This window comes from Arcicella aurantiaca, assembly GCF_003148625.1.
Classification (GTDB): Bacteria; Bacteroidota; Bacteroidia; order Cytophagales; family Spirosomataceae; genus Arcicella; species Arcicella aurantiaca.
In genome coordinates this window covers 1-57,671 of sequence record NZ_QGGO01000032.1, presented here as the reverse complement: position 1 = coordinate 57,671, position 57,671 = coordinate 1, and the positions used below count along the sequence as shown (strand labels likewise).

Sequence of the window (57,671 nt, the reverse complement as noted above, 5' to 3'; positions counted from 1 at the left end):
TTCTTGACCGTCAATGGTTAGGGTTTGAGAAAGAACGTCGCCTTTTTTCCAACGTTTTCTATTGCCAATCATACATTCCCATACGCAAGAATCGGTTACTTCCATCGCCAAATTAATAACAGGCGTTGGTAGTACAGGGTGTAATAAAAAAATCTGAATGACTGCTCCTGTTGATTTCTGAAAGTGAATTCGGGCAGGAATAACTTTGGTATTATTAAAAACGAGTAAACTGTTTTTAGGCAAATAATCCGTAATGTTTTTGAAAACAGTATGCGTTATTTTCCCTTGTTGATAAACCTGTAATTTCGATTCGTCACGTTTGGGCAAAGGAAATTTTGCGATGCGTTCATCGGGTAAATCGTAGGTATAATCTGAAAGCTTGATGTTTTGCACAGGATAATTTTGTGTACCACGATTCTCCAGAATCGTGAATTATACTAAAAGAACAATTCTGGATAATTATGATATAATTTCGGAATTATATACTTAATGTCGCAAGTTAAATTTGAGTTGAAAAAACCTCACCCGTGCGACGGTCGCCCCAACCCCTCTCCGATGGAGAGGGGAGCATTCGACCCCATTTTTCTCCCCTCTCCATCGGAGAGGGGTCGGGGGTGAGGTTTTGCTACATTAAGTACATAATTCCGTATAATTTTAATCTTCTACAACATCTGGATTTGTGTAAAGCAATTTGATTGGCAAATAAAAAATCCAAATGATGATGGCAGCAACACCAATCACAAGCAAATACGTATAATCAGTATTGAAGGTTCTTTCATCGTTGAGAGCCAATAAAGCTCTGAGAATCAGTAATAAAAATGTATTAACAACGGCAGGAAGAAAATTTAACCAATTGACAACGGTATCATTTAATTGCTTGCGGTCAATAAGCCATTTTTTATTTGGAATCCACTGAAAAGCATTGGCAGGCAATTTTTGTACGCTATTAATCAATAAAACTACCAAAATATTAAAAGCAAACATAATACCTCCGAAAAGATAAAAAACTTCATTTTTAGGAAGAAATCCGTCTCCTCTACCATTTTCTCCAAAATGTACCGCCGTTGGGTCTGGAAGTCCACGATAGGTAAATAAAAGAACAATAACGAAGGCTGCAATAGATAAATATCGCCAAACTCTTGAAATAAAATATTCTATACTCATATTTAGGGATTAGTGGTTGGTGATTAGGTAAATTCAAACTTTGTCACAACAAAACCGCTATACTTAATGTGAAAATTACACCGCAAAATTACGCCACAACTCCCAAAGTTTCTAATGAAAAGCAGGATTAGAAATTTATCTTATTAGAAAAAATAGTTGTTATGACAATTATTTTTAAATTTTATGAAAATAATTTTATTAAAAAAATGTAGCTTTGTGGAATAGAGGTTTTAGGTAATGGGTTTTAGGTGTTAGTCTATCATCGTAGTATTTAATCTATTACCTAAAACCTTAATTCTAAAACCTGTAAAAACATGAAAATATATACAAAAACGGGAGATAAAGGACAGACATCGTTAGTAGGAGGAACACGAGTTGCCAAAACTGAACTCAGAATTGAAGCCTACGGAACGGTTGATGAACTTAATTCATATATTGGTTTAGTGCGTGACCAAACTGTAAATGAAAATAGAAAAGAGGTTTTGAAAGAAATCCAAGACCGACTTTTTACGATTGGCTCAATTTTGGCATCAGAACCAGAACAGACCAAAAGGCAAATTCCAGACCTAAATGAAGGTGATATTACACTTTTGGAAAAGGAAATGGATGAAATGGATAAAAAATTAGAACCAATGCGTTTTTTCATTCTTCCAGGAGGGCATCAGTCGGTTTCGTTTGGGCATTTAGCCAGAACTGTTTGCAGAAGAGCCGAAAGATGTGTTTTGAGATTGGCGGAAGATTCGGAAGTGAATGATTTGGTTGTGAAATACCTAAATCGCCTTTCAGATTATCTTTTCGTTTTGTGCCGAATGATGGCAAAAGAACTTGAAATTGAAGAAGTTGCTTGGAAACCAAGAGTTTAGCAATAATTGTGATTTGTGATTTAGTAATTTAAAATGCTGAAAATCAAATCATCAAGAATAATAAAACGCTTTATGGATTTCTAAGATTTTATATAAGAAATAAATTATTTTTTGCATTTAGAATTGAGATTTGTAAATCACAGATTATCAATTCACCAAATTACATATTACTATGACTGAGACATTGCAGATTGACATTCATCAGATTGAAAAATCGAGAATTGATACGGTTGATTTTGACAACCTTATTTTTGGACGTTCTTTTGCCGACCACATGTTGATGGTTGACTATGAAGACGGAGCTTGGAAAACTCCTCAAATCCTGCCTTTTGGACCAATTTCTTATTCGCCAGCAATGATGTCATTACATTATGGTCAAGCGATTTTTGAAGGAATGAAAGCTTATAAAAGTCCAACAGGAGAAATTTTAGTATTCCGTCCAGAAGAAAACTGGAAGCGTCTCAATAAATCTGCTGTACGTATGTGTATGCCAGAAGTTCCAGAAGATATTTTTATGGAAGGCCTTTCTGAATTATTACGTTTAGATTCAGCTTGGATTCCTGCAAAAGAAGGTAGTTCAATGTATATTCGTCCGTTTATGTTCTCTACTGACGAATATGTAGGCGTTAGTCCTTCTAAAACTTATAAATTCATGATTTTCACTTGTCCAGTTGGTGCGTATTATACAAAGCCAATTCGTGTACGTGTGGAAACAAAATATATCAGAGCTGCTCATGGTGGCGTTGGTTTCTCGAAAAATGCGGGTAACTACGGTGGTTCATTATATCCAACAAAATTGGCGGTTGATGCAGGTTATGACCAAATTATTTGGACTGATGCTTCTGAACACCAATACGTAGAAGAAGCGGGAACGATGAACTTAATGTTCGTTATCGACGGGAAATTGGTAACAGCTCCAACGGGTGATACTATCTTAGATGGTGTAACTCGCAAGTCGGTAATTCAAGTGGCAAAAGACTTTGGAATGGAAGTAGAAGAACGCCAATTATCAATCAAAGAATTGACTGAAGGCATTGCTTCAGGTAAAGTTCAAGAAGCATTTGGAGCAGGTACTGCCGCAGTAATTGCACCAATCGCAACAGTTGGCTACAATGGTGTAGATTATGATTTGCCAGAACGTCCAGCAGATGCTTTCTCAAAAAGAGTTTATACAGAAATTGACAATATCAAAACAGGGAAAATCGAAGATACTCGTGGATGGGTAATGAAGATTTAGTTTTAAGAATCTGTAAAACAAAAAACCAACCTTAATTTTTAGGGTTGGTTTTTTGTTTTATTCAAGTGACCGTTTTTATTTAGGAGACAATTAGACTTCCTGCGAAAGTGTTTTACGACTTAAAACACTTTCGCAGGAAGTCTATTATTGAAATATCGTTTTTGAGATTTTTAATGAAGATAATCTATTATATTTGAAGAATCTCTTAACCCCAAGTTGGATAACTCTTGACGTATGAAAAAAATTAGATGTATTGTTCTTGAAGACGAAGAACCTGCACAAAATTTAATGCGAAACTATTTTAATCGTCTTCCTGAATTAGAATTAGTGGAAGTATTTGATAATGCACTGGAAGCCTCTGATTTTCTGGAAGATAATGCCATAGATTTGATTTTTACAGACATCGAAATGCCTCGACTTTCGGGCTTAGATTTTATCCGAATGCTTTCGCCAAAACCACACGTAATTATCATTACTGCTTATCCTAACTTTGCCCTTGAAGGGTTTGAACTGGACGCCATTGATTATTTAAAGAAACCCGTTTCATTTGACCGATTCAAGAAATCTGTCGAGAAAGTCCAACGGCTATATGGGAATAGTTTTTCAGAAGAAAACCCCGTCTCGATAGCCATGTATGTTAAAGAATCTGGGAGAATGATAAAAATAGAATTTGCCGATATACTTTATATTGAAGGTTTGGGAGATTATATAAAAATTATAACCAAAGAACGCTCAATTGTGACTTTATCAACCTTGACTAAAATAATAGAAACGTTGCCAGCTACCAATTTTATCAGAGTTCATAAATCGTTTATCATCAATTCAGATAAAATTGATTCAATAGATAGTGCTAATAGCCTTGTAATCATGAACGATAAAAAAGAAATTACACTTGGAAGGGCATTTAAGACAGCCTTTATTTCTCGGTTTAAAGCTATAAATTAATGATTCGTAATGGAACGTTTAGCTGATTACTTACTTCGCCTGTATCCTATTGACCACGTACCCTTCAAGCGGAGGATAATACTTCATGCTATTTTTTGGGGATTTTTTTTTATCTCTCTGCTATTTGGTACAGGTTTTCCATCTGATTCACTTATTATTCGTTTAATAGGAGCATTCTCTTTTACCCTTACCAGTAGCACATTTTTTTATTTATTCAACTATTTTATTCCTTACTTATATGCTCAATACATAGGTTGGTTTAGAGTAATTGTTATTTGTTCTGCAATTATCGCATTCTATTTTTTCATGTCTTTAGAGACTTATTTAAGAGTAGTTATTGTGATAGAAAACCATTGGATTACTCCGCAAAACAAAAGAATATATGAAATTTATCATAATGTGTACGAATCCAACTTTTGGTCTTATTTTGATATAATTAATATTATTACAGATACAATTCAACTTATATTTACCGCTTTACCTGCTTTTTTCTTAAAATTTGTTAGAATATTTGCGAAGGTTCTTTCAGAAAAAAAACAATTAGAGATAGACTTTTTGCGTCTTCAAATTAATCCTCATTTCTTAGTCAATACACTTAATAATATTTACAGTTTAGTTGTAATAGGAGACCAAAGAAGCCCTGATGCTATTTTGTCTCTATCCAATCTTTTGGATTATGTATTATACGAAAGTTCTTTATCTACGGTAAGTGTTGAGAAAGAAGTAGCTTTTCTCAAGGATTTTGTAGCTCTGGAACAAATCAGAAATTCATCAAAAGTACAAGTGAAATTGGAAATTGAGGGAGACTTAACAGGAGTTATAGCCCCGCTTATTTTGATTGCTTTTATCGAAAATGCTTTTAAACATGGAATAGGAGATTCAACTATTCAGAGTTACGTTCATATTAAAATTAGAGTAGAAAGTAACACCCTATTTTTGGGAGTTATCAATAGTAAAGTCCGTAAGCTATCTCAAAAACAAAAGAATAGTTTAGGAGGAATTGGTTTAATAAATGTCCAAAAACGTTTAAATTCTTTATACCCCAATCGTTATAGTCTTCAGGTTATTGCAGACCCTAATAAACATCAAATTATGTTGTCTGTTACTTTGGCGTAGAATATTGCAATCATTCGTCGATTAGTTAATGTTGTTTGGCGGAATTGGAATACCGTTGAACGAAAAATAAAAAATAACTTCCATATTCTCTACAAATTTGATTCAACAATGAGACAAAAAACTATTAAACTTTCAAACTCTAATTAATTATGAAAAAGCTTTATACAAACTTAGTCGTAATTAAAAACGTAGTTACAGTTTTTAATTATGACAAAAAGAATGCTCATCAAAGTACGAGTTCATCAAAATTATGTCTTTTTCTATAATACTTTATAAGTTGTTTGCCGACTATGAAATGTCGTTTGTCGGAAAAACAATGTTGTTTATCGGAAAAAATAAACAAATTTTATTGATTCTAATAACTTTGAGATACTCAAAATGAAACAAATCGTATGAAAAAGACATTAAGCACTTTTTTTGAAAAAATTAACTTAAAATCTGATTCACAACTGTTTTTAGATTCAGAAATTGAAATGGTCAATGACGACGCAGCCCAAGAAGTACGAGGAGGTGACAAAGATTATACTCCAATGTATGAGTCTGAACTTGATGGACAGACAAAATGGTTTTTCCCTTCAGTTTTATTGAACACTTAAACGTTGAATTGATATGATTAAGAAAATATTTACCATTGCCAGAAGTGACAAGAAAAAACAGAAAAAAGCACTTCAACAATTGGATGAACATGAAGGTCGAATTGACGCTGATGAAGTATTAGGAGGCAAAATAGATGATATTAATGGAGGTGGTTTTTTTATCAGACAAGAGGTGTCGTCTCAAATAAATGCTTCCTATCAAGGACCAAACGAAATTATTTGATGTAATAATTGAAAGAAAATCAAATGAAAACAAAGGTGATAATCAGAGGTTTAGTTTTGAAAGTTGCCAGTCGTTGTAATTTGAATTGTGAATATTGTTATATGTATAATTTGGGAGATAAAACGTATAAATCTCAACCAAAAGTTATGAGTCAAGAAGTGGTTATTCACTTATTGATGCGAGTAAAAACCTATTTGACAGAGAGCGGGAGTAAAACATTTGCTTTTATTTTTCATGGAGGAGAACCATTATTGGTAGGTTATGACTTTTACCAAAATTTTGTTAGAAAAGCCAATGAATTACTCCCCGCTTCAATCCAAATAATTTATACTATTCAGACGAATGGAGTATTATTAAGCGACGAATGGTGTAAAGTATTGGGAAGTTTGGGAATTAGAATCGGTATTAGTTTAGATGGACTTTCTGAAGAGGCTAACCGTTTTCGATTAGACCATCATGGCAGAAGCTCATTATCAGCCACTTTACAAGGAATTGCCAATGCTCAGACCTCTAAACATTTAAAATATTTACCCGGAATATTATCTGTTATCAATCCGAATATTAATCCAGATGATTTATATAAGAAATATAAGTCGTTGAAAATCAGGCATATTAATTTTCTTTTGCCCGACGGAACACATGATAATTTACCGACAGGTTTTGAATTAGAACAAACAATTTTTGCTGATTGGCTCATTAAGTTATTTGATAATTGGTTTGAAGACCAAGACAGAGATAAACCTCAAATAACGTTTTTCAATCAGATATTAAACAAAATTTTGGGAGGAGAAGGAGATTTTGAATACCTCGGAGGAGGAAAAAACATTAACCTAATCATTGAAACCAACGGAGATATTGAACCGCAAGACAGTCTGAAAGCCTGTGGAAATGGCTTTACCAAGACCAACATGAATATTAGCAATCACGCCTTAGAAGATTCATTCAAGCACCCACTCATTAAATTTTGTATTGATAGTCAGGAAACCTTATGTGGGCAATGTCAAAATTGTTCAGTAGTAGAAGTATGCAATGGTGGATTTATTACTCACCGTTATGATGCTAAAAATGGGTTTAATAATCCTTCCATTTATTGTAAAGATTTAGAAAGATTAATACATTATATCAGTATCCGTGTGGAGTATCTCCTCATTTATTCGTCAAATAAAAATATAAAAGGAAATGAATTTTTTTAGCAAAATACTTTCTTCAAATAGAAAAAAAATATCCTTGACAGAAGGGGAGAATCGTAGCTTTGGGCAACTTAGCCTTGAAGAAATGGAGGCTGTATTGGGTGGTCGTCCATTGGTTAAACCATCAGAAGAACAAGAGAGAAATATTTTGAAAAATATAAATAGAGACATTTAAACGCTATAATTCATGGAGAGGAACTATAAATATTATATCGTGATGATATTTGTAATCACGATGTCAAGCTTGGTCAGATTGTATGCTCAAGACAATACACGAGTTTTAGGAACAATTAAAGAAAGTAATTCTGAGAATACAGTTGGTTTTGCGAATGTGTTGATACTACAAAGCAAAGACTCTTCTATGTTGAAGGGTGTAATGGCTGACGGCAATGGAGCATTTGTTTTTGAAAATATAATGAAAGGCTCATACTTAATCAAAATTAGTTTTATTGGGTATCAGCAGTTTTATAGTCCATCTTTTGTAATTCAAGGAGATGGAAAAGAGGTTGATTTAGGAAAAATATCGCTGAACACAGAGTCGAAAGTATTAAATGAAGTGAAAGTGGTTGGTAACAAACCCTTGGTGGAACGGCAGATAGACCGCTTTGTATTGAATGTTGAGAATAGTGTAGTAGGAGCAGGGAGTACATCATTGGAAGTGCTTGAAAGAGCCCCTGGCGTGTTGGTAGGAGATAACGGGAGTGTAAGTTTACAAGGAAAAACGACAATGATTATGGTAGATGGTAAGCAAATACAACTATCGGGAGAAGGCTTGAATAATTTTCTCAAAAGTCTAAAGTCTGATAATATTGCTAAGATTGAGCTTATTACACAGCCTTCTGCCAAATATGATTCTTTTGCGGGAGCAGTAATTGACATTAAATTAAAGAAAGGAGTAAATCAGGGATTTAATGGAAACGTAAACTTAGGATTGAGCCAAAGCATTTATACAAAATATACAGGTGGGGGCAATTTTAATTTTAAAGAAGGTAAATTTAATTTCTTTGCTAATTATAATCAATCCTTCAATAAAAGTCAGCGAATTTCTTGGCAAGATAGCCGTTTCCCAATAAATAGTTCTTTGTATTCACTATACACAGATTCAAAAAATGAGAGTAGTAGCAGAAGCCATAGTTATAAATTGGGTTTTGACTATAATCTTGCCGCCAACCATGTTCTTGGACTTTCGGTAGATGGGAGTATTTATGGAGGAGATAATGAAAAATATGCTACCACTGATTTTAGGAAGAGTGTGTCATTGAGAGATTCTACCTTAGAAACCATCTCTACTTCAACCATGAAAGAAGATTTCCGAACTTATAACTTAAACTATAAAGGTACTTTAGATTCTAATGGTAAAGAGTTAGAAATTAATATTGATTATGGAAAGGATAATTATAGTAGTGATGCCCTTTTTTTGGGACGAATGAGAATCCCTCCGCAGTCTGAAGCATCTAATTTTAGACAAGGATTGCGGAACAGACCTTCCTATATTACAGAATTTAATACCTACAAAATTGACTATACTCAAGCCATTAATCAATCCTTGAAGATGGAAGCAGGAGCAAAGAGTTCATTTGTAACCGCCAATAACTTAATTCTTGTAGATTTACAAACGAAAGAAAATGGAATGTGGGAGCCTGACACCAAACGAAACGATAATTTTGTCTATAAAGAAAATATTAATGCAGCTTATGTGACTTTTGCTAAATCTGTGGGCAAATGGCAAATCCAAACAGGTTTACGAGTAGAAAATACAAATATTGAATTGAACTCATATTCTACTCAGAGTTTTACGAAGAAAGACTATACCAATTTGTTCCCTAATTTTTTAGCCGAAACCAATTTGTCTGAAAATCATCAATTGGCTTTTGCATTCAGAAGGGACATTACCCGACCAAGTTACGACCAGATGAATCCACTGACTTTTTATACAGACCAGTACACGTACAGTCAGGGAAATCCGAATTTGAATCCTTCTAAGTCGTATAACTTTTCATTGACACATACCTATGCAGGAAAAATCACAACCACGTTTGATTATTCCGTAACTAATGATATGATGTACGAGACTACCGAGCAGATTCCTTCGACAAAAGTGGTTAGGCACTTCATCGGTAATTTGGCAAAGTCAACAGACTATGGTTTGAATGTGAATTTTCAAGTAGCCATTACAAAATGGTGGCAAACCAGTAATAATATTTATGGAAGCGTTGGAAAAGTAACAGATAATAATTTCTTAGGAAATAAACTGGATATAGCTTCTTCTGGATATTATTTCAACTCTACACATAATATTGCACTACCCAAAGGCTATAAAATGGATGTATATGTCAATTATTTAGGGCAGTATATCGTGGCTACCAATACTCAATTACCTCGCTTTTATATGAATGTAAGTTTTCAGAAAAGCATTTGGAAGAAACAAGGAAGCCTAAAACTAAACCTAAACGATATTTTTTGGAGCAGACAATATACCTACCGAACATTATCGGCAACTCAGAACATAGAAGGGAGCAATTATGCCGATACTCGATTGGTCAGACTGACATTGACCTACAAATTTGGGAATAAAAAACTCTCAACTCGTCAACGAAACTCTGGAAGCGATGAAGTTCAAAGTCGTATCAATCATTAGGCTGTTTTGAACTAAAATTACCTACTCTAAAATGTTTAATTATGGAAATGCTACTCGAAGAGAAGGCAGTACTATGCCTTGATAAAATAGCCGAATGTTTGACCCTACCAGAAAATAAACTTTCAACATTTGGCTATACCAACGGACTGATTGGCAAAGTACTATTCTTTACCTATTATGGAGCATTCACCGAAAATAATAAGTATAACGATTGGGCAGGGAAGATTTTATCAGCTTCTATCAAAAAAATAACTGAGCCTTATGAAGGACGAAGTTTTTATAAAGAATTGGCAGAAATTGGAATATTTTTGGAATACGCCAAGACCAATAATATCATTGAAATAGATACAAATGCAATCCTTTTGGGAATTGACAAAATCATGGAAGAAGTCCTTGAAAAAGCGATGAAAACCGAAGATTTTGACCCTTATACAGGAGGATTGATGGCTGGAATGTATTTTGTGGCACGCAGTAATTCTAAAGCGGATGTTGAACCCATTCTTGAAAAAATCACTTTGTGGTTAAATCTGATTGCCCATACAGATGCACAGAATAATACCTATTGGGTTTCTAAACTATTTGATAAGAATAATATTTATTTAGGAATTTCTCATGGACTCGCTATCGTAATAACATATTTATGCAAAATGTACGAAATGGGAATTCAACCTACACTTGTAAAAAAAATGTTATTGAGTTCTACCGAATACTTGTTGAGTAAAAAACTTGATTTTGTAGCAAAGGGTTATCATTTCCCTGATATTGTAGGAGACGAAAACGGTCGTACTTCATTGGGTTTATGTTATGGTGATATGGGAGTGGCTTACGCTCTTTTGAGAGTAGGAGAGTTGTTGCAAAACGAACGATTAAGTTCTGAATCTATCCAAATATTTAAAAATTGTGCCACCCGTAATGACTTCCCAAAAGCTGGAATTAAGGATGCGGGTATTTTGTATGGAGCCTCGGGTGTTGCTTTGATATTCGATAAAATTTATGAAATGACTGGTATTACTCTGTTTTATGATACTGCTACCGATTGGTACAAAAAAATAACAGATTTTGCTGTTCATGAAAACGCTACGGCTGGATTTAAAGGTAATTTTAATCAACACTTCAAACATACCAATATCGCTTTTATGGAAGGTATTACAGGAATTGGCTGTACTTTGATAAAATATTTTGATAGGGAAAACTATTGCTTTGATGAATTGATTTGGATGCTTTAACCTAATGAAAATATGAAAACCCTCACGATTGAAAAAGAATTAATAGATTTACAAGTCAAAAAACTACTGAATATTATTGAAGTAACAGAACCCAAAAACGACACCCTTTTTTCGGGTAGAATAGGGCAGATTTTATACTACTTCTATATGTTCAGATACTTTGAAGACGAAAAATATGCTGATAAAGGCGTGGAATTGATTGAGACTATCTTACATAATATGGATACTCATAAATCACCATATTTATTAAAACCAGCCTTTTCTTATGGACTCTCTGGGTTTGGCTATGTTCTTTCGCTACTGAAAGATGAAGGAATTATTGACATTAATTTTGATGAGCAATTGTGTGAGTTTGATGACATCGTATATACAAAAACGTTAGAAGATGTAGTAAAACGAAATACCGATTATTTACATGGCTCTTTGGGTGTTTTATTATATTTGAGTCGCCGTTTGTCTAATCCAAAAGTAGAGAAATACCTTGAAATTTTGGTCGAAACATTGTCAAAGACTGCCATCAGAGATTCGAGAGGTGTTCGTTTTGAGAACTCGCATATTGCTCGCCTGAATGAATCAGACAATATCAATTTAGGGCTGGCACATGGACTCTGTGGAATATTAATGATTCTTCTGAAAATTCATGCAAAAGGTATTTGTAAGACTCAAATAGAAGAAATAGTATCAGGAGGAATCAATTTTATCCTTTCTTACAAAACACCACAAGATTTTGCTACGGGAAAATACTCGTTTTTTCCTCTAACAATTAATGAAAAAGAGCCTTGGAATTCTGATAAAAATATAGAAGAATACGGTTCGAGGTTAGGTTGGTGTTATGGTGATTTAAACGAAATACTATTGCTTTATACAGCCTCAAAGCAGTTTGGTGTACCAGAATGGGCAGATATTGCAGATGAAGTAGGATGTAATACCATTGAACGAAAAAATAGAAAAGAGACCATCGTAATAGACAGTCATATTTGTCATGGGTCAATCGGAATGGCTCAATACTACAAACGTTTTTACGAAATGACTGCTTTACCCATTTATGAAGAAGGATATTATTATTGGATAGAAAGAACCTTACAATTTCTTGAAAAAGAAACCACAGACCCCCTCTTTAGGTCGCACGCAGGAGAACTTTTAGAAGGCTTTGTAGGTATTTCATTAGGATTAATTTCTGCGGTAAGTGAAGAAGATTTGAAGTGGGACAGTGTCTTTTTATTATCATAATCTATTAAAACTATGGAAAATATTAAAATCGGACTGCTTGACTTTGGTCTTCGTGATACCAAAATGAATAGTCTTCATGTAATAGAAGACTTAATTGAATATGCCAATCATGCTGATAAATTAGGTTTTAGTCGCTTGTGGGTAGCAGAACATCATGTTGCCAATACACGAGCGGCATGGTCTAATCCCGAAACGCTTTTACCTATTTTAGCAGGGATGACCAACCGTATCAAAATCGGTGTAGCAGGTATTTTATTGAGTATTCATAATCCCTATCATGTAGCTTTAAATTTTAAATTATTAGCCAATTTATTTCCAGGAAGAATTGATTTAGGGCTTGCAAATGGGGTTGTTGGTGAGAAAATTGCACAAGCCGCCATCAAAGATACCAATCAAATTTTAAGAAGCACTTTTGATAGTAAATTAGAAGAATTAGTCCATTATTTACAAGATGAGGACGAATTATTTAACGAAGGAAAGGGGATTGTCATTCCTCCGTATAAAGGTGAAATACCAGAAATTTGGACTTTGGGAGTATCCTATGGAAGTTTAGATAGAGCCTTAAAACTACGCACTAATTTTGCTCGTTCTATTTTTCATGCTGGTTCAGATGTATCCTACGAAAAAGAACGTTTAGCTAAGTTCAGAGAAGATTATTTTCAACGCTATGGAGTAGTGCCAAAGATGACCTTAGCCATTGCAGGGTGTTGTCATAAAACATCTCAGAAAGCAAAAAAAATTCTTGATTTTCTTAATACCAAAACGGCTGTTGGAAAAGGAGATATTTTTGGAAGCCCTGCTAAGTTTCAAGACCAAGTGATGACACTCAAAGAGCAGTACGGAATAGATGAAATCATTTTTATGAGTGCCGCTATGAAATCTCAAGACCGTATGATGGGTATCGAACTAATAAGTGATATTTTTAAACTCAATCAAAACTAAACTGTGTTATGGCTTTTCCGTTCTATCGTCAATTAGATGCGATGGATTGTGGACCAACGTGCCTCCGAATGATTTCAAAGCATTACGGAAAGACTTATACGCTGAACACACTCCGAAGTACCACCAAATATAGCCGTGAGGGAGTTTCGCTCTTAGGTATTAGTAGAGCCGCCGAAAATATTGGCTTTCGAACTATGGGGGCAGTTTTAACCCTCGATAAAATCGTCAATGAAGAAGTCCCTTTACCCTGTATTGCCCATTGGGACCAAAACCATTTTGTGGTACTTCATAAGGTAAAAAAAGATAAAATATTCATTGCTGACCCCGGAAAATCTCTTATTACCTATACCTCCGAAGAGTTTAAAAGACATTGGGTAAGCACCCAAAAAAATGGTACACCGCAGGGAATAATTCTATTGTTAGAACCCACCCCCAAGTTTTATGAAGAAGAAGGAGAAACCGAAACAAAAATAGGTTTACACAAACTATATCAATACCTGACTACTTATAAAGCACTAATTATTCAGTTGGTTTTAGGGTTATTGGTGGGTAGTTTATTACAATTAATTTTTCCTTTTTTAACGAAATCAATTGTCGATATTGGTATCAATACCAAGAATATCAATTTCATTTATTTGGTATTAGCAGGACAATTAATGTTAGCCTTAGGACAAACGTCCTTAGACTTTATCAGAGGGTGGATTTTCCTGCATATTGGTACACGAATACGTTTATCAATTCTGACCGATTTTTTGGTGAAATTAATGAAACTCCCGCTTTCATTTTTTGATACAAAAATGATGGGAGACATCATGCAACGCATGAACGACCACAATAGAATAGAAGCATTTTTGACCAATTCTACCTTAAATGTACTATTCTCATTGATTAGTTTACTGGTTTTTGGGTCGGTATTATTGATGTATAGTTTGCCCATATTTTCAGTATTTATTATTGGTAGCATCTTGTATGCCGCTTGGGTGATTTTATTTCTTCGTCATCGTAAGAAGTTGGATTACAAGCGTTTTCAAATTGCAACACAAAATCAGAATAATATTATCCAATTAATTTCAGGAATTCATGAAATCAAAATGAATGATTGTAGTACCCAAAAACTTTGGGAGTGGGAAAGAGTTCAAGCTCGTTTCTTTAAGTTTAATACCCAAAGTTTAGCCCTCAATCAAAACCAACAAGTAGGTGCATTTTTTATTAATCAAGGCAAAAATATTTTCACCATTTTTTTAGCCGCTAAAGGGGTGGTAGATGGTAGTTTGACATTAGGAGAAATGCTGGCAATCCAATACATCATTGGGCAATTGAATGGGCCTATTGAGCAACTTATCCAATTTATGCAAGTGACTCAAGATGCTAAATTGAGCTTAGACCGCCTCAATGATATTCATGAAGTACCAGATGAAGAACCCCATCATAAAACCTTTGTTCACTATTTGCCCGAACACCGAGATATACAAATTAATAAGTTGTCATTTGCTTATCCGGGAGCAGGCAATGTAACGGTACTGAAAGATATTTCGCTAACCATTCCCGAAGGAAAAACTACTGCCATCGTTGGGGCAAGTGGTAGTGGAAAAACCACACTGCTAAAATTGTTATTAAAAGTCTATGACCCAGATTCAGGTGGGATTTCTGTGGGCGAATTACAGTTTAACAATATTAGTCATCAATTTTGGCGAAAACACTGTGGGGTAGTCATGCAAGAGGGATTTATCTTCTCGGATAGTATTGCTCGTAATATTGCGGTTGGCGAAGAATTAATAGACCCTGACCGACTGGCTCATGCGGTAAAAGTGGCTAATATTCAGCAGTTTATCGAGGATGCACCTTTGGGATATAATACCAAGATTGGTTCAGAAGGTAATGGTATCAGTCAGGGACAAAAGCAAAGAATATTGATAGCTCGTTCGGTATATAAAAATCCTAATTATATCTTTTTTGATGAAGCTACCAGTGCCTTAGATGCTAATAATGAAAAGGTTATCATGGAAAATTTAGATAACTTTTTTGAGGGAAGGACGGTCGTTGTAGTGGCTCACCGCCTGAGTACCGTTCGTCATGCTGACCAAATTATTGTATTGAATAGAGGCGAAATCGTAGAACGGGGTACTCACGACGACTTAGTGGGTAATCGTGGATATTATTATGAATTAGTAAGAAATCAACTCGAATTAGGTAACTGATTTTAAACATTATTAAATCATGGAAACTATCAATACTGTTACTTGGAATCATTTACTCCAAGTCCTCGAAAATATTAGAAATACGCCTGTAAAACCCAATGAAAAACTGTTTGAAGCGGATTCTTTATCGTCTATCAATCCATTAGCAAAACAACGCTTAGGAACGGAAACTTACCAGAAACTACGTTCTATTTGGAATGATGCTTCATTGGCTTTGAGCTATGCCAAAAAAAATGATTTAGAGCAAGCTGGAAAGCAATTTGCCCATGCCAAAGAAAGGCATAACGAACTGGAGGGTGAAGCACGAGCATTGGCCGAGATTTTATATTATCCCAAAGTCGCCTATTACTATTATAAAATTCGTGATTTTAAAGCCGCTGATGAAGCAATATCCACTACCTTAAAAATGGATGACATAATGCAAGAAGTCTATTTTACTTTTCATGGACATAAACTTCATGTATTGCAAAATAATAGTAGAACATTGGCATATCGTAAAGAATTTGATGGAGCTGCAAAATTGGTGTTATCGGTATTGAGATACCTTATTGCTCCCAAGTCAAAACCTCTTTATGAAGGCAAATGGGGGAAAAAATATTTAGATAATTACAAAACGGTTCAGCGGTTGCCAATCACTTTTGAATTTTTCTTTTTTGATTTCAGCATGGATTCCTTCCGTTTTCCAGCTTTTGAAACTGCGGTAATACAAAATTCAAAACTCATTTGTGATAGTTTGAAAAAGGTTGCGTCAACTGACCCTATTTATCAAATGGCTTATGATTGGTTTGATGCCAAAAGAAGCCTTTATATACGAGAAAATGTAGAGGAATATATCCAGAAATCTACCGCTTTTTTGAACAGCTACCCTGCCCGATATGATATGTTTAAATTACTCTTATTGTGGGATATGCTCAGGTTAACCAAGTTGATGAATGACCCCGTAAAACAAATCCGCTTAGATAATTTTCTACACGAACATTATAAAGTCAAGTTAGTAGCATAATCCAAAAACCCAATCCATAATCAGGATAATGATGATAAAAAATCAATCAAGATTATTCCAAAATATATTCTGATACGTCATGGCTACTCTATAAAACAATCATAGTATTCACTCTTAAACAATATATAACATGAAAAAGAAAACAATCAGCATAGAGTCTATCTCATTAGATAAAGAGACTATTGCTCGTTTAGACGAAGTACAATTGAGTGCCGCCGTAGGAGCTGGAACCTATTCATGCAAAGCCGCTGAACAACTGGAAGCCTTTGAAGATGAATTTGCAGCAGATACTTGTTGTAAAGGTTCGTGTGGCACAACAGGCTGTTAATTAAACAAAATTACAATACCTTTTTTCACATTTAACGAATAAAAAGCGATGAAAAAGCAAATCCAAATTGACAAATTGTCATTAGACAAAGAAACAGTATCTCGTTTAGACGAAGAACAATTGAAAAACTTTTTAGGAGGTGGTGCCCCTGATAGTATTTCTTGTAATAAGGCTGTCGCCGCTGAAGAAGATGAAGAATTAGGCTGGAATTCATGCTGCAATAATTCTTGTAATTAATCTTTTACCTCTTAATTTTTTATACCATGAAAAAGCAAATAAAAGTTATCAACCAACTTGCCTTGGACAAGGAAACAATTTCAAAATTGGATGAAGACCAATTAAAAAACGTAGCAGGTGGTGGGTCGTTATCCTGTAATGGAGCCGCTGCAGTAGCAGAATCAGACGATGAAGTTTTAGGCTTCAACTCCTGCTGCAATGATTCATGTAACAAGAATTAAGGAACAATAACTTATAATTTTCAAACGACTCCTTTACTGCTATTTTATTCATTAAAGAGTGGTGCTATTCGCTTCAAAAATGAATAAAACTAACTATAAAATAGTCATCCTAAAACTTTACAAGTTATTATTTCAACGTTCCTAAAATTTCACTTCTAAAAATTATTTTACAATGAAAAAGCAAGTTAAGATTGCCCAAAACCTCTCTTTGGATAAAGAAACGATTGCCAAGTTAGATGAAAGCCAGTTGAAAGACGTAGCAGGTGGTGGTTCATTATCATGTAATAATGCGGCTGCTGTTGCAGAAGATAGTACCGATGATTCAGAATTGACAGATATTCACTCTTGTTGCAATGCCTCATGTAACGGCTAAAAAAAATCACTTTAAAACTATTTTACTATGAAAAAGCAAGTCAAAATCGCTCAAAAATTATCCTTTGATAAGGAAACCGTTTCAAAATTGGATGAAGACCAATTAAAAAATGTAGCTGGTGGAGGTTCTCTATCTTGTAATGCGGCGGCTGTTGCAGAAGATGATAATGATGAGGTTCTCGACATCAACTCATGTTGTAACAATTCTTGTAATAAGGCATAACCATTTCATTCTCAAAACTATTTACAATGAAAAAGCAAGTTAAGATTGCCCAAAATCTCTCTTTGGATAAAGAGACTATTGCTAAATTAGATGAAAATCAGTTAAAAGAAGTGGCTGGTGGAGGGTCTATGTCATGTAATGCTCAAGCATTAGAAGATGGACAAGATGACGAAAACATTTTGTCTGTTTTATGTGATGTACATTCTTGTTGTAACGCCTCGTGCAACGGTTAATTCTCTAATCATAGAGGCTGTTTAAACTTTCTTCTAAAAGACTGAAAGGGAAAGGTTAAACAGCTTCATAGTAAAGCCATAAATCAATGGCTTTACTATGAGACTTCTTGCGAAAGTGTTTTAAGTGATAAAACAACATCTTTTCGGCTACCAATAGCGAGGTTTTTTCAACCGTAGCTATGCTTTCAAAATGCCTGCTATGGTCACTCGAAAATATACCATTTTTCAATCATAAAACACTTTCGCAAGAAGTCTATTAAAAAATCCCTCAAAATCATCGTTAAAACTATGGATACTCACTTAGATATTGCTGCCCACGATTTTTATTTACTTCGTAATCCTCTTTTATCCATAGACGAGCTTTTTGCTTTTGAAGAAGGACGTTTTCATGAGGATAAAAATGCCTTTGAGAATATTTTGAGAGAAAAATTCCTGAATCCTACTCTCCAAGAGGCAATTTATATGGCTTCTCCTGAATTGTTTAGAGAGTTCAAAAAATGGCTTAATTATGAAAAACTTTCCGAGAAAGATGTTGATAAATTATTATTAACACTCTATAAATATTACCTCCGCATGAGTAGCCGTTGCACACCTTATGGGCTTTTTGCGGGTTGTTCGGTGGGCAAACTGGGAACCGAAAATACCGCCATCCAATTCAATCAATCAGAAAAATATCGTAAGTATTCACGCTTAGATATGAACTATGTTGCAGAACTTGCAGAGTCGATAGCAAGCCAGCCTAAAGTGCGTGAGCAAATCAAATTTTACCTCAATAGTAGTATTTATCAGTTAGGTAATAAATTACGGTTTGTAGAAGGAAGAATCAAAAATAAAAACCGTTCATATTTCCTGTCTTCTTTATCTGTGGCAGAACATTTGGAAAAAATTGTGGCGTGTGCCAAACAAGGTGCTACCATTAGACAGTTAGCCGAAATCTTAGTTTCTAATGAAGTAAGTATGGCAGACGCCAAAGGATTTATTGAGGAATTAATAAATTGTTCTTTCATTATTAGTGAGTTTGAACCCACCGTTACAGGAAGTGAATTCTACGATGTTTTGATTGAAAAAACTCAACAATACGGAGTAGATACCAATATTATAGATAAACTTTATAGGATAAAAACATTATTGGGAAACCAAGATAGCGACACACAAAAGTATTTTGAAATTGCTAATATCATCAATGATACTTTCAAAAAAACCTCTGCTAAAGACCTCATTCAGACGGATTTGTTCTATAACACCCAACAAAACTTTTTGAGTAAAAATGTTGAAAATATTCTGATTCAAGACCTTCAAAAATTGTTGGTTTTGAGTCGTAAAAATATAAATACTAACCTTGATACCTTTAAAAAACGTTTTTATGAACGCTACGAAGAAAAGGAAGTTCCGTTATTGGTAGCCTTAGATAGCGAATTAGGTATTGGCTATGGAAACGTGTCGGGTAGTAGAGCAGATAATTCACCTTTAGTTGACGATATTTCGTTGCCCAGAGCTGCTAAAAATACTACCGCCAACTGGAATACCTTAGATAAATTCAAATTTGAAAAATATCAACAGGTTATTCAGAACAAAGGAAAAGAATTAAATCTGACAGATGAAGACCTAAAAGTCTTTGCTGACAATAACGATAAAACCCTTAATATTCCAGACAGTAGTTTTTTGTTTGGTTCACTGCTCGGAGCTTCTGAAAAAGCACTTGATGAAGGAGATTTTAAGTTCGTCCTTCATGCTTGTAATGGTCCTTCGGCGGCTAATCTTTTGGGTAGGTTCTGTCATGGTAGCGAGTACCTGACTCATAAAGTAAAAGAATGTATTGAGGAGGAAGAAGCTCACAATCCAGAAGCTATTTACGCAGAAGTCGTTCATCTACCCGAAGCTCGGATAGGGAATATATTGATGCGTCCTACTTTACGGAAATATGAAATTCCATATTTAGGAAAGCCCTCGGTAGATAACGATGGAATCATAGATTTAGAAGACCTTTTGGTATCCGTAAAATATGGAAATCAGTTGGTGTTACGTTCCAAAAAGCACGGAAAAATGGTCATTCCTCGCCTTACTTCTGCTCATAATTATCATAGAGGCTTACCCGTATATAAATTCCTTTGCGATTTACAAAGTTATGGTTTACACAGTTCTGTATCATGGGATTGGGGTTTGATTGCCGACCAGCCATTTTTGCCGAGAGTCACTTATAAACATTATATCCTTAGCCGTGCGTCATGGACAATCACTTTGACGAATTATCCAGTATTGTCTGCCAAAACACAGAACTTAAAATCAACGTTTACCCCCATTCGTGAACAGCTTGATTTACCTCAATTTGTGACGCTTATCGAAGGTGATAATGAACTGTTGATAAATCTTGAAAATGAGTTCTCTTTGAAAATTTTACAAGAAAAACTCATCAAAAAAAATAAAGTTATTTTGGCTGAATATTTAGCTATTCCTGCCAATTGTTTTGTGGCAGACCAACAAGGCAGATATACCAACGAGCTATTAATTCCATTTAAAAAATTACAGACAGAACTTATTGCTCAACCTTTTATTCCTCAAAAGGAAATTTCAGTCACCAGAACTTTTGCTGTTGGGAGTGAATGGTTGTATCTGAAAATTTATACAGGTACTAAAACCGCCGATTCATTATTGACATCTGTTATAAAACCAACCATAGATAAACTGATGGAGGAGGGAGTCATTGATAAATGGTTTTTCATTCGTTATCGAGATACAGACGAACATCTTAGACTCCGTTTTCATAGTAATTCAAACCCGCTATTTTATGGCTATGTCTTGAAAGCAATTCATGAAGCACTCAAAGATTTGATAGATAAAGGTGTGGTTTATAATCTACAAACAGATACTTATAATCGTGAAATTGAGCGTTATGGCAACGCAACAATCGCCCTTGCAGAGGAGCTGTTTTTCAACGATAGTGTGGCAATTTTGGCATTTTTAGATATGATTGAAGGGGACGAAGGAGAGCGTTACCGTTGGCTTTTTGCCCTCCGAGGAATTGATATGCTTTTTGATGATTTTGGATACGAATTAACGGATAAGTATCGCATTATTAATCAAATGCGAGAGAATTTCTTCCAAGAGTTTGGGGGACGCCATTCCATGATGGTTCAGTTAAATGATAAATATAGAGCTGTTTCGAAAGATATCCAACGCTTTATGCAAGACCCCGCCAATTCAGATGAAAGTGAAATAACACCTGCCGTAGAGGTATTCAGAGAACGCTCAAAACGTAATGATTTTATTATTCAGGAGATTCGGAATATTCAAAAAATAGATTCCCAAACCCTTTCTTTTGATGCAACCATTCCCAGTTATATCCACATGTTTATGAATCGCTTGTTTATTTCAAATCAACGCTTACACGAATTGGTTATCTATCATTATTTAAGTAAATATTATGAATCATTGATAGCCCGCATGAAGAAATCGCAAAAGATAGAAAAGGTACTCGAAACGGTTAAATCTTAAACTAATAAAATTATGCCCAGTCATTTAGAGGTACGAAGTGAGGAGTTTCATGATATTATGCAACGCACTCCCAAATGGATTACACGTTGGGGAATAACCATACTTTTAGTCATTGTTGTTCTCATTTTGACAGGAACACACTTTATTCATTATCCAGATATTGTAGAAACCAATATTTGGGTTTTGAGTAAGGAAAAACCCGTACCCATTAATAGAGAGGCGGACATAGAAATTTCACAAGTTTTGGTTAAAGACAAAGTTCTCGTTCATGCAGGACAGCCACTTTTTTTATGTGCCAAACAGATAAATAAACAATTCGTTGAAGTAATCAAAGCACCAATAACAGGTATTTTTTACTTAAAAAGTATTCCTGAAAACATCGAAATACAAAAAGATAAAATAGAAATAGGCTTTATTATTCCCAAAAATCAGCAACATCTCGTCAATGGGAAATTGCCGATTGAAGGAATCGGGAAAGTGGAAATTGGACATAAAGTAATCCTAAAATTAGATGCGTTTCCATATCGAGAGTTTGGCGTTATTGAAGGTAGCGTACAAACCATTTCACCGTCAATTGAAGATAATACTTATGACGTAGCCATTAATTTAACTAATGGATTACAAACTCAAAATGGCAAAAAAATCACTCTTCCAATGAAACTTAAAGGGAAAGCGGAAATATTGACAAATGAAAAAAGTCTTCTGAAACGTATTTTTGACATCATCTAAACTAAAAGCTATGAAAACATCACGCAATATGTCAATCTTTTTTGGGGCTATTTGGGCAGGAATAATACTTGTCGGTCAGCCACTTTTTGCCCAAGATAATCAGTCTTATCAAATGCCCCCTAAAGAAATGACTGATATACTAATGGCTCCTTTAACACCTACGGTTAATATTTCACCGAATAACGATTTTATTTTGTTTTTGGAACGGTCTCCTCTACCAACTATCGAGGAAATGGCACAGCCAGAACTTAAAATTGCGGGTCTTAGAATAAATCCACTCAATAATGGACAAAGTAGAGTCTCAACCTTTATTGGGTTGAAAATGAAAGAAATGACATCATTAAACGAGCGAGTTTTGAAAGATTTTCCAGCAGGTTCATTCACTGATTTACGGTGGTCGCCAGATGGTAAAATGTTCGCTTTTGTTTTAGTGAAAAATGAAAAGTTAGAACTTTGGATTGCCGATGCTGAAAAAGGTACAACTCAAAAAATGTTAGATAATATCAATGATGTGTTGTCGGGCGAGCCTTTTCAATGGTCGCCTACGAGTGATTATCTTTTGGTAAAAACGATTACAAAAAATCGCCAAATTTTGGCTAAGAAAAATTTAGTGCCAACTGGACCAACCATTCAAGAAAATTTAGGTAAAAAAGCTCCTGCTCGCACGTATCAAGACTTATTGAAAAATGCTTATGATGAATCCCTTTTCGACTATCACTTATCAACTGATTTAGTGAAAATATCTTTAAAAGGGGAGCTTCAGACGCTTTTGAGTAATAAAATCTTAACGAGTTTTTCGCTTTCTCCCAACGGAAAATATATCATCAATACCGTTTTAAAGAAGCCTTATTCGTATTTAGTGCCTTATAGTAATTTTCCCAAAGAAATTAATTTAAATGATATTTCAGGAAGATTTATAAAATCATTGGCAGATATACCGCTTTCTGAGAGTGTTCCTATTGGTAATGACGCAGTGCGTACTGGTATGCGTAGCGTAGAATGGCGTGCAGATGCCCCCGAAACCATTATATACGTAGAAGCTCAAGATGAAGGAGACCCTAATAAAAAAGTAGAAGTACGAGATAAGATTTTTTCACTAACAACACCGTTTGTTGAACCTAAATTAATGGCTTCGTTATCAGGGCGTTATAGGTGGTCGAGCTGGGGAAATGACACACTGGCTATCTTGGTGGATGGCTGGTGGAAAAACCGCACACAGCGAATGATAAAGATAAATCCATCACTCGAAAACCAGAAGGGAAAAGTTATTTTCGACATCAATACCGAAGATTTGTACAAAGACCCAGGTTATCCAATTGTTGCTTATAATAAAGCAGGCAGAGAGGTTTTATTGGTAAAGGAACAAACCAAAAAAATAATTTTCATGGGTGAAGGTTCTTCACCTGAAGGAAAAAGACCATTTGTAAGAGAAGTAAGTTTAATCGATAACTCTGTCAATGAAATTTGGCGTTCGGAAGCACCATTTTACGAAATGCCCATTGATGTTTTAGATATGACTAAAAATGTTATCCTGACTCGAAAAGAATCTACAACAGTGCCTTCTAATTATTTTGTGAAAAATCTTGATGAAAAATCTGAACGACAATTGACTTTTTTTAGTCATCCTTATCCTCACATGAAAGACGTAAAAAAAGAACTATTGCAATATCAACGAGCAGATGGTGTAAAATTGACAGCAAAGGTTTATTTTCCAGTAGGATATTCAGCCCAAAAAGGAGCATTACCTACGCTCATTTGGGCATACCCACGTGAGTATAAAAATGCCAATAATGTAGGACAGGTAAAAGATTCTCCGTATTTGTTTACTCGTATTGGATGGACAGGCCCCATGTATTGGCTTACGCAAGGATATGCTGTTGTGGACGACCCCGATTTACCCATTATTGGTGAGGGCGACAAGCAACCCAATGATACTTATATTGAACAACTGAAATCTGGAGCGGAAGCTTTGGTCAATGAATTAGTCAGTAAGGGAATTGCTGATAAAAATAGAATTGCCATCGGCGGACATTCTTATGGGGCTTTTATGACGGCCAATTTATTGGCTCATACCAGTTTATTCGCCGTTGGTATTGCACGAAGTGGTGCGTACAACCGTACCTTGACCCCTTTTGGTTTTCAGTCGGAAGAGAGGACTATGTGGGAAGTGCCAGAGATTTATGCAAAGATGTCTCCCTTTAATGCAGCCAACAAAATCAAAAATCCGCTTTTGATAATTCATGGAGAGGCTGACAATAATGCAGGAACATTTCCTTTGCAAAGCGAACGACTTTACAATGCCATCAAAGGGCATGGCGGAACAACTCGTTTTGTTTTACTACCACTTGAAAGTCATGGTTATACAGCTAAAGAATCCATTTTACATACGCTTTGGGAGATGAATCAGTGGATGAATAAATATATGAAACCCCAAGAGGTTCAGTCGGAAGGAAAATAGACTTCTTAATAGACTTCCTGCGAAAGTGTTTTAAGTCGTAAAACAACATCTTTTCGGCTACAAATAGCGAAAATTTTTCAAGATTGGGCATCCCCCCATTTCTCTGCTTTGCTTTCAAAATTCCCGCTATTTTCACTCGAAAATATACCATTTTTCAATCATAAAACACTTTCGCAGGAAGTCTAATTTTTTAAATATCTTACAAATCTTAAAAATATGAAAAGCAAGTTTAAATATTATAGGCAACTTGACTTCATGGACTGTGGCCCTACTTGCTTAAAAATGGTAGCCGCTTATCATGGTAAAGATTATTCCATTGATTATCTTCGAGCAAACTCCTATATACAACGGTCGGGAGTTAGCCTGACTGGTATCAGTGAAGCTGCCGAGAAGATAGGCTTCAGAACATTAAAAGTGAAGCTCTCCATCAGACAGATACTTGAAGAAGCCCCTCTGCCTGCCATTTTACATTGGAATCAAGAACATTTTGTAGTATTATATGATATTCATAAAAGTTTTTGGTCATTTTTGCCTTGGGTGAGCAAAGGAGAAAAATTTATTATAGCAGACCCCGGACATGACTTGGTGATTGTTGATACAGAAACCTTTATGAAATGTTGGACTGGCGAAGGCGGGAAAAAAGGGATTGCCCTTTTACTTGAACCAACTCCAGACTTTATGGATAGAGGAGAGGATAGTCCTCCCCAAAAAGTAGGCTTCAATTTTTTGTTTGATTATCTAAAACCGTATAAAAAATATCTATTTCAGATTTTGCTGGGAATGATTTTTGGGAGTATTCTAAGTATGATTTTCCCATTTCTCACCCAAAGTCTTATAGATTTTGGAATTCATCGTCATAATGTTAGTTTTATACATCTAATCCTGATTTCGCAACTACTTTTATTTCTTGGTGGTGTAGCAGTGGACATGATTCGAAACTGGATTTTACTACACATAAGTACCCGTGTCAGTGTTACCATTATTTCTAATTTCTTGGTAAAACTGATGAAATTGCCTATCAATTTCTACGAAACTAAAAATATTGGAGATATTTCACAACGAATCCAAGACCATCATCGCATCGAAACATTTTTGACAGGTACAACACTTAATACCTTCTTTTCAATCATTAATCTTTTTGTTTTTTCAATTGTACTTGGTATTTATAGTACCACATTGTTGGGAATATTTGCAGTTGGTAGCACTTTGTCTATCTTATGGATTGCCATTTTTCTAAAACGACGAAAAGATTTAGATTATAACCGCTTTCAACGAATGCGTGAAAACCAAAATAGTGTCTATGAACTCATTACGGGTATGCAGGAAATAAAACTGAATAACTGCGAAAAAGCTCGTAGATGGGATTGGGAGCGTATTCAAGCAAAACTTTTCAAGATTAATATTAAAAGTCTGGCTCTTGAACAATATCAAGAAATGGGGTCAACGTTTTTTACCCAACTTAAAAATATTTTGATTTCGTATGTGGCTGCTACACAGGTGATTGATAATAAAATCTCATTGGGTGTAATGCTTAGTATTTCGTATATCATCGGACAAATGAATGGGCCATTAAGTCAGTTAATGTCTTTTATGCGAAGTATCCAAGATGCTAAAATTAGTTTAGAACGCCTCGGCGAAATTCATAATAAACCCAATGAAGAATTAGAAGAAGAACATTGTTTGGGAAAACTGAATGGGATTTTAGATAATACCAATCAGTTGAAGGGAAATTGCAAGGGCATCACCCTAAAAAATGTATCATTCCGCTACGGAGGACCACAATCGCCATTGATTTTGAAAAACCTCAACATAATGATTCCTGAAGGGAAAGTAACCGCAATTGTGGGAACAAGTGGTTCTGGCAAAACAACATTGCTGAAATTACTACTGAAATTCTATGGTCTTGCCGAAGGAGATATTTTTGTGAATGACTCAAATATACTTGACATTTCTGCAAAAGGCTGGCGAAACGAATGTGGAACTGTAATGCAAGATGGTTATATTTTCTCAGATACTATTGCCCGAAATATCGCTGTGGATGGTCAGAAAATGGACGAAAATCGTCTTTTAGAAGCGGTAAGAGTGGCTAATTTGCAAGAATATATCAAGAAATTGCCATTAGGTTTTGCAACAAAAATTGGTAATGCAGGTGCTGGACTAAGTGGAGGACAACGTCAAAGAGTTTTTATAGCCCGTGCAGTATATAAAAATCCTAAATATATATTCTTTGATGAAGCCACAAGTGCATTAGATGCTAATAATGAACGTGTAATTATGGAAAATCTCGACCAATTCTTCAAAGGTAGAACCGTTGTAGTGATTGCTCATCGCCTCAGCACCGTAAAAAATGCTGACCAAATTATTGTACTTGAAAACGGTGAAATCAAAGAAGTAGGAACGCATAAACAGTTGACTTCCAATAAAGGATTTTACTTTGAATTAGTAAAAAATCAATTAGAATTAGCAGCGTGAGGATAGATGATAGAGAATAGATGATAGATGATAGATGATAGAGAATAGATGATAGAGAATAGGTTATAGAGAATAGATGATAGAGAATAGATGATAGAGAATAGATGATAGATGATAGAGAATAGAGAATAGATTATAGAGTGCAGATTATAGAGTGCAGATTATAGAGTGCAGATTATAGAGTGCAGATACTAAATATTTATAGGTCAGTAATTTTATCCTCTAACCACTATTCTCTATTCACTATCATCTATCCTCTAACCACTATTCTCTATTCACTATCATCTATCCTCTAACCACTATTCACTATTCTCTATTCACTATTCTCTATTCACTATTCTCTAACCTCTATTCTCTAAAATAAAAAAAACCATGCCCGAATCAGTCTTACATATTCCTGAACGTAGCGATGAAATGCAAGAAATCATTGGCTATGTACCTCATTGGGTTATCAGATGGGGAGTTTCTATCATTTTTATAGCTTTGGCTATCATTCTGATGACTTCCGTAATGATACAATATCCCGATACACTTACTGCCAAAGCACTCATCAACGCACGAGAACAGCCTCAGAAAATTACGTGGTACACCACTGACCCCGAAATTAGCTATGAGTCGAAAGTAAAAGATGCTCAAAATGTAATTGTTGGCGATACGCTCGTGATTGAAAATGACCAAAAAACAAATATAATTACGCCTATCACAGCAAAGGTATCAGGCAGAACTTACTTATTAAAAGGAGTGGAGAATAAACCCAAAGCTTGGATGTTGTTGGTTGTACCCAAAGTGTCTAATTATGAAGTGCAGCTTCGTTTGCCAGTTCATGGAGCTGGGAAAGTAAAAAAAGGACAGAGAGTTTTAGTAAAATTAGACGCTTATCCGCAAGATGAATTTGGGTTTTTAGAAGGTGAAATTACCGAAATGGTACCTGTCTCAATTGATAATTATTATCGGGCTAACGTAAAATTAACTAACGGTTTAATAACCAACGTTGGTAAAACATTGCCAATTCAACCGCTACTTCAAGGTTCAGCAGAAGTTATGTTGGATGATAAAAGAATCTCCAGCCGCATATTTGGGACATTATTTTGATATACAGAGGCTGTCCGAAAAGTCAATAAGTCTTTACATGGTAGGTCAAAAGAGAATAACATTTTTTGGATGAAGTTGCTCTCTACTTATTGACTTTTCGGATATTTTTTAACGACTCACAACAATACCGTAGGGTTAACCAAATTGTTTTTAATCGCAAAAATGACTAAGCCTGCGGTGTTTCTTGCTCCTGTTTTTTCTAATAAATTATTACGATGCCCATCAACTGTTCTAACACTAATAAACAATTTTTCGGCAATTTCTTGAGCCGTCAATTCTTGACAAATTAGATTCAGCACTTCCACTTCTCGGGTACTCAAAATTATCGGGATATTATCATGAACCGATACGTGCGTTTTTTTATTTGAAAGCCGTTTATGAAATGTATTAAGGGTATCTTCACTAAAATAGAATCCTTTTTCGATAACACCTCTGATGGCTTTCTCGACATCTTCTGGTTCAGAATTTTTGAACAAATAGGCACTCGCTCCTAATTCTATGAGATGCACCACAAATTTTTCCTCATTATGAATTGATAGAATGATTACTTTTTGGTCTGGGTATTGTTCATGTATAATTTTCATGGTATCGATTCCATTGAGGTCAGGCATCGACAAATCCATTAAAATTGCGTCGGGTCTTTGGGTGGCAGTTTCTAAAAAGCCTAATAGTTTTCTGCCATTGTCAGCCTCACAAGTAACAGCCATATTTTCAAAACCATTGATAATAGCAGCCATTCCTTTTCTAAAAAGCATTTGGTCATCGGCAATAGCGATGGTAATCATATTCATAGTACGGTTTAATTTAGAGATTTCGTTCTTAATAATTCAACTTTAGGGAGAGAGGAATACTTCAAATTATGGTGTAGAAATTTGGGAGTGTCTAATTATAGACTGCGACATAACTTATTAGAAGTAAAATTTAATAATTTGGCTCAACTTTCGGGAAGTTGAAATAACTTATTAAACAGTATATTTAGCATCAAAAATTACAGTAAAATACCTATGTTTACTTCTATGCCTTTTTCAACGGTTGTAATATACGTAACTTTGCCATTAAGCATACTTACTCTACTTTCAATATTTTTTAAGCCTAAACCTCTTTTGGTTAAAGAAGCAATATCAAATCCTTTACCATTATCTCGATAGGTAATCGTAAGTAATTTATTCTCAGAAGAAAAAAATATATCAACTTCCGTAGCTTCAGCGTGCTTGATGGTGTTGTTCAGAAGTTCCTGCAATATTCTATAAAGGGCTAATTCCAAACGGTTTTCTAAACGTTCTAAAGTTTCTATCTCAAGATTTATAGATAATAATGAAGCCTCTTCTACTTTATCACAGAGCATTTCGAGGGCGTATTTCAAACCAAATTCTTCCAAACCATGTGGTAACATATCATTGGAAATTCGACGAACGTTTTCAATTGTGCTATCAATCAATTGTTTACTGCCAATTATTAATTTTTCAGTATTGTCAGAATGATTTTCTTTCGTAAAATTCAATTGCCCAACTTGTAGCCGAAGCATAGAAAGAGCCGCTCCAATTTCATCGTGTAAATCTCTTGAAACTCTCCGTCTTTCATCCTCCATAGCATCTATACTACTTTGAAAAAGGTCGAGTTGGTGTTTTGATTTTATAATCTGAACTTCAGCCTTATTACGCAGTAAACGTTTTTGATAAGTAGTGACAAAAAATAGTAACATTCCTGCCAGCAAGAACATTAGTAATGTTCCGCCAAATAACAGAATATAAATGTCAGTTTGGGAAGGCATTTAAAATATGTGTGTGAGTGATGAAATTACTGGTTAAATTTTTTCGAGTATGAAATTAGGGGATAAAAATCATTTAACAAAGAAAAAGAATCCTATATCTATTTTGCGGTACTTTTCCATAAACCCACAGAAATCAAGGAGTACATAATGACGATAAAAAAGGCGTGTAATGCCCACGTTATCATGCCCATAGGTTTGCCTTGGGTGAGTATAAAGTTGCTAAAAGTAAATAAAAATAAGCAACCTGAAAAATAGAAAAGAAAGCCTGCATTTATCCAAAATACGGATGTGTCGGAAGGGTCTTGGTCTTGAAATTCATCAAATGTTTTATATAAATAGAAAGCCGTATAAGCTACAATAATCAAACACTCAACCGTTTTAGCATAAGAATTAAAGGTTAAAATATTATGTAAAAAGAATGAATCAATCAATGAAAAAATGGTAAATACAATAAAAATGCTCGGAATGATTTTAGGGGAAATATAACGTTTAAATATCTCATAGTAAAACCATGAAATAAATAAAAACTCTATCAATACATAAATATGAAATAAATACAGATTGTGTATTTTGTAATAAGCCATTGTCCTTGAAATAAGCTCAAACAATACACCATTGCATAGATACAAGAAGATAATAAGTAACTCTCTAACCAAATATTTTCTTCTGAATATGCCAACTAATAACGGAATTGGAACAAACCAAGACACGTTTTTTACGATGAAAGTAGCAATTTCTTGAGAATTCATATTCATAAATGTTAGGTGATAAAGTGTAAAAACCGCAAGGTATTGTTCAGAACAACCTTGCGGTATTGCTTGAACTTATTAGTTCATTAAAGGACTTTCATCGTCACAAGTTGGTGGACATGGATTTGTAAAGTCATATACATAATATTCAACTGAACCATCTTCCTGAGTTACAGCATTTTGGTCAATACAATCTTTAATGATAACTATTTCTTGTTCGTCTTCTTCAGTTTTCATTATTTCTTTTTTGGCAGCTACCAAAAACATCTTTTCGTGACCCTTAGCATCCATTCCAAAATATACACGAACAACATCTATTTCTGCGGGTGCTTCGTTGATAATATCTACCAATTCTTGTCTGTCGATAGCAAAAGCATGAACTTTTTGTGTTTCACGCCAACGAGCAGTGTCTTTTTGTGCTTGTTTTAATGGATAATGATAATCTTTAGGATGTTTTTTTAGATTAGACATGATTAAAAAAGTTAAATATGTTAGTATGAGAGTCCTCGTAATCCCAGCCTGAAAATCTAAAGGCTGGGAATGATTGTCCGCCAACAATCGAGGTTTGCACAAAACTATACAATATTTTTGGATAGATAATACGTAAAAATACCTGTTTTGCTACCATTTAGTAATAGACTTCCTGCGAAAGTGTTTTATGATTGAAAAATGGTATATTTTCGAGTGAAAATAGCGGGAATTTTGAAAGCATAGCAGAGAAATGGGGGGATGCCCAATCTTGAAAAATTTTCGTTATTGGTAGCCGAAAAGATGTTGTTTTACGACTTAAAACACTTTCGCAGGAAGTCTAATAAAGTTTAAAACAGGTATTTTTACGCTAAAATGAATGTCTTGAAATGCCCAATTTTGCAAAGTGTTCCGAAAGGTTCATCACTGACACATCAAAAGTAACCCTCACAAGATATTTGTGAGGGCTTTTACTTTTACAAGAATTTTTAATTATTCAGCAGTTATTTTCGCAGAAAGTCTATTGATTCTTAAACCACTTCTTAGTCATTAATATGTTCATCTCCTGCCAAAACCTTTTCAATGCGTTCTCGATAGGAAAGCCCTAAAGGAATCTTATGATTTTCTAAAATGACATTTTTAGTAGATATACCAATGATTTTACTAAATGGAACTAAGTACGATTTATGTACACGCAAAAAACTATTGGGGGGAAGTTTTGCGTGTAAATCGGAAATAGATTCACTAATGACTGAAATTTTATCTTCAGTGAAAATCTTTGTAAAAGAAGCTAATGCTTCGACATATAAAATGTCATTAAGATTAAATTTTAGAAGTTCTCTACCAGCTTTCAAGAAAACAAAATTATCTTTCGGAACAGTCAATTCTTGAAAACTTCTATTTTGAAGATTGAGTAATTCTATTCCTCTACTTACGGCTCTCAAGAGTCTTTCAAAGGTAAAAGGCTTTTGAATATAATCAGTAACGCCCATTTCAAAAGCCTCCATGGCATATTGTGAATGCTTGGAAATGAGAATGACAATGGGGATTTTTTCTAAAGAATTTAACAGGCTAAGTCCTGTCATTTCAGGCATTTCTATATCCATAAATATAATATCAACGGTATTGCTATGGATAGTCTGAATCGCCTCAATGGGATTGTGAAAGGTATCAATTAATTTTAAATGGGGAAGTTTTTGAAGAAAATCATTTAATATTTTCATATCAACAGGATTATCTTCAATAACTATATATTTATAAGTTACTTGCATAAGTTAAGCAGGGTAATGGATTGTTATTCAATGGGTTATGTCTTGAAGATGGCAAATATAAGCAATAATTTGTAAGAAATTGTGACGTTTTGCAAAATATAAGCTAAAAAAATAGTCAGCGGTTTTAATAAAAGAAGAAAAAGTGGTTTTAACGTAAGTAATCAAATATTTACTTGCAAAAATTGAATATTACTTTGCACGTAAAGTTTGCAGAATTTAGAATTTTACGAAGCTGTTTTGTGGACTTTATTTGAATTTCATAAAACAAATTGCAGTTTGATTATCTGAACAGTGTAAATTTTAAATTTGCCTTTACCTTTGTTATCGACAGTATAGTCTAAGATGATAAAATAACTGCTTAATTAAAAGTAATTTATCACGTCAGCTATATTTGGTGTGTTAGTGATATGGAAAAGGTACAGGAAATTCCTGTACCTTTTTTAGTTTACTTGAAGGGCTTGTTTCTTTTATTCTTCGATTTTAAAAAATCTTGTAAAGGGTCATGTTGTGAAGCCCCTTTTTTGATGGAATAAAAAATGATTATAGCGAAGAAAGTAACCGTCAGAAATACGAGCATGATATTATATGAGGTAAGGTTTGGGGTTTATTGCTATACAAATTTAAACCGAATTCAACCTTGACAATGTTTTGTCATTATTCAATGTTTTAAAAACTTATAAATCAGGATATTAGCTGATAAAAGGTGAATTTAGTTCACCAATTGGTAGTTTATCTAATAAGTCAATTACATATCTTTCACCAATGAAGTTAAAGCTTGGATAGTAGGAGTGGAGGTTGCGGTTTTGTAACAAATGGCTTGTTTAATGGCAACTTCCTTAAATGGTGAACCGTCTGGATTTATTAATTCTTTGCACACAACACCTTGTACTCGGCTGGCATCATAAAAAGACGGAACAAAAGCAATTCCGATTCCTAAACTTACTAAACCGCCCAAAAGCTCAATGGAAGAAACTTCTTGAACAATAAATGACTCCCGATTGAAACCTGCGTTTTTACACATTCGCTCAATATCTTCAAAAATAGTATGGATAGATTTATTGATTTCAATCCATTTTTCATTCTTCAATTGGTCGAGTTTAAGGCTATCTTCGGAGGCAAGCGGATGACTTTCTGAGAGCATAACCTTCATATAACCCGTTTTGAAGGGCGTTTCCGTCAATTGATTATATTTTAAAGGAAGCATGGTGATACCTAAGTCAATAATTTCATCAAAAAGAGCATCTTGAACCGCTAAAAAAGTAGGTAATTCAACCAATTTTATTTCAATGTCAGGAAAATTTTGAGCAAAAACCCTAAGAATTTCTACCACTCTGCTTCGTAACATCATTCTATATACGCCCAATTTGATGATTTTTTGTTGGATACCAATTCGGCGTGCTGTTTCAATAGCTTTTTCGGCAAGTTGCAGAATCTTTCTGGCTTCAATCAAGAAAACCGTTCCTGCTTCGGTGAGTTCAACTTTTCGCATTTGGGTTCGTTTGGCTCTGCCAAATAACTCTACCCCAATTTCATCTTCTAATAAATGTATTTGCTGACTCAGGGCAGGCTGAGAAACAAAAAGCTTTTCGGCAGCTCTTCCAAAATGTAGCTCATCGGCTACTCCAACGAAGTATCGTAATTGACGTAATTCCAAATCTCATAAGTTTTTCTTATGGCAAAATTATAAATAAATATTAGATTTAATTGAGATTTTTTTTGACTTTTGGTCGAAAAAGAATCTTAAAACTAAAATCTGACATGAAAAAAAACGGTTACATTATCCTTTTGATGGTATTGCTTAGTATAAATGCTTTTGCCCAAAACTCAGAAAAACCAGAAGCTCCAAATTTAGAATACGTCTGTGAATTGAAAGTAAAACTAAAACCTGCTTTGGTCGTTGGCGAAACACCAAGAGGAACACGTCGTATTATCCCGATTATTGGAGGAAATTTTGAAGGACCAAAAATGAAAGGAGAAATCTTAGATGGCGGGGCAGATTGGCAAATTGTGAGAAAAGATGGCGTTGCAGAATTGGAAGCACATTATCAAATCAAGACTGACGATGGCGTAATTATTTATATCAAAAACACAGGTTTACGTGTAGCAACACCCGAAGTGGCAGCTCGTATTGGACGTGGAGAAGCCGTGCCACCAAGCGAATATTATTTTAGAGCCGTTCCAAAATTTGAAGCACCCACTGGAAAATACGATTGGATGAACAATGCCATTTTTATCTGTAAAGGAATCCGTAACCCCGATGGCGTTGTTATTCAGGTTTGGAAAGTCTTGTAAGATGAGAGACTAAAGGTCGTTTGAAAGGGTGAGATAGTCGAATGAAATTTGAAATATAGACTAATGGTCGAGTAAATAGCTTGGAGTATCTAATAGTCATTTTTATTAATTCATTAATAGATACATTTGTCGCATTAAAGCGTTGAATGACAAGGGTTATCCTGAAAATTTTAGACAGTTTTCTCTGATGATTGTAGATAAGAAATCATGTATTTACGCTATTCGTTTTTCGCAAATCGCTTTGGATTCGCTCATTATAAATTTAAACCCTTACAAAATGAAGAAGAAAATTCTCTTAGGATTAGCCGTTATTTTGGTATTAATCCAATTTATTCATCCAGAAAAAAACGAATCAGACGACCAAACGCACAATATCTCAACGAAATATAATGTACCAAATGATGTTCAACATTTGCTGACCGTTGCTTGTAATGACTGTCACAGCAACAAGACGGTTTATCCTTGGTACAATAATATTCAGCCTGTGGCTTGGATGCTGAATCATCATGTGACGGATGGAAAAAGACATTTGAATTTTTCTACTTTTACTAAATTGCCGATTGCTATTCAGAATCATAAATTGGAAGAAATCGTTGAGACGGTTGAAGAAAAAGAAATGCCCGACCGTTCATATACACTTTTGGGCTTACATAAAGAAGCTAATTTAACGCCTGCACAAAGAGAGTTAATCATCAATTGGGCTAAAACTCAGATGGTTACTTTGAAAGCAAAATACCCAGCGGATAGTTTGAAAATGAAAAAAAGAACAGCTAAGTCTCAGTAACACAGACTTCAGTCTGTAAAAAATACAGTTACAGACTTCAGTCTGCAAAATAGTAACACAGACTTTAGTCTGTAAAAATACAGTTACAGACTGAAGTCTGTGCTACTCAAACAATTAAATTTAAAAATCATGATTAAGTTAATCATTTCATTTCAACTTTTATTATTAGGAATTGGAGCGTTTTTTAGCACTAAAAAAGTTGAAAATACATCTTCAGAAATTGCAGTTTGCCATTCAATTATAGAAGACAATAATTTTTCAAATGTAAATCCCGACGATACTACCAAAGCGTATTCGATGCCATTGTTGGCTCAGACTCCCAAAGGCGATGTAATGCTTTCGTGGACAGAGAAAAATGCAGACGGAGTAACTTCTTTTTGCGTAGCATTTTCAAAAGATAAAGGCAAAACGTTTTCAGATAAAAAAGTGATTTTTGCAGGAACAGGAATCGCCAATAGCCGTATGATGCGTGCCAAAGTGCTTACTAAAAAAGATGGAAGCTTGGTGGCGGTATTCTCAAATCGTGGAGAATCTGCTCCTCCACAAGCTCAAAACCCTCCTCATGCAGATGGACATTCTCAGGGTGGAACTCCTCCGCAAAATCAACCTGCTCCTCCACAAGGCGGACGTGGCGGTGGACGTTCTTCTAATATTGTTTACTGTGTTTCAACAGATGGCGGCAATACTTGGACAAAACCAGAATCAGTTGATTCTGACCCAAAACAAGGCATTGTAAGAGGTTTTTTTGATGCCGTTGTTTTGCCAAATGATGAAGTGGCAGTGGCTTATTTAAAAGACGTTGCCAACAGTACAAAACACGAAGAGCGTGATTTGCGTATGGTGGTTACAAAAGGTGGAAAGTTTCAACCAGAAAGAGTTATCGACCCTGTTGTGTGCGACTGTTGCCCAATTAGTATGTTGATTGATGCTAATGGAGCATTAAATATTGTATATCGTGACAATAACGATAATATCAGAGACATGGCGAAAATGGTTTCAACAGATAATGCAGAAACATTCTCGAAACCTCAAATTTTGCATAATGACGAGTGGAAAATCAACGGTTGCCCACATAGCGGAGCGGTTGCTACAACTGCTGGCAAAGGCTCATTATTTGCTTGGTACTCAGGAGCAGAAAAAGAAACAGGTATCAGATTGGTGAGCAGTGAAGGAAAGAAATTGGTAGTATTAAGTGAATCTTCAGCAAAAAATGCAGCTTTGGCAGAAGGGTCACAGAATCAAATCTTACTTTGGGAACAAAATAAGCCAGAAAATAATCTTACTCAAATTGCTTTCAAGAAAGTAAATAAAGATAATGTTTCGGAAACTATTTGGGTTGATGGTTCTTTAAATGGTATTAACTCAACTGGTTTAGTGCTTGACAATCAATTACTTGTAGCCTACGAAGTGAAACAAGCTAATAAACGTAATAGCTTAAAAATTAGCACGGTACGCTTGTAGTGATAGTTATTTATTGCCGAACTTCCCGAAAGTTTTAATACTTTCGGGAAGTTAATCCAAGTCGAATAGGATACATTATTTTTGCCATTTCTTAACCCCAATTTCCTTTAATGCTTAATCAAAAAATAACATGAAAAAAACAACTTTACTCTTCGCTTTTATCTTAGTGTCAATGTCATCGTTTGCACAATGGACAATTGACAAAGGGCATTCAAAATTTACCTTCATTGCCGAACATCACGGAATTTCAGAAGTTGATGGATATTTCAAGAAATTTGATGGTAAAATTACCGCTTCAAAAGACGATTTGTCGGATGCAGTTTTTGAAATTACCATAGAATCCGCCAGCATCAATACCGACCTTGAAATGCGTGATGGACACTTGAAAGGAGAAGATATGTTTAACGTAGAGAAATTTCCAACGATTACTTTCAAAAGCACTTCTTTGAAAAAAATAACAGGGAATAAATATACCATGACGGGTGATTTAACGATGAAAGGCGTAACAAAATCAACAACTTTTGATGTAACCATGAATGGCCCAGCGGCACACCCGAACCCAAATAACAAGAAATTGCAATTAGGTATTAAAGCTACTACAACTATTAAAAGAAGCGATTTTGGAATTGGAGGAAAATTAGCAACTGTAATGGTTGGAGACGAAATCTCTATTCGTGCTACGGGAGAATTTCAGAAAAATTAGTAGAAATTCTTAATAGAAAATACCTTAAAAAATAGAAAGAGTGATGACGATAAAATGTTATCACTCTTTTTTATTTTTGAGGATAAGTTCAATAAGATTTACTTATACTGCAATTATAAATTAGTATTAGACAATTTGAATATTTTTTTGTCTTTTTGTAAGACCATTTAACGAAATTCTAAGATAATATTACTGCTAATGAACTCACAAAACTCAAATAGATACGCTTGGTACGTCATTTTTATATTGACATTAGCCAATATTTCATCATTCATTGATAGACAAATCCTGAGCTTATTAGTAAAACCTATCAAGCGAGACTTACATTTGACGGATACCGAAATGAGTTTATTGATGGGATTGAGCTTTGCTATTTTCTATACCCTTTTCGGAATGCTGATTGGACGTTTGGCGGATAGACAAAATCGTAGAAATATCATCATTGTAGGTATCTCGATATGGTCGGCAATGACGACTCTTTGTGCTGGAATTGCCAATTATACCCAATTTTTCTTAGTACGTATGGGTGTAGGCGTAGGCGAATCCACGCTTTCGCCTTCAGCTTTTTCTTTGATTGCGGATATTTTTCCTAAAAATCGTTTGGCAACTGCCATGAGTATTTTTTCGATGGGTGTGTTTTTGGGGTCAGGCTTAGCAACCTTAATTGGTTCTGGAATTGTGGCTAAATTGCCAACGGAAGGTATGATGACTGTTCCTGTTTTTGGAGAAATTTATCCTTGGCAAATGATTTTCTTGTATGTAGGAATTCCGGGATTAGTGATTGCTTTATTGCTTTTTACGATTACAGAACCTTCTCGTAAAAACGCATTACAAGTAGCAGGACAAACGGTTAAATTATCTTTTGTAGAGTCATTTGAAATTATCTTCAAACATAAAAAAGCATACTTATTAATCTGTTTTTCAACGGCTTGTCAAGCCTTAATAAATTATGGTTGTAATGCGTGGGTTCCTACCTTTATTTCCAGAACTTACGGATGGGAAGTACCAAGAGCAGGGGCGTTTTTTGGTTTGGTGGTTGTTATATCGTCAATATTAGGAGTAACATTTGGTGGTTGGTATGCCGATAAACTCATAAAAGAAGGCAAAAAAGACGGAAGATTAAGAGTAGGTGTTTTAGGAGGTTTTTTAGCATTAATCTCTTTTTATGTTCCTCTTTTACCAAAAGCAGAATGGGCTTTATTAGCAATTTCTGTACCTGTTTTTGGTTTGGCTGCACCTTTTGGAGCGGCAACTGCTGCCATTCAAGAAATTATGCCCAATCAGGTTCGAGCTTTGGCTTCGTCTATTTTCCTTTTTATTCTAAATATCGTTGGCATTGGTTTGGGCCCATTTTTAGTAGCATTTTTTACTGATTTTATCTTCAAAGATGAAAACATGATTCGCTATTCATTGGTGCTTTTATACTTAATTGGCGGAGGATTTGGTCTGTTATTCAGCTATTTAGCATTAAAACCTTACCGTGTGGCAGTTGAAAATAAATAATTCTGATGTTCGTTTTTTGAGGTTTGTTTTTTATGTTTAGTCAATCATCCAAACATCGAATCACTAACATCAAGCATCGAAATCAAATATCGAATCACCAACATCAAGCAGCGAACATCGAAATAAAATATATGAATATTCCTCAATCTTTAACAGTTGAACAAAAAGACGAAATTCTTTTTGTAAAAATAAATCGTCCAGAAAAACGAAATGCCATCAATGACGAACTCATTTTAGGTATCGAAACCGTGTTTTCAAATATTCCAGAAGGAGTAAAATGTGCCATTATTTACGGCGAAGGCAAACATTTTAGTGCAGGACTTGACCTTTCTGAATTGAAAGAAAGAGATATTGTTGAAGGACTCAATCATTCAAGAATGTGGCACCGAGCTTTAGAAAAAGTACAATTTGGTAAAGTGCCTGTGGTAGCGGTTGTACATGGTGCGTGCGTGGGCGGAGGCTTGGAAATTGCTTCGGCGTGCCATATTAGAGTGGCAGAACAAACCACTTTTTATGCCTTGCCCGAAGGACAAAGAGGAATTTTTGTGGGTGGCGGTGCGTCTGTTCGTTTACCAAAATTGATTGGCATGGCACGTATGACAGACATGATGCTGACAGGACGAGTAATTACGGCAGAAGAAGGTGTTTTAGTTGGGCTTTCTCAGTATTTAGTGTCAGAAGGGAGTGGTTTAGAAAAAGGGGTTGAGTTAGCAAAAAAAATAGCTTCAAATGCAGGAATGACCAATTATGCCTTGATGCACGTATTGCCAAGAATTGTCGATTCGGGGCAATCAGAAGGTTTAATGTTAGAATCATTGATGGCAACTATTTCATCATCAACACCCGAAGCTCAAGGAAGATTAAGAGATTTTTTGGAAGGAAGAGCCAAGAAAGTAGGAGAATGAGGGGAATTGTGATTGGGTTAATTGTGAGTTGTGAATGATTAAAAAGTCCGTTCACAATTCATTATTCACAACTTAATAATATCATTAAACAATTTTAAAATGATTTATGTGAGAATGCTATTTGATTAAACGTTGCCAACTCTTGAAGAGTTGGCAACGTTCAAAAAAACTCACTGAAAAACATAAATATCATTAAACAATTTTAAAATGAAATTTGGACCTACTGAAACTATAAAAACGATAAATCCTGACGGTTCTATTTTGTTTAGCTTAGAACAACCTTTAGCCGATTTTCCAGAAAAAATTACAGAAAAATTGCATTTTTGGGCTGAAAAAACGCCCGATAAAACCTTTATTGCTCGTAGAAATTCAGAAGGAAATTGGCAAGAGTTATCCTATGCAGAAACACTTCGTCGGGTTGAAAATATTGCTCAATATCTTTTAAATCAAGAATTTACAGAAGACCAAACCATTGTTATTTTATCAGAGAATAGTCTTGAACATGCTCTGTTAGTTTTGGCTTCCGTGCATATTGGGATTGCATATACGCCCATTTCACCGCCGTATTCGCTGGTTTCAGATGATTTCGGAAAACTGAAACATTGTTTAGCATTAATGACTCCCAAATTGATTTTTGCTCAAGATGGAAAAGTTTATGAAAAGGCTTTGAATTTGGCAAAAACAATGTTTCCTGATGCTGAAATTATAAGCGTTACGAATACGCAATACCTTGATTTTGCAGAATTATTAAAGATTGATGCTACTGAAAAAGTACAGGAAGCCCATGATAAAATAAGTGCTGATACCGTTGCAAAAATCTTGTTTACTTCGGGTTCAACGGGCTTGCCCAAAGGTGTTATTAATACGCATGGAATGTGGTCGGCAAATTTGCAACAGATTTCACAAACCTTTGCTTTTATGCAAACAGAACCGCCTGTTTTTGTAGATTGGTTGCCTTGGAATCATACTTTTGGTGGAAATCATAATTTTGGATTAGCACTTTATAATGGAGGAACGCTTTTTATTGATGATGGAAAACCAACTCAAAAAGGCATTGAAAAAACGGTTCAAAATCTCCGTGAAATTTCCCCAACGGCTTATTTTAACGTACCCAAAGGTTTTGAAATGTTGATTCCATATTTGGAAAATGATACTCAGTTGAGAGAAAATTTCTTTAAAAATTTACGCTTCTTTTTTTATGCAGGAGCAAGTTTAGCTCAACCAATTTGGAATCGTTTGGAGGAATTATCAGAAGAAACTACGGGTAAAAAAGTTCCAATAATTACAGGTTTGGGTTGTACAGAATCTGGTCCTTCTGCCATGTTTGCGGCTTGGGAAGGCAGTTTTTCGGGACTTTTGGGCGTGCCTGTGGCGGGTATGAAAGTGAAATTAGTTCCCGATGGTGACAAATTAGAGGCTCGTTATCATGCTCCAAACGTAACCAAAGGTTATTGGAGAAACCCAGAAGCTACGGCTCAGGCTTTTGACGAAGAAGGTTTCTATAAAACAGGTGATGCCGTAAAATTTTTAGACGAAAATAATCCAAGCAAAGGTTTAGTTTTTGATGGAAGAATTGCCGAAGATTTTAAACTTTCAACAGGTACTTGGGTAAATGTAGGCATTTTGAAATCAAAGGTTTTGTCGGCAGGTTCGCCCATTGTGCAAGATGTGGTGATTGCAGGACTCGACCGTGAATATATCGGAGCAATCTTGTTTTTGAATCCAGACGCTTGTCGGAAATTGGCAAATTTATCTGCTGAAACTTCCAATAAAGAGGCTTATCAGCATGAAGAAGTACAAAAATACATTGACCAATTATTGATAAAATTAGGCGAAAATGCCACAGGAAGTGCCAGTAAAATAGTCAAAGCCGTTATTGCGATTGAACCTCCCTCTATTGATTTAGGAGAAATTACTGATAAAGGCTCATTGAATCAACGAGCGGTTTTGAAACATCGTGCGGCATTAGTTGAGGAGATATATTCGGTTTAAACAATCGGTTCAGATTAACCAACTTTTCGAAAGTTGGTTAATCTAAAAATTAGATTCTTTGTGCCTTCGTGGCAATAAAAAATACACAAAATGACAATCGAAAATAAAACATTCATCATCACAGGTGGTGCTTCGGGTTTAGGACTTGCCACTGCTCTGATGATTGTAGAAAATGGCGGTAATGCAGTCATTTTTGACATTAACGAAGAGGCGGGTAAAAGTGTAGAATCGGATAAAATTTTATTCGTAAAAACTGATGTAGCCAACGAAGAACAAGTCCAAAATGCCATTGATTTGGCACTAAAAACCTTTGGTGGATTGCATGGTGTAGCCAATTGTGCGGGCGTTGGACCTGCCCAAAGAGTAGTTGGAAAAAATGGGCCACATTCATTAGATTTCTTCACAAAAGTTATCAATATCAATCTTGTTGGTACTTTCAATGTCATTCGTTTAGCAACCAATGTGATGCAAAATAACGAGCCTAACGAAGATGGCGAACGTGGCATAATTATCAATACGGCATCGGTTGCAGCTTTTGACGGACAAATTGGACAAGCCGCTTATGCTGCTTCAAAAGGGGGGATTGTTGCCATGACTTTACCAATTGCCAGAGAATTAGCAAGAATGGGTATTCGAGTAATGACTATTGCTCCCGGAATTTTTGAAACGCCACTTTTGGCATCATTACCACAAGATGCTCAGGATTCTTTAGGTAAACAAGTGCCGTTTCCACCACGTTTGGGTCGTCCTTCGGAATATGCTTCTTTAGTAAAGCATATTATTGAAAATCAGATGCTTAATGGCGAAGTGATTCGGTTAGACGGTGCGATTCGGATGGGAGCGAAGTGATATAGAGATTTGAGGTATGAGATATGAAACATGAGATTTATATCAATACTCTAATGTCCAAAGCAGTGATTAAGTATTTCAACTATACGTTCTAAGTTGACACCTTTGAAAAAGCAAAACAAATTATAATCTAATAATATATCTACAAAATTGATAAATGAGTACAAATAATAGCATTATTAAACAAAAATCTTTTCAGTTTGCAGTTAGAATCGTCAAACTGTATAAGCATATTGTAGAAAAGAAAAAAGAGTTTGTTTTGAGTAAACAACTTTTGAGGTCAGGTACTTCAATCGGTGCAAATGTTAGAGAAGCACATAATGCTGAATCTGATGCAGATTTTATTCATAAACTTAGTATTGCACAGAAAGAATGTGATGAATCTCTATATTGGCTTGAACTTTTGAAAGAAACTGAATATTTGACAGAACTTAAATACAGTGCAATGGCAAAAGATTGTACCGAAGTTTTGAAAATTTTAAACAGCTTCAATTTTAACCATGAAACAAAAAAAGAAAATCGCATAATTCCTTTGGCGAATTTCCTATATCTCATAATTCATAACTAAAAACTCATATCTCATTCATGAAACTTCCTTTCCGTGCCGACCATGTTGGCAGTTTATTAAGAACTCCCGAAGTAAAAGAAAACCGTTTAAAATGGAAAAACGGATTGATTTCAGCCGAAGAATTACGTGAAATTGAAAATGTTGGTATTGCCGAAACCGTGAAAAAATTGGAATCAACAGGAATGAAATCAATTACTGATGGAGAATTTCGCCGTGATTATTTCCACCTTGATTTCTTGAAAGAATTGGCTGGCGTTACCGTGACAGGTGGTATTGAGGCAAACCCAAATGCAAAAGTTGCTGAAGATGGTTTTACGCCACCAAAATTAACAGTTACAGGCAAATTAGCCCACGTAAAAGATATTCAAGTGGCTGATTTTGAATTTCTTAAAACTGTTACGACACAAACACCAAAAGTTTCAATTCCGTCGCCAACAATGGTGCATTTTAGAGGTGGACGTAAATCAATTGATATTAATTCGTATCCAGATATGGACGAGTTTTTCCATGATTTATCCAACGCCTATAAACAAGAAATAGACCGTTTGTATCAGTCTGGATTACGTTATTTGCAGTTAGACGATACTAATTTGGCGTATCTCTGCGACCCCAAAATGCGTGCAGCAGCCCTTGAACGTGGCGAAGACCCGAACGAATTACCAAAAACTTATGCGGCATTGATTAATTCTGTAATTGATGGTCGCCCGAAAGATTTGACCGTAGGCATTCACCTTTGTCGTGGAAACTATCGTAGTACATGGTTTGCCGAAGGCGGTTACGAACCCGTTGCCGAAATTCTTTTCAATTCTATCAATGTTGACGGTTATTTCTTGGAATACGACGATGAACGTTCGGGTGATTTTGCTCCTTTGCGTTTTGTACCCGATAACAAAAGAGTTGTTTTGGGTATTATTTCATCTAAGGTGAAGGAATTAGAAAGTATTGATGATTTATGTAAACGTATTGACGAAGCTGCTAAATATATGCCTTTAGAAAATATGTGTGTAAGTCCGCAATGTGGTTTTTCGAGTACGCATCACGGCAACGATATGTCTTTTGATGACCAATGGCGTAAAATGGAATTAGTCGTAAATACAGCCATTAAAGTTTGGGGCGAAGCGTAGAGACGTTGCCTGCAACGTCTAAAATTAGTTAATTGGTTATTAGTTAATTGGTTATTAGTTAATTGGTTATTAGTTAATTGGTTATTAGTTAATTGATTATTAGTTAATTGGTTATTAGTTAATTGGTTATTAGTTACGGGTCAATTAGGTGTTGAATAATAGCTAAATTCTATTGCCCATTTTATTGGTAAAATCTAATCTTTTGGGAGACGTTGCAGGTTCAAATTATTTATTGGTAAAATCTAATCTTTTGGGAGACGTTGCAGGTTCAAATTATTTATTGGTAAAATCTAATCTTTTGGGAGACGTTGCAGGTTCAAATTATTTATTGGTAAAATCTAATCTTTTGGGAGACGTTGCAGGCAACGTCTCTACCTTTTTTAAATGAAAAAACTACTAATTCTTTTGTTGTTTGCCACAACAACATTTGCTCAAAATGTAGCTAAAATTGATACAGGAGCAATAAATGGAGCAAATTATCGTATTCTTTTCCCCGAAAATTGGAAAGGGAAATTGGTAATGTACGCTCACGGATATGAATTTATGGGTAGTCCACGCCAAAGTAGAAATCCAGATTTTATCAAAAGAATGTCCACATTTTTAGAAAGAGGTTTTGCTGTTGCTGCTTCCGACTACCAATTTCAAGGTTTTGCTTTGCCACAAGGCGTTGATGATACCGAAGCATTACGACAATATTTTATCGGAAAATACGGAAAACCAGATTCCACTTTTATGGTTGGACATTCGATGGGCGGAGGAATTTCTTTGGCAACTATCGAAAATTTTGGTGATAACTATCATGGAGCTTTACCACTGTGTCCATTTGCGAGTCGTCCGTATTTACAATGTCGTAAAGAGTTTGATATTTATGCTACTTTCAACGGATTATTTCCAAATGTAGTGACTTCCTTAAAAGATATTTTCGACCTCAATAAGCCGTATCAAGCTCAAGATTCGAGAAAAATGTTTTCGAGAGCGAAGGAAATAAAAGCCGCAATTTTTGCCAAAGATTCATTATTGGCGTTGGCATTTGCCAAACGTTTTGACTTAAAAATTGACGATTTACCGATGTCCTTATTTTTCAATGAAAATGTATTGAGAGACATTGCACAAAAGGCAAAAGGAAACCCATTCGACAATACAAATACACTTTATTCAGGTTTTCCGAATGATTTGGAAGTAAACAAAAAAGCAGAACGCTTGCCTGCAACGGTGGATGCTAAAATCATTTTTGGAAAATATGAACGCTCAGGAAATATCAATAAACCTGTTGTGTTGATGCACACTATTTATGACCAACTGATTCCGCCAACGTATGGTGTTTCTAATTTTGAAAATATGGTTCGTCAGCAAACGAAAGACCAATATTTTACGGTAAAATATACCAATGGACAAGGACATTGTAATTTTACGCCCAAACAAACAGCGATTGCATTTGATGAATTGAGAAATTGGGTAAAAACAGGAGTGAAGGCGAAAGCGGGGTTTGTGGAATGATGAAATATAGATAATTCGTGATTTTATTCACTAAATATTATAATAATTCGTGATTCAATTCACGAATTATTATATATTTGGACTATAAATAATGAATTATGATTGTAAGAAGTATTGAAAATCAGATAAAAGATAGACTTTTCAAAGGGAAAGCAATATTAGTGTTTGGTCCAAGACAAGTAGGAAAAACAACCTTAATTAAAAAGATTGTTTCAGAAATAGATGCGACATTTAGATGGTTTAATGGTGACGAACCCGATATGCGTTTGGCACTGACCAATACTACTTCTACCCAATTTAAAGCATTGATTGGAGATGCTCAAATTGTTGTGATTGATGAAGCACAACGAATTGAAAATATTGGACTTACGTTGAAATTGGCAGTGGATAATTTTCCTAATATTCAAGTTATAGCCACTGGTTCTTCGGCTTTTGAATTAGCAAACAAGATAAACGAACCGCTGACTGGGCGGAAATTCGAGTTTCATTTATACCCTTTTTCTTTTGAGGAACTCTGCAATAATCAAGGACTTATTGAAGAAAAAAGAATGCTGGAACGGCGGCTAATTTATGGCTCATATCCAGAAGTAATTAATAATATAGGAAATGAAAAAGAAGGGCTTATTTTACTGACTGACAGTTATTTATATAAAGATTTGTTGATGTATGAAGGCTTGAAAAAATCGTCACTACTTCATAAACTTTTAGTCGCTTTAGCCTTGCAAATGGGTAGTGAAGTTTCTTATCAAAATTTAGGGCAAGTATTAGGTGTTGATAAAAATACCATAGAAAAATACATTGATTTATTAGAACAAGTATTTGTAGTTTTTAGAGTAAATGCCTTTAGTCGTAACCTGAGAAATGAATTAAAGAAAACGAAGAAAGTCTTTTTTTATGATAATGGCGTTAGAAATGCCATTATTGGAAATTTTCTGCCGATTGCCAATAGAACAGATATTGGAGCATTATGGGAAAATTATCTGATTGCTGAACGAGTAAAATATTTTAAATACCAACAATTATACGGTGGTCAATATTTTTGGAGAACAGCTCAACAACAGGAAATAGATTATTTGGAAGAACGAGATGGGAAAATTGATACGTATGAGTTTAAATGGGGTGAAAAAAAGAACCCTAAATTGCCAAAATCGTTTCAAGATGCTTATCCTGATTCTACTTTCAAAGTGATAAATCCGAGTAATTATAATGAATTTTTGACCTAAAACAACATGATAGACATACAAAAAATAACCGCCATAGACGTACATACGCACGCAGAAGTTTCGTGTTGCCAGCCACATGATGACTATCGGTCGGAGTTTGATGTGGCTTTTGCCAAATATTTTAAGTCGGATAAACGCCCGACGATGCAAGAAACCGCTGATTTTTATCGAGATATAAACATGGCTTTGGTGATGTTTACGATAGATTCGGAGCATGAAGTAGGTAAAAAACGTATTCCGAATATTGAAGTGGCAGAATGTGCCTTGAAAAATGATGATGTGATGATTGCCTTTGCCAGTATTGACCCACACAAAGGGCGAATGGGAGCAAGAGAAGCTCGTGATTTAATCGAAAATTATGGCGTAAAAGGTTTCAAATTTCATCCGACGGTACAAGGTTTTTATCCTTACGATAAAATGGCGTATCATCTTTATGAAGTTATTGCAGAATACAAATTACCAATGCTTTTTCACTCAGGGCATTCGGGTTTTGGCTCTGGCGTGCGTGGGGGAGGCGGTTTACGTTTAGAATATTCAAATCCGATGCACTTAGATGATGTGGCGATTGATTTTCCTGATTGCCCAATTATTATTGCCCACCCAAGTTGGCCTTGGCAAGACGAAGCTCTTTCGGTAGCAATGCACAAACCAAATGTTTACATTGATTTAAGCGGTTGGTCGCCCAAATATTTCCCTAAGCAACTGATTCAGTACGCCAATACGATGCTGAAAAACCGAATGTTGTTTGGAACAGATTTTCCTTTGATTACCCCAGAAAGATGGATGAAAGATTTTGAAGAAGCAGGTTTTAAGGACGAAGTAAAACCGCTGATTTTGAAAGAAAATGCAATTAAAATGTTAGGATTGAAATAGATTAGTTGTGGCAAATAGCTTGGGTATAATTACCAAACATTTTATGTCGTAGAGGATAAATCTGATAATCCAGTACAAGTAACGATACGATGATTCACACATAATTTAAAACTGGCTCAACTCTGTATTCAAACAGATAGTTGAGTCAGTTTTAATAATTCAAAGCAACAACGTGGTGATTTTGTTCTAAATGTTGATTTTTCTCTCTGAATTTTGCAGGAGAAATTCCTGTTTGTTTTTTATAAAAACGGCAAAAATAACTTACATCTTTAAACTCTAATTGATAAGCAATTTCTGAAATCGTCATGTCTGTATGAGCCATCAAAATCATGGCTTCATTAATCAAATAATTGCTTATTACCTGTTTCGTTGATTCACCTGTAATAGTTTGGCAAACTCTATTGAGATGTGTTTTACTAATGCCCAAATCCTTTGTGAAATCTTCAATACTCTTATTAGTTGGCACAACTCTTTTTATCATTTTTATGAAATCTTTGTAGTAAGCCAACTCACGAGTGGAGGCAATATATTCTTTTTCCGACTCAATCGTCATCCTGAAAATCTTGATAAGGAGTAATAAAAGCAATGTTTCCAAAAATAGAGCTTCCTTTTCTGCTTGTAAATTTAACTCTTTAATCATTCTACGGATAGAATCCATCGCATCATTAAATTCATCAAAATTATTATTCATATTGAGTAATCTCACCCGACTAATCTCATAAAGTAAGTCTTTATCATGGCTTGTGATTTTATCAATAATAGCCGAAGAAACCGAAAGAGTATAACCTTTTATATCATCGCTAAATTTAAAACCATGTAGATTATTTTCGGGCATAATGATGATATTCTGTCCCGAAAATTTCTTCATTTTCTCATTGATAATTAGTGTTCCAGAGCCTGATTCAATAAAAAAAAACTGATAAAGATTTCCGTGAAAATGGGGTTTTATTTCCCAATTATATTTTCTGCAACTATAATCAAGTGCAACCAAATTGAGAAAGTCCGCAGAAACAGTCGATTGTTCTGTACCATATAATCCGAAGTTTTTGATTTCAAATTTCATATTTAATCGTGAAAGGAATATGAATTTTTATTGAGTTCTAATAGCTCAAGAAAGAGATATGATATGGTTTTGGAGGGAAAATTACTATCAAAGTAAAGTGCTTCTGATAGTTTAAAATTTTGGGTAGCTTCAATAACTATCCCAATAATAACTTTAGATTCAAAACTGTACTCTACCCTAAAACCCATGAAAGAGCTTTAAGATAGAGTTTTACTTTACTAAACTGGGTATAATTTATTTTAATTGAAGAAATACTAAATAAAGTGGAAGTAATAACCCCAATGAAATTAGCTTAAAATTGTAACAAGATAATTTAACATAAGCATATTAAATGGCGGTCTAATATTAGTTCATTAGGGTTTTACTTCTCAAGGATACAAATAGTTATCAATAAATATAATTGTGTTTTAGGGAAATTTCTATGATAATTATTTAAGAATGTATTATAAAACTTACTTAATTCTTAAACTTATTTCATTTTTGAAAATAACTGGTACGCTTGGTATTGTTCAATTTTTTGTAGATTTATTTCTATAATTCAAATTTAGTCAAAATTATCATAAAGTGTATTAAAAATGGTTCTTTTGTACCATTTTTTTTATCAAAAGTACCATAAGTAAAGATGATAGGATACTACACTTATCAAGGCAAAATGATATATTTAAAAAACTATTAAATCTTATTGTAATTTTTTAAAAAGTTTCTGTTTGAAATGAATTATTATTTATTGCACTCCACGTTAATTAAATGAATAGTATTTCCATAAAATAGTATGGTATTTTTCAACCATAATAAAAAAATAAAGAGATATTAGGTTAGTATTTGTTGCTAATAGAAGCTATTGAAAATTATAAAAAAATAAAACTATGTTTGGAGTTTTTTAAATAAACCAAATGAAATTCTGATAAATGATGTTGAAAAGCCTGAACCTAAGTTTGGAGAGATTAAAATAAAATTATCTAAAGTTGGTATTTGTGGCTCAGACGTTCATCTTTTTTTAGGACATAGACTATTAGATAAACCAACCATTATTGGACATAAAGGTTTAGGATTTATTGATAAAATTGGCGATGGAGTTGAGGGTAGAGAGCTTGGAGAAAGAGTAGTAATTGAGCTAAATATTCCTTGTAGAAAATGCCGATATTGTTTGAGTGGACATGGCAATATTTGTGTAAATAAAAGTGTAATCGGTTTAAATAAAGCGGGTTGCTTTGCGGAATATGTTACAATTTCTACCGATTTTGCTTGGAAAGTACCAAATGAAATTACGGATGAAGATGCCGTTTGTATTGAGCTGAATACTTATAAATGTCGAGCATAAAAAAAGAGACTTCCATGATTTAAAAAACATAGAAGTCTCCAAATTTAGAGCTGAATTTAAACAACCGTATTTCTCAAAATACCGATTCCTTCAATTTCTAATTCAACAACATCGTTTGGTTCAAGCGGACGATGAACACTGAACGCATTTTCTATGAGACTTCCCCAACCTACTGTTCCTGAGCCTAAAATATCTCCGGGCATTAAATTGACGTTGTTTTCAGAGGCACGTTCAATCATTTGCTCGAAATTGTAGTACGCTGTTTTGTAGTTTCCTTCACAAACGGTTTTGCCATTAATTCGAGAAGTCATTTTTATATCAAAACGAGAACCTGCTACTTTTGGAACACGAATTGGGTCTTGAAAAACGCTTTCATCAAACGGAATTCTGTATTGTTCCATTTCATCAGCCGTCACGATGCAAGGGCCGATAGCGTTGGCAAAATCTTTTCCTTTGTGTGGCCCAAGTGGAATTTCCATTTCAACTTTCTGGATTGCTCTTGCTGTCCAGTCATTAAAAACAGTGTAGCCAAAAATGTACGGAGTAGCCTCTTCCGCTTTGATGTCTTTCCCTTTTTTACCAATGATACAAGCTATTTCTAACTCAATATCCATTTTGGTTTCTTTGGTTGGGCGTTTTATTTCATCATCAGGCCCATAAATAGCTTGGTGATTAGTGAAATAAAAAATAGGCATATCGTACCAAGCTGCCCCAATTTGATGCCCAAAACTTCTTGAGGCATTTTGCATGTGCATTTCAAAACCGATGTAATCTCTAAAACTACGTGGATTTGGAAGTGGTGCTAACAATTTAACTTCAGCAAGTTGGTAGTGTGGTTTTACTTCGCCCAAAGCCTTGATAATCGAAAAGTATTCTTCGTGATTATCAATAAAAGTGAGCATATCAGTCGGCAGTTTTTCACTTGCCAACTGCATATCAACCACAGCTTCACCAAGAAGCCAACCAATACGACTTTCTTGATTTTTATTTAAAAAAGTAACTAATTTCATTTTGGTTTACGATTATGTCAAATAGTGAATGGATTCTGAAGTTGAACCATTTACCAATTAAGTAATTGAAAAAATTAGGTTACGGAACTATCAACTATTTGTCTGCAACAAATTTAGACCACAGATTGAACTGATTTTACAGATTTACACTGGGACGCACAGTCTGTGACGCACAGTCTGGGACGCAGTCAGATAAAATAAAGTAAAATCAGCGAAAATCAGTATAATCCGTTCAATCAGTGGTCTATTGTTTGTCTTGCACAAATTCTTTATCATTCCATTAGGTTATTGGGTGATTTTTGGTAAAACCAATTGACCAATAACTAATTTCCATTAACTACATATAATTATATTTCTGCCGTTAAAGCCATACCTGTTTTCCCCATCAACATACCCATATTAGCTCCTTCTGGAAGCGGTTGGTCGTTGTATTCGAGTAATTCCCAAGTACCTAAAGTTTCAGAAACATCAACAACCATTTTGCAACGTTCATAACGACGCTTCATATATCTCTCGAAAACCTCTTCAACTTCACCTTCTTTCTGTAATTCTTCAATCAAAACCACTGCATCTTCAATGGCTAAAGCCGCTCCCGAACCCAATTGTGGAATAGTTGTATGAGCGGCATCTCCTAAAACAACCACTCTGTTTTTATACCAAGGTGCGGGCATTTTGAGGGTTTCTAAGGCACGGTAATTAACCAATTTAGGGTCAGTTACTTGTGGAATTAATTCTTGGACAAGCGGTACTGGATAAGCCGACATATAACCTTTTAGTTTTTCCACTAATTGGTCTTCTGGAATGATTGGATTATCGCCTTCGGCAGAATTTAAGAAGATATAACACGAGTCGGCAGTCATTGGAATAACGCCAATTTTATGTTTTTTATTAAAGAAAATATAACCCGTATCTAAGTTGGCTGGACGTTTGAAAGCATAACGCCAAACCGATAAACCTACATAATTTAATTTATAATCACCAAAGATGAGTTTTCTTACTTTTGAACTTACTCCGTCGGCTGCAATCACAACATCATAACTACCCTTTGTACCATCTGTAAAAGTTACATGGGCAGCATCTGGCTGATTATCAATGGATTCTACGGTTACGCCCATGCGGTATTTTAAGCCAATTCGTTGAGCTTCTTCAAATAAAACATCATGTAAAATTCTACGAGAAATTCCATTATGGCTTGGAAATCTTCCGATTGGAGGCGTTCCCGCTTCTCCAATTTGTACGCCATGAGGTAAGCATAATTTTACTTTTCCATAAGGTGAACCTCTACGCATGGCTTCATCTGCCACACCGATAGCGTCTAAAGCTCTGAGGGCGTTGGCTTGTTGTATAATACCCACTCCATAGACATTAAATTCCTTATGAAGTTCAATAATATCTACTTCAAAACCAGCTTTTTTTAAACCAATAGCAGCCGACTGCCCACCAATGCCAGCTCCTACAATCAATATTTTCTTTGCCATTTTTTGATGATGTTAAGTAGGGTGAGGGGTTAGGTTTTAGTTGTTAGTTGAACAGATTTATTAAGTTATTCCCCAAGATTATTGACGATTGCTTTGATTTAGACGAGGTGCGTAACCTTGACGAATTGGTCTTTAATCGTAAATCGAGCTATTCGTAAATCGTAATTATGGGTACAAATCGGCGAACCAGTTCAACTAACCCCTAAATCCTAACCCCTAATACCTAAATTATGCCTTTATTTTTTGAGCTACCCAGTCGTACATATTAAATGATTTAGTAAAATCATCTACCGAACAGTGAGCCGAACCACTTTCATCTTTTGGTACAATTTCCATGACGTGTTCGCAGGTAAGAGCATCGTTTACTTGATAAGCATTTTCTACAAAATTCTGACGGTCGTCTTCTCCGTGAAGAATGTAAGTAGGCATTGATATTTTCTCTGCTACGCCTTCTAAAGTGAAATTTTTCAATCTTTCACGAGCTTCTGTCATATTATCTGCCCCAACGATATGTTGTACAATTTCAGCCAATGGATGATTATCAGGACGATTTTTCCAAATATCATAATACGACCAAACCGCTCCGAAAATCATACAAACCTTAAAACGTGGTTCAAATGCCGCACAACGAGCTGCCATATAACCGCCCATAGAAACCGCCCCGATACCCACACGAGAAGTATCCACGTGTTCGCCGAGATTTTCGATGATATAGTCTAAAACTGCCGTTCCCGGAACATTGTAATCGTAACGAGTATGGATGTGATTTAACCTTAATGAAGCACCTTGTCCCGGCCCATCAACTGCCATCATAGCAATGCCACGTTCGTTGAGATGTTGGGCAATACCGAAATATAATTCTTCTGCCAAACTATCCAAACCTCCAAACATCACCATCACAGGTGGATTCTCAACGCCACTTGGTTTGAATAAATAAGCGGGCAAAGATGAACCTTCAAATGGAATTTCTAATTGTAATGGTTTTTCATCAAAAAGCTGAATGGCTTTGATAAACGCATCACGACATTTTAGGTAGTATGGAATTTTACGCTCATCTTGCAAATTCATAAAGAACTCGCTGGTACGTAAATAATTAAAGGCTCTTAGATAAGTTCTACGAGCAGACACATGATGACCAGCCTTTGCATAATTTTCGGCTAATTCATAGACTTTATCGCCCATTTTAACCCATGCTTTGTTAAAACTTTCACGGTTTGCTGGGTCGATTTCACTCGCAACTTCTAATATTTCTGCAAATTCACCGCCACCATAATGGGCTTGTGTCAATGCTCTATTTACTTGATATGAAGGCATATACTGCCCTGGAAAATAATGCCACATATTTGTGTTGGTTTACTGGTTAATTGGTTACTGGTAGATTGGTAAATTGGTTATTGGTGGACTTGTTATTGGTTACTGGTAAACTTGTTATTGGTGGACTTGTTATTGGTTATTGGTAAACTTGTTATTGGTGGACTTGTTATTGGTTACTGGTAAACTTGTTATTGGTGGACTGAGAATTGGTTACTGGTGAATTATTAGTAAATTGATTCTTGGTTGAATTAGTACTAATTTCCAATAACCAGTCCACCAATAACTAATCTACCAATAACCAGTCCACCAATAACCAATTCCCAGTTTACCAATAACCAATTAACCAGTAACTAAATATCAACAGGTTTAACAACGCCGTCAGTTAGTCCAAGTTTTTTGCCTTTTGCCATTTCTGCAAATGGGTTTACACTTCCCCAAGCGTCGTTTGGATTGTCTTTTAAGTAGTGAACATCTTGGTGGTCTGGAGCAAAAACTAATCTTGCACAAGCGTAATATTCAAACAAAACGCCACTTCCAGGGTCGATGATATAGATAAAGAAACCTTCGTCTGCTTTATGGCGAGTTGGAGCTCCCATTACACTTTTATATCCTTTCTCGATGAAATAATCTAAAGCAATCAAAACTTCTTCACGGCTATCAACATTCCAACAAATGTGATTTAAAACACCTTGATTTTCTTCAATATTTGGGTCAGTAAACACGGCAATATCATGCGATAAATTCCCGATTGTCCAAAGTCCACCAACTGGAGGCATTTCATCTGCAATACGGATTTCGTCAGGGTTTTTCAAACCGAAAGTCTGCCAAAATGCTTTTTCGTCAGCATATTTTCCTTTGGCAACCATATAAGTTACGTGGTCGAAACGACGTGGATTTGCTCCCAATTTACGGTTACTTGCATAACGGTCTGCATAGATACTGCCACGTTCGCCAGTTTCACGCAACCAAACTACGTCCCAGAAAACTTCGTGTGTATGACCGTCAGGAGATTTGAAACGATAAGCTTTTCCATGTCCTAAATCACCTTCAGTCCAGCCTAAACCAGCACCTAAAGACTCAAGATGAGCCACACATTCTTCAAGAGCCTCCGCACTATCGGCACGCCAGCCGATATGTCCAAGTCCAGATTTTTCACTTTGCGTAAGTTTTAAGGTATGATGAAAATAATCGCCCCATGCTCTGAGGTAAACAGAAGATTCTTCTCGACCAGTTTCGTCCATTCCAACTACGTCTCTGAAAAATTCTACTGATTTATGTAGGTCTGTTGTCAATACCTCAATGTGAGCCATTTGAGATAAGAAGTGAGGGTTCTTTGCCATTTTATTTTTTGAAATATTTCAATTAATTATTGTACAAAAATACTATTCAAATATAAGTAAATGTGAATCAATTTTAATCTAATACTATTCAAAATCAATACAAAAATTAGATTTTAAATAAAAAAGGCTTTTTTGAATATTCAAAAAAGCCTTTAGAGTGATATTGTAGTTAGTGAAAAGCGATTTGCGAAAAGCGAGTAAAGTAATTAGCTGGCTTAAAGTATATTTTAAAACAGAACTATCTACTTTTTTCGCAATCAAGAAAATAACCGCTGTCAGGGCGAAAAGCCGCTGTCAGGGCGAAAAGCCGCTGTCAGGGTTTCGGATTCAACCCTGACAGCGGCTTTTTTGCCCTGTCGGCGGTTGTGCGACGGATAGTGGATAACTTCTTTTAAATATTCCTTCTATAAACCTGAACCACTTTTAGAAATTAGTATAAGATTAAAATAGTGATAATCATCAAATTTTAAGTACCTAAAATACTAATCTCTAACAACTAACTCCTAATTTATTAGGCAAAAGCACCGCCATCAACCGCCATCGTGTGTCCTGTAATAAAACTCGATTGCTCGCTTGAAAGCCAAAGAGCCACATCTGCCACTTCTTGGGGTTGTCCCATGCGTTTCATTCTTTGAAAATTAATGGCTTGTTGTAAAGCTTCTGGATTTTCGGCTAATTTTCTTCGCCCTTGCATAATCATTGGCGTTTCGATTGCCGTTGGACAAATGGCATTTACTCGAATATTTTTAGTGGCGTATTCAATCGCCGCCGATTTTACCAAGCCATTTACCCCATGTTTTGAAGCCGCATACGGAGAATTTTCTGGTTGCCCAACAAGCCCTGCTGCCGAAGACACACAAACGATTGTTCCACCTCCTTGTTTAAGCATTTGTTCCAACTGAAATTTTACACAATACCATGTGCCGATAAGGTTAATCTGAATTTGTAATAACCAATCTTCTTCTGGATATTCATGGACGGGTTTTGAGACTTTTCCTGCGATTCCCGCACAATTGACGGCACAATCAAGACGACCAAAAGTATCGACCGTTGTAGTAATAAGATTGACAATATCTTGCCTTTCTCCGATATTGCATTTTACAAAAATCGCTTCGCCACCTGTTGAATTTATTTCGTTAACGACTTCAATGCCAGTCGTTTCGTTGATGTCTGCTACCACAACTTTTGCTCCTTCCTCTGCAAAAGAAAGAGCTGTTGCTCGTCCAATTCCTGACGATGCTCCTGTTACTAAACAAACTTTATTTTCAAATCTTTTCATATTTAGGATATTGATGTTCGTTTTTCGATGTTTGATTTTCGGTTAGTTTTAGTTTTTAACGTGAGTTATTGATATAACAAACTGATAATCAATTTTTTACAACAAAAAAAAGCAATATTGCCGACTCTAATGTATTTTTGTAATTGCACAAAAACAAGAACACATCATGAGCCGACTAACATTGCTAACGACAAAATTAACAGAAATTTTCATTGACTGCGACGATTTTTGTAAGTGTTTTGAAAAACACATGGTTGAATCAGGAGAAAGTTTAGCTGTCTCCAAAATGAGTACCAGTGAAATGATGGCGATCAGTATTTACTATCATCATTCGGGCGTTAAATGTTTTAAATATTACTATCAAATTATTATCAAAGGATATTTAAAATCATATTTTCCTAAGGC

General features: G+C 35.2%; 54 protein-coding genes and 1 pseudogene (1 of these 55 running past the window's edge). 41 read left to right on the top strand and 14 right to left on the bottom strand.

Going from position 1 to position 57,671, the window contains the following annotated elements:
* On the bottom strand, positions 1–393 hold the beginning of the coding sequence (locus LV89_RS21050) for an S-adenosylmethionine:tRNA ribosyltransferase-isomerase (RefSeq protein ID WP_229201567.1). 858 nt of this gene lie to the left of the window's left edge; 393 of the gene's 1,251 nt are visible here — the first part of the coding sequence; its start codon is at positions 391–393; its stop codon lies beyond the left edge, outside the window.
* A gap of 261 nt (positions 394–654) precedes the next feature.
* Positions 655–1,164, bottom strand: a complete 510-nt coding sequence (locus tag LV89_RS21045; RefSeq protein ID WP_109744903.1) for a DUF1648 domain-containing protein — start codon at positions 1,162–1,164, stop codon at positions 655–657.
* A gap of 314 nt (positions 1,165–1,478) precedes the next feature.
* Here LV89_RS21045 and LV89_RS21040 point away from each other — a divergent pair, with 314 nt between their 5' ends.
* The 25 genes from LV89_RS21040 (at position 1,479) to LV89_RS20920 (ending at position 28,428) form a co-directional block, all read left to right on the top strand.
* Positions 1,479–2,027, top strand: a complete 549-nt coding sequence (locus LV89_RS21040) for a cob(I)yrinic acid a,c-diamide adenosyltransferase (protein ID WP_109744902.1) — start codon at positions 1,479–1,481, stop codon at positions 2,025–2,027.
* 172 nt (positions 2,028–2,199) lie between these two features.
* Positions 2,200–3,264, top strand: a complete 1,065-nt coding sequence (locus tag LV89_RS21035) for a branched-chain amino acid aminotransferase (protein WP_109744901.1) — start codon at positions 2,200–2,202, stop codon at positions 3,262–3,264.
* Between the two features lie 234 nt (positions 3,265–3,498).
* On the top strand, positions 3,499–4,209 hold the full coding sequence (locus tag LV89_RS21030; RefSeq protein WP_109744900.1) for a LytR/AlgR family response regulator transcription factor: 711 nt from the start codon (positions 3,499–3,501) through the stop codon (positions 4,207–4,209).
* 9 nt (positions 4,210–4,218) lie between these two features.
* A complete protein-coding gene (locus LV89_RS21025) occupies positions 4,219–5,325 on the top strand; it encodes a sensor histidine kinase (protein WP_109744899.1) in 1,107 nt (368 codons plus the stop codon).
* 392 nt (positions 5,326–5,717) lie between these two features.
* On the top strand, positions 5,718–5,921 hold the full coding sequence (locus LV89_RS21020) for a hypothetical protein (RefSeq protein ID WP_109744898.1): 204 nt from the start codon (positions 5,718–5,720) through the stop codon (positions 5,919–5,921).
* A gap of 13 nt (positions 5,922–5,934) precedes the next feature.
* Entirely contained in the window at positions 5,935–6,144 is a 210-nt protein-coding gene (locus tag LV89_RS21015; protein WP_109744897.1) for a hypothetical protein, read from the top strand.
* Between the two features lie 23 nt (positions 6,145–6,167).
* A complete protein-coding gene (locus tag LV89_RS21010; RefSeq protein ID WP_146199220.1) occupies positions 6,168–7,337 on the top strand; it encodes a radical SAM protein in 1,170 nt (389 codons plus the stop codon).
* Entirely contained in the window at positions 7,324–7,509 is a 186-nt protein-coding gene (locus tag LV89_RS21005) for a hypothetical protein (protein ID WP_109744895.1), read from the top strand. The genes LV89_RS21010 and LV89_RS21005 overlap by 14 nt, the downstream gene beginning before the upstream one ends.
* A 12-nt stretch (positions 7,510–7,521) precedes the next feature.
* Positions 7,522–9,972: a TonB-dependent receptor gene (locus LV89_RS21000; protein ID WP_109744894.1), complete on the top strand. Its 2,451-nt coding sequence runs from the start codon at positions 7,522–7,524 to the stop codon at positions 9,970–9,972.
* A gap of 41 nt (positions 9,973–10,013) precedes the next feature.
* Positions 10,014–11,198 carry a lanthionine synthetase LanC family protein gene (locus LV89_RS20995; protein WP_109744893.1) on the top strand — a complete coding sequence of 395 codons (1,185 nt, stop codon included), beginning with the start codon at positions 10,014–10,016 and terminating at the stop codon, positions 11,196–11,198.
* Positions 11,199–11,210: 12 nt separating this feature from the next.
* A complete protein-coding gene (locus LV89_RS20990) occupies positions 11,211–12,428 on the top strand; it encodes a lanthionine synthetase C family protein (protein ID WP_109744892.1) in 1,218 nt (405 codons plus the stop codon).
* A 12-nt stretch (positions 12,429–12,440) separates the two neighbouring features.
* Positions 12,441–13,370, top strand: a complete 930-nt coding sequence (locus LV89_RS20985; RefSeq protein ID WP_109744891.1) for an LLM class flavin-dependent oxidoreductase — start codon at positions 12,441–12,443, stop codon at positions 13,368–13,370.
* A gap of 8 nt (positions 13,371–13,378) precedes the next feature.
* A complete protein-coding gene (locus LV89_RS20980; RefSeq protein WP_109744890.1) occupies positions 13,379–15,568 on the top strand; it encodes a peptidase domain-containing ABC transporter in 2,190 nt (729 codons plus the stop codon).
* Positions 15,569–15,587: 19 nt separating this feature from the next.
* Positions 15,588–16,571 carry a hypothetical protein gene (locus tag LV89_RS20975; RefSeq protein ID WP_109744889.1) on the top strand — a complete coding sequence of 328 codons (984 nt, stop codon included), beginning with the start codon at positions 15,588–15,590 and terminating at the stop codon, positions 16,569–16,571.
* A 130-nt stretch (positions 16,572–16,701) separates the two neighbouring features.
* Positions 16,702–16,899, top strand: a complete 198-nt coding sequence (locus LV89_RS20970) for a class I lanthipeptide (protein WP_109744888.1) — start codon at positions 16,702–16,704, stop codon at positions 16,897–16,899.
* Between the two features lie 48 nt (positions 16,900–16,947).
* Positions 16,948–17,136, top strand: a complete 189-nt coding sequence (locus LV89_RS20965) for a class I lanthipeptide (RefSeq protein WP_109744887.1) — start codon at positions 16,948–16,950, stop codon at positions 17,134–17,136.
* A gap of 26 nt (positions 17,137–17,162) precedes the next feature.
* On the top strand, positions 17,163–17,357 hold the full coding sequence (locus LV89_RS20960) for a class I lanthipeptide (RefSeq protein WP_109744886.1): 195 nt from the start codon (positions 17,163–17,165) through the stop codon (positions 17,355–17,357).
* A 172-nt stretch (positions 17,358–17,529) separates the two neighbouring features.
* Entirely contained in the window at positions 17,530–17,730 is a 201-nt protein-coding gene (locus LV89_RS20955; protein ID WP_109744885.1) for a class I lanthipeptide, read from the top strand.
* Between the two features lie 27 nt (positions 17,731–17,757).
* The gene (locus LV89_RS20950; protein ID WP_109744884.1) at positions 17,758–17,952 is read left to right on the top strand and encodes a class I lanthipeptide; all 195 of its coding nucleotides are present in this window, start codon (positions 17,758–17,760) and stop codon (positions 17,950–17,952) included.
* A 26-nt stretch (positions 17,953–17,978) separates the two neighbouring features.
* The gene (locus LV89_RS20945; RefSeq protein ID WP_109744883.1) at positions 17,979–18,185 is read left to right on the top strand and encodes a class I lanthipeptide; all 207 of its coding nucleotides are present in this window, start codon (positions 17,979–17,981) and stop codon (positions 18,183–18,185) included.
* Between the two features lie 288 nt (positions 18,186–18,473).
* Positions 18,474–21,677, top strand: a complete 3,204-nt coding sequence (locus LV89_RS20940; protein WP_109744882.1) for a lantibiotic dehydratase — start codon at positions 18,474–18,476, stop codon at positions 21,675–21,677.
* A 12-nt stretch (positions 21,678–21,689) separates the two neighbouring features.
* Positions 21,690–22,406 (top strand): beta-barrel domain-containing protein, encoded by a 717-nt coding sequence (locus tag LV89_RS20935; protein WP_109744881.1) that lies wholly within the window; start codon positions 21,690–21,692, stop codon positions 22,404–22,406.
* 10 nt (positions 22,407–22,416) lie between these two features.
* Complete coding sequence (locus tag LV89_RS20930) at positions 22,417–24,864, top strand: alpha/beta hydrolase family protein (protein ID WP_109744880.1); 2,448 nt, start codon at positions 22,417–22,419, stop codon at positions 24,862–24,864.
* A 216-nt stretch (positions 24,865–25,080) separates the two neighbouring features.
* On the top strand, positions 25,081–27,336 hold the full coding sequence (locus tag LV89_RS20925; RefSeq protein ID WP_109744879.1) for a peptidase domain-containing ABC transporter: 2,256 nt from the start codon (positions 25,081–25,083) through the stop codon (positions 27,334–27,336).
* Positions 27,337–27,708: 372 nt separating this feature from the next.
* Positions 27,709–28,428, top strand: coding sequence for an HlyD family secretion protein (locus LV89_RS20920; protein ID WP_109744878.1), 720 nt, complete (start codon positions 27,709–27,711; stop codon positions 28,426–28,428).
* 116 nt (positions 28,429–28,544) lie between these two features.
* Here LV89_RS20920 and LV89_RS20915 read toward each other — a convergent pair whose 3' ends face one another.
* The 6 genes from LV89_RS20915 to LV89_RS20890 all read right to left on the bottom strand — a co-directional run bounded on the left by LV89_RS20915 (position 28,545) and on the right by LV89_RS20890 (position 34,341).
* The gene (locus tag LV89_RS20915) at positions 28,545–29,219 is read right to left on the bottom strand and encodes a response regulator transcription factor (protein ID WP_109744877.1); all 675 of its coding nucleotides are present in this window, start codon (positions 29,217–29,219) and stop codon (positions 28,545–28,547) included.
* A gap of 197 nt (positions 29,220–29,416) precedes the next feature.
* The gene (locus tag LV89_RS20910) at positions 29,417–30,199 is read right to left on the bottom strand and encodes a sensor histidine kinase (RefSeq protein ID WP_109744876.1); all 783 of its coding nucleotides are present in this window, start codon (positions 30,197–30,199) and stop codon (positions 29,417–29,419) included.
* A 98-nt stretch (positions 30,200–30,297) separates the two neighbouring features.
* Positions 30,298–30,948 (bottom strand): hypothetical protein, encoded by a 651-nt coding sequence (locus tag LV89_RS20905; protein WP_146199219.1) that lies wholly within the window; start codon positions 30,946–30,948, stop codon positions 30,298–30,300.
* Between the two features lie 78 nt (positions 30,949–31,026).
* Entirely contained in the window at positions 31,027–31,419 is a 393-nt protein-coding gene (locus tag LV89_RS20900) for a hypothetical protein (protein ID WP_109744874.1), read from the bottom strand.
* 539 nt (positions 31,420–31,958) lie between these two features.
* The gene (locus LV89_RS20895; protein ID WP_109744873.1) at positions 31,959–32,687 is read right to left on the bottom strand and encodes a LytR/AlgR family response regulator transcription factor; all 729 of its coding nucleotides are present in this window, start codon (positions 32,685–32,687) and stop codon (positions 31,959–31,961) included.
* A gap of 745 nt (positions 32,688–33,432) precedes the next feature.
* Entirely contained in the window at positions 33,433–34,341 is a 909-nt protein-coding gene (locus LV89_RS20890) for a LysR family transcriptional regulator (protein WP_109744872.1), read from the bottom strand.
* Positions 34,342–34,445: 104 nt separating this feature from the next.
* On the opposite strand from LV89_RS20890, the gene LV89_RS20885 reads away from it, so the two are divergent.
* From LV89_RS20885 to LV89_RS20820, 14 genes are all read left to right on the top strand, one after another.
* Positions 34,446–34,979 (top strand): DUF3237 domain-containing protein, encoded by a 534-nt coding sequence (locus LV89_RS20885; protein ID WP_109744871.1) that lies wholly within the window; start codon positions 34,446–34,448, stop codon positions 34,977–34,979.
* Positions 34,980–35,256: 277 nt separating this feature from the next.
* Complete coding sequence (locus tag LV89_RS20880) at positions 35,257–35,763, top strand: heme-binding domain-containing protein (protein WP_109744912.1); 507 nt, start codon at positions 35,257–35,259, stop codon at positions 35,761–35,763.
* 129 nt (positions 35,764–35,892) lie between these two features.
* Entirely contained in the window at positions 35,893–37,224 is a 1,332-nt protein-coding gene (locus LV89_RS20875; RefSeq protein WP_109744870.1) for a sialidase family protein, read from the top strand.
* Between the two features lie 130 nt (positions 37,225–37,354).
* Positions 37,355–37,927, top strand: a complete 573-nt coding sequence (locus LV89_RS20870) for a YceI family protein (RefSeq protein ID WP_109744869.1) — start codon at positions 37,355–37,357, stop codon at positions 37,925–37,927.
* Between the two features lie 198 nt (positions 37,928–38,125).
* A complete protein-coding gene (locus LV89_RS20865) occupies positions 38,126–39,430 on the top strand; it encodes a spinster family MFS transporter (RefSeq protein ID WP_109744868.1) in 1,305 nt (434 codons plus the stop codon).
* A 131-nt stretch (positions 39,431–39,561) separates the two neighbouring features.
* On the top strand, positions 39,562–40,335 hold the full coding sequence (locus LV89_RS20860) for a crotonase/enoyl-CoA hydratase family protein (RefSeq protein WP_109744867.1): 774 nt from the start codon (positions 39,562–39,564) through the stop codon (positions 40,333–40,335).
* A gap of 207 nt (positions 40,336–40,542) precedes the next feature.
* Entirely contained in the window at positions 40,543–42,327 is a 1,785-nt protein-coding gene (locus LV89_RS20855) for a feruloyl-CoA synthase (protein WP_109744866.1), read from the top strand.
* A gap of 90 nt (positions 42,328–42,417) precedes the next feature.
* Positions 42,418–43,176, top strand: a complete 759-nt coding sequence (locus tag LV89_RS20850; RefSeq protein WP_109744865.1) for a 3-hydroxyacyl-CoA dehydrogenase — start codon at positions 42,418–42,420, stop codon at positions 43,174–43,176.
* A gap of 157 nt (positions 43,177–43,333) precedes the next feature.
* The gene (locus LV89_RS20845; RefSeq protein WP_109744864.1) at positions 43,334–43,744 is read left to right on the top strand and encodes a four helix bundle protein; all 411 of its coding nucleotides are present in this window, start codon (positions 43,334–43,336) and stop codon (positions 43,742–43,744) included.
* A 17-nt stretch (positions 43,745–43,761) separates the two neighbouring features.
* Positions 43,762–44,868 carry a 5-methyltetrahydropteroyltriglutamate--homocysteine S-methyltransferase gene (locus LV89_RS20840; protein WP_109744863.1) on the top strand — a complete coding sequence of 369 codons (1,107 nt, stop codon included), beginning with the start codon at positions 43,762–43,764 and terminating at the stop codon, positions 44,866–44,868.
* Positions 44,869–45,040: 172 nt separating this feature from the next.
* Positions 45,041–45,256, top strand: coding sequence for a hypothetical protein (locus LV89_RS20835; RefSeq protein WP_109744862.1), 216 nt, complete (start codon positions 45,041–45,043; stop codon positions 45,254–45,256).
* Positions 45,253–46,365, top strand: coding sequence for an alpha/beta hydrolase family protein (locus tag LV89_RS20830; protein ID WP_109744861.1), 1,113 nt, complete (start codon positions 45,253–45,255; stop codon positions 46,363–46,365). The genes LV89_RS20835 and LV89_RS20830 overlap by 4 nt, the downstream gene beginning before the upstream one ends.
* A 98-nt stretch (positions 46,366–46,463) precedes the next feature.
* Positions 46,464–47,588, top strand: a complete 1,125-nt coding sequence (locus LV89_RS20825; protein WP_109744860.1) for an ATP-binding protein — start codon at positions 46,464–46,466, stop codon at positions 47,586–47,588.
* Between the two features lie 6 nt (positions 47,589–47,594).
* Positions 47,595–48,461 (top strand): amidohydrolase family protein, encoded by an 867-nt coding sequence (locus LV89_RS20820; RefSeq protein ID WP_211321250.1) that lies wholly within the window; start codon positions 47,595–47,597, stop codon positions 48,459–48,461.
* A 151-nt stretch (positions 48,462–48,612) separates the two neighbouring features.
* Here LV89_RS20820 and LV89_RS20815 read toward each other — a convergent pair whose 3' ends face one another.
* Positions 48,613–49,524, bottom strand: a complete 912-nt coding sequence (locus LV89_RS20815; RefSeq protein ID WP_109744859.1) for an AraC family transcriptional regulator — start codon at positions 49,522–49,524, stop codon at positions 48,613–48,615.
* Positions 49,525–50,422: 898 nt separating this feature from the next.
* On the opposite strand from LV89_RS20815, the gene LV89_RS20805 reads away from it, so the two are divergent.
* A complete protein-coding gene (locus LV89_RS20805; RefSeq protein WP_109744857.1) occupies positions 50,423–50,845 on the top strand; it encodes an alcohol dehydrogenase catalytic domain-containing protein in 423 nt (140 codons plus the stop codon).
* A gap of 56 nt (positions 50,846–50,901) precedes the next feature.
* Here LV89_RS20805 and LV89_RS20800 read toward each other — a convergent pair whose 3' ends face one another.
* From LV89_RS20800 to LV89_RS20780, 5 genes are all read right to left on the bottom strand, one after another.
* On the bottom strand, positions 50,902–51,855 hold the full coding sequence (locus tag LV89_RS20800; RefSeq protein ID WP_109744856.1) for a fumarylacetoacetate hydrolase family protein: 954 nt from the start codon (positions 51,853–51,855) through the stop codon (positions 50,902–50,904).
* A gap of 347 nt (positions 51,856–52,202) precedes the next feature.
* Positions 52,203–53,333 carry an FAD-dependent monooxygenase gene (locus LV89_RS20795; RefSeq protein WP_109744855.1) on the bottom strand — a complete coding sequence of 377 codons (1,131 nt, stop codon included), beginning with the start codon at positions 53,331–53,333 and terminating at the stop codon, positions 52,203–52,205.
* Positions 53,334–53,561: 228 nt separating this feature from the next.
* The gene (locus LV89_RS20790) at positions 53,562–54,674 is read right to left on the bottom strand and encodes an alpha/beta hydrolase family protein (RefSeq protein WP_109744854.1); all 1,113 of its coding nucleotides are present in this window, start codon (positions 54,672–54,674) and stop codon (positions 53,562–53,564) included.
* 323 nt (positions 54,675–54,997) lie between these two features.
* Entirely contained in the window at positions 54,998–55,987 is a 990-nt protein-coding gene (locus tag LV89_RS20785) for a VOC family protein (RefSeq protein WP_109744853.1), read from the bottom strand.
* A gap of 511 nt (positions 55,988–56,498) precedes the next feature.
* The gene (locus LV89_RS20780) at positions 56,499–57,266 is read right to left on the bottom strand and encodes an SDR family NAD(P)-dependent oxidoreductase (RefSeq protein WP_109744852.1); all 768 of its coding nucleotides are present in this window, start codon (positions 57,264–57,266) and stop codon (positions 56,499–56,501) included.
* Between the two features lie 166 nt (positions 57,267–57,432).
* On the opposite strand from LV89_RS20780, the pseudogene LV89_RS24955 reads away from it, so the two are divergent.
* Positions 57,433–57,671: pseudogene (locus LV89_RS24955) on the top strand (IS982 family transposase); the annotation flags it as partial.

Coding starts and splice junctions, on each gene's coding strand:
- LV89_RS20845 (WP_109744864.1), top strand. CDS start 43,334: ATGAGTACAAATAATAGCATTATTAAACAAAAATCTTTTCAGTTTGCA.
- LV89_RS20785 (WP_109744853.1), bottom strand. CDS start 55,987: ATGGCAAAGAACCCTCACTTCTTATCTCAAATGGCTCACATTGAGGTA.
- LV89_RS20990 (WP_109744892.1), top strand. CDS start 11,211: ATGAAAACCCTCACGATTGAAAAAGAATTAATAGATTTACAAGTCAAA.
- LV89_RS20850 (WP_109744865.1), top strand. CDS start 42,418: ATGACAATCGAAAATAAAACATTCATCATCACAGGTGGTGCTTCGGGT.
- LV89_RS21035 (WP_109744901.1), top strand. CDS start 2,200: ATGACTGAGACATTGCAGATTGACATTCATCAGATTGAAAAATCGAGA.
- LV89_RS20970 (WP_109744888.1), top strand. CDS start 16,702: ATGAAAAAGAAAACAATCAGCATAGAGTCTATCTCATTAGATAAAGAG.
- LV89_RS20830 (WP_109744861.1), top strand. CDS start 45,253: ATGAAAAAACTACTAATTCTTTTGTTGTTTGCCACAACAACATTTGCT.
- LV89_RS20930 (WP_109744880.1), top strand. CDS start 22,417: ATGAAAACATCACGCAATATGTCAATCTTTTTTGGGGCTATTTGGGCA.
- LV89_RS20975 (WP_109744889.1), top strand. CDS start 15,588: ATGGAAACTATCAATACTGTTACTTGGAATCATTTACTCCAAGTCCTC.
- LV89_RS20870 (WP_109744869.1), top strand. CDS start 37,355: ATGAAAAAAACAACTTTACTCTTCGCTTTTATCTTAGTGTCAATGTCA.
- LV89_RS20815 (WP_109744859.1), bottom strand. CDS start 49,524: ATGAAATTTGAAATCAAAAACTTCGGATTATATGGTACAGAACAATCG.
- LV89_RS21040 (WP_109744902.1), top strand. CDS start 1,479: ATGAAAATATATACAAAAACGGGAGATAAAGGACAGACATCGTTAGTA.
- LV89_RS21045 (WP_109744903.1), bottom strand. CDS start 1,164: ATGAGTATAGAATATTTTATTTCAAGAGTTTGGCGATATTTATCTATT.
- LV89_RS21020 (WP_109744898.1), top strand. CDS start 5,718: ATGAAAAAGACATTAAGCACTTTTTTTGAAAAAATTAACTTAAAATCT.
- LV89_RS20995 (WP_109744893.1), top strand. CDS start 10,014: ATGGAAATGCTACTCGAAGAGAAGGCAGTACTATGCCTTGATAAAATA.
- LV89_RS20865 (WP_109744868.1), top strand. CDS start 38,126: ATGAACTCACAAAACTCAAATAGATACGCTTGGTACGTCATTTTTATA.
- LV89_RS20780 (WP_109744852.1), bottom strand. CDS start 57,266: ATGAAAAGATTTGAAAATAAAGTTTGTTTAGTAACAGGAGCATCGTCA.
- LV89_RS20820 (WP_211321250.1), top strand. CDS start 47,595: ATGATAGACATACAAAAAATAACCGCCATAGACGTACATACGCACGCA.
- LV89_RS20940 (WP_109744882.1), top strand. CDS start 18,474: ATGGATACTCACTTAGATATTGCTGCCCACGATTTTTATTTACTTCGT.
- LV89_RS20980 (WP_109744890.1), top strand. CDS start 13,379: ATGGCTTTTCCGTTCTATCGTCAATTAGATGCGATGGATTGTGGACCA.
- LV89_RS20800 (WP_109744856.1), bottom strand. CDS start 51,855: ATGAAATTAGTTACTTTTTTAAATAAAAATCAAGAAAGTCGTATTGGT.
- LV89_RS20910 (WP_109744876.1), bottom strand. CDS start 30,199: ATGCCTTCCCAAACTGACATTTATATTCTGTTATTTGGCGGAACATTA.
- LV89_RS20925 (WP_109744879.1), top strand. CDS start 25,081: ATGAAAAGCAAGTTTAAATATTATAGGCAACTTGACTTCATGGACTGT.
- LV89_RS20880 (WP_109744912.1), top strand. CDS start 35,257: ATGAAGAAGAAAATTCTCTTAGGATTAGCCGTTATTTTGGTATTAATC.
- LV89_RS20935 (WP_109744881.1), top strand. CDS start 21,690: ATGCCCAGTCATTTAGAGGTACGAAGTGAGGAGTTTCATGATATTATG.
- LV89_RS20905 (WP_146199219.1), bottom strand. CDS start 30,948: ATGAATTCTCAAGAAATTGCTACTTTCATCGTAAAAAACGTGTCTTGG.
- LV89_RS21005 (WP_109744895.1), top strand. CDS start 7,324: ATGAATTTTTTTAGCAAAATACTTTCTTCAAATAGAAAAAAAATATCC.
- LV89_RS21030 (WP_109744900.1), top strand. CDS start 3,499: ATGAAAAAAATTAGATGTATTGTTCTTGAAGACGAAGAACCTGCACAA.
- LV89_RS20945 (WP_109744883.1), top strand. CDS start 17,979: ATGAAAAAGCAAGTTAAGATTGCCCAAAATCTCTCTTTGGATAAAGAG.
- LV89_RS20920 (WP_109744878.1), top strand. CDS start 27,709: ATGCCCGAATCAGTCTTACATATTCCTGAACGTAGCGATGAAATGCAA.
- LV89_RS20825 (WP_109744860.1), top strand. CDS start 46,464: ATGATTGTAAGAAGTATTGAAAATCAGATAAAAGATAGACTTTTCAAA.
- LV89_RS20855 (WP_109744866.1), top strand. CDS start 40,543: ATGAAATTTGGACCTACTGAAACTATAAAAACGATAAATCCTGACGGT.
- LV89_RS20795 (WP_109744855.1), bottom strand. CDS start 53,333: ATGGCAAAGAAAATATTGATTGTAGGAGCTGGCATTGGTGGGCAGTCG.
- LV89_RS20875 (WP_109744870.1), top strand. CDS start 35,893: ATGATTAAGTTAATCATTTCATTTCAACTTTTATTATTAGGAATTGGA.
- LV89_RS20955 (WP_109744885.1), top strand. CDS start 17,530: ATGAAAAAGCAAGTTAAGATTGCCCAAAACCTCTCTTTGGATAAAGAA.
- LV89_RS21025 (WP_109744899.1), top strand. CDS start 4,219: ATGGAACGTTTAGCTGATTACTTACTTCGCCTGTATCCTATTGACCAC.
- LV89_RS20840 (WP_109744863.1), top strand. CDS start 43,762: ATGAAACTTCCTTTCCGTGCCGACCATGTTGGCAGTTTATTAAGAACT.
- LV89_RS20950 (WP_109744884.1), top strand. CDS start 17,758: ATGAAAAAGCAAGTCAAAATCGCTCAAAAATTATCCTTTGATAAGGAA.
- LV89_RS20965 (WP_109744887.1), top strand. CDS start 16,948: ATGAAAAAGCAAATCCAAATTGACAAATTGTCATTAGACAAAGAAACA.
- LV89_RS21000 (WP_109744894.1), top strand. CDS start 7,522: ATGGAGAGGAACTATAAATATTATATCGTGATGATATTTGTAATCACG.
- LV89_RS20895 (WP_109744873.1), bottom strand. CDS start 32,687: ATGCAAGTAACTTATAAATATATAGTTATTGAAGATAATCCTGTTGAT.
- LV89_RS20790 (WP_109744854.1), bottom strand. CDS start 54,674: ATGTGGCATTATTTTCCAGGGCAGTATATGCCTTCATATCAAGTAAAT.
- LV89_RS20885 (WP_109744871.1), top strand. CDS start 34,446: ATGAAAAAAAACGGTTACATTATCCTTTTGATGGTATTGCTTAGTATA.
- LV89_RS21015 (WP_109744897.1), top strand. CDS start 5,935: ATGATTAAGAAAATATTTACCATTGCCAGAAGTGACAAGAAAAAACAG.
- LV89_RS20985 (WP_109744891.1), top strand. CDS start 12,441: ATGGAAAATATTAAAATCGGACTGCTTGACTTTGGTCTTCGTGATACC.
- LV89_RS20960 (WP_109744886.1), top strand. CDS start 17,163: ATGAAAAAGCAAATAAAAGTTATCAACCAACTTGCCTTGGACAAGGAA.
- LV89_RS20900 (WP_109744874.1), bottom strand. CDS start 31,419: ATGTCTAATCTAAAAAAACATCCTAAAGATTATCATTATCCATTAAAA.
- LV89_RS21010 (WP_146199220.1), top strand. CDS start 6,168: ATGAAAACAAAGGTGATAATCAGAGGTTTAGTTTTGAAAGTTGCCAGT.
- LV89_RS20915 (WP_109744877.1), bottom strand. CDS start 29,219: ATGAATATGATTACCATCGCTATTGCCGATGACCAAATGCTTTTTAGA.
- LV89_RS20860 (WP_109744867.1), top strand. CDS start 39,562: ATGAATATTCCTCAATCTTTAACAGTTGAACAAAAAGACGAAATTCTT.